Consider the following 57,671-nt stretch of genomic DNA (forward strand, 5'->3'; position numbering starts at 1 on the left):
TATTGAAGAATTTGTGGATGAAAGAAGCAGCCTCCCCATCTTGTTAGACTACGTGAGCAGATACAATGTGCTAGCTAATTTAGAAACAACAATAAAAAATGCCATAGATGATAATTGGGAAGTGCTTGATAGTGCGAGCGAAGCCCTTCGATCTCTCCGCAATCAATTACGTACGAAGGAATCGCGAGTGCGTGAGCGGCTAGAAAGTATGATTCGTTCTTCAAATGCACAGAAGATGCTTTCTGATGCGATTATTACGATTCGAAATGACCGCTTCGTTATCCCGGTTAAGCAGGAGTATAAGGGACATTACGGCGGAATTGTTCATGATCAAAGTTCCTCTGGGCAAACATTATTTATTGAACCGCAATCGATCGTTCAATTAAATAATGAACTTCAGGAAATACGTGTGAAGGAACAGCAGGAAGTTGAACGAATTTTGATTGAACTTTCGGGTAAGGTTTCTGAAGAAAGTGCGGAGCTTGAAATCATTGTTGACGTGCTGGCGGAAATTGATTTTATGTTTGCTAAGGCTCGTTACAGTAAACGAATGAAGGGAACAATGCCACAAGTAAATAATGAAGGCCGAATTTCTCTATTTAAAGCACGTCATCCGCTTATTCCAGCTGATGAGGTAGTGGCTAATGATGTGACATTAGGGAAAGACTTTACAACCATTGTTATTACAGGTCCAAATACGGGCGGGAAAACAGTCACATTAAAGACGGTTGGCTTATGTACGTTAATGGCACAAGCAGGCTTGCAGATCCCTGCATTGGATGGGTCTGAAACAGCTGTCTTCGGTGCTGTTTATGCCGATATTGGGGATGAACAATCAATAGAGCAGAGTCTAAGTACCTTCTCATCACATATGGTGAATATCGTTGATATCCTAAATAAAGTGGATGATAACAGCCTTGTTCTTTTTGATGAATTAGGAGCGGGTACAGATCCGCAAGAAGGAGCTGCACTTGCTATCTCGATTCTTGATGAAGTGTATAAACGAGGAGCAAGGGTAATAGCAACAACTCATTACCCTGAATTGAAGGCATACGGCTATAATCGAGAAGGAGTCATTAACGCGAGTGTAGAATTTGATATTGAGTCATTGAGTCCTACATACAAGCTGTTAATTGGCGTACCAGGGCGAAGCAATGCGTTTGAAATATCCAAAAGGCTAGGTTTAAATGATGAGGTGATTCGGACTGCGCGTTCCTATATTAGCGCAGACAGCAATCAGGTTGAAAATATGATTGCCTCATTGGAAGAGAGCAAAAGGATTGCCGAGACTGAGCGGGAAGAAGCAAATGACTTCCTAAAAAGTGCCGAAAAGCTGCATAAGGATTTGCAGAAGCAAATGATTGAATTTTATGATCAAAAGGATACACTTCATGAAAAAGCCGCTGAAAAAGCCGCTGCGATTATTGAGCAAGCAAAAGCTGAAGCAGAGAAAATCATTAGCGATTTAAGAAAAATGCGCATTGAAAAGGCTGCAGAAATAAAAGAACATGAACTTATTGATGCAAAAAGACGATTAGAAGAAGCAGCACCGAAAATAAACAAAACGAAAATATCAGTAAAAGGGAAAGAAAAACACACCTTTACTAAAGGGGATGAAGTTAAGGTATTAAGCTTTGATCAAAAGGGGCATCTCATTAAAAAGACCTCTGACAACGAGTGGCAAGTGCAAATAGGAATCCTGAAAATGAAAGTCGCTGAAAAAGATTTAGAGTTCATTAAAAGTCCAAAACCAGTTGAAACAAAACCAATGGCGATTGTAAAGGGAAGAGATTTCCATGTTAGTCTTGAATTAGACTTAAGGGGAGAGCGATACGAAAATGCCTTGCTGCGTGTTGAGAAATATATTGATGATGCACTTTTAGCTGCTTACCCTCGTGTTTCTATTATCCACGGAAAAGGAACAGGTGCGTTAAGACAAGGAGTACAGGAATATTTACGCAATCATCGTGCAGTTAAGAATATTCGCTTTGGTGAAGCTGGTGAAGGCGGTTCTGGTGTCACCGTAGTAGAATTTAAATAATTGGCGGGGAGAATGGGTATGAACCAATTCTGGGAAAATGAGTTTGTGCAAACGGCTGGGTATTTTAGTGTTGTTATCCTCTGTATGATTGTTTTTCTGGCCATTTTTGAACTGGTCACAAAATACAAAAACTGGGAAGAAATAAAAAATGGAAACGTCGCAGTTGCTATGGCTACCGGGGGGAAAATCTTTGGAATTGCTAATGTTTTTCGGCATTCCATTATGCATAATGATAAATTGCTAATGATGATCAGCTGGGGGGTCTTTGGATTTATCCTTCTGCTTATCGGTTATTTTATATTTGAATTTTTAACTCCAAAATTCAATATAGACAAGGAAATCGAAAATAATAATAAGGCTGTTGGCTTAATTTCAATGATTATTTCAATTGGCTTGTCCTATATTATTGGTGCTGGAATTTCTTAAGGAGCGATCATTCACGTGGAAAAATTAGCAAAAGTATTATTTGTCCTATGTGGTGTATTTATTCTGCTAGGTGCTTATTATGTGTTTTTTTAAGCCTAATCATTAATAACTTTTTTAAGTAAATCGTCATATTCATATGGCGATTTTTTATATATGTTTAATTTCCATATAAGCGTTTAGGCTTATTCTAATTGTCATGTAATCCTCATTATATTATAATAGGAGCGAACAGTTTGAATGTTCGAAAAATTTATTTAGTATAAAGGAGGGACTACAATGTTAGAACAAAAGCCATGGCTTAAAAATTATCCGGACGAAATCCCCTCAACTTTGAATTATATAAAGCAATCCGTCCAGGATTATTTAAAAAAGGCTGCAGATGAGCATCCGAATAAAATCGCTATTCACTTTATGGGCAAGGAATATACCTTTAGTGAAATCTATGAATCTGCATTGAAATTTGCTGGGTATCTACAAGAAATGGGAATTGAAAAAGGCGATCGGGTAGCCATTATGCTGCCGAATATGCCGGCTGCAGTGATAAGCTATTATGGAATATTAATGGCTGGAGGAGTGGTTGTTCAAACGAATCCGCTTTATATGGAACGTGAGCTTGAATACCAAATGAAAGATTCAGGTGCAAAGGCAATCATCACAATGGATATATTATTTCCGCGTGTAACAAAAGTGATGGCTCAAACGGATTTGCAGCATGTAATTGTAACCGCTATCAAAGACTTCCTCCCCTTTCCAAAAAACTTGATCTATCCATTTATTCAAAAAAAGCAGTATGGAATAGTTGTGAACGTTAAGCATGAAGGCAATCATCATTTATTAACTGAAATATTAAAGCAGCCAAATCGAAAGCTAAAGGAGTATGACTTTGATTTCGAAGAGGATTTAGCCTTATTACAATACACTGGGGGGACAACAGGTTTTCCAAAAGGTGTGATGCTTACTCATCGAAATCTTGTTTCGAATGCTGCCATGTGCCGTGCGTGGTTGTATAAAACAACACCAGGACAGGAAGTTGTATTGGGGATTTTACCGTTCTTCCATGTATACGGGATGACCACCGTTTTAATTTTGTCCGTGATGGATGCTAATAAAATGGTATTGCTCCCGAAATTCGATGCTGAGACGACACTTAAAACGATTCAAAAACAGCGGCCAACATTATTTCCTGGAGCACCAACCATCTATATTGGTCTATTGAACCATCCAGATTTGAAAAAGTATGACCTATCATCGATTGATTCATGTATTAGCGGCTCGGCGGCACTGCCAGTTGAAGTCCAGCAAAAATTTGAAGAAGTGACTGGCGGAAAGCTTGTTGAAGGGTACGGGCTAACAGAATCCTCTCCTGTTACACATGCAAACTTCCTTTGGGATCGCCCACGTGTAAAAGGAAGCATTGGCGTGCCATGGCCGGATACAGATGCTGCTATTTTTTCAATGGAAACAGGTGAGCAATTGCCGCCAGGTGAAGTAGGAGAAATAGCTGTTAAAGGCCCGCAAGTTATGAAAGGGTATTGGAATCGCCCAGATGATACGGCAGATACATTAAGGGATGGCTGGCTCCTAACAGGCGATCTTGGTTATATGGATGAAAGCGGATATTTCTATGTTGTTGATCGGAAGAAAGATATGATTATTGCTGGGGGCTACAATATTTATCCTCGAGAAATAGAAGAGGTTCTTTATGAACATCCAGCAGTACAGGAAGTTGTTGCAGCTGGTGTACCAGACCCTTATCGGGGAGAAACAGTTAAAGCTTATATTGTTTTGAAAGATGGGGCGACTGTTAGTGAGGAAGAGCTAAATAAATTTGCTAGAAAGCATCTTGCTGCGTTTAAGGCACCTAGAATTTATGAATTTCGTGATGAGCTTCCGAAAACAGCGGTTGGCAAAATTCTGAGAAGAGCATTAGTGGATGAAGATAAAAAGAAGATTCAAGCTGAACAAGAAAAACGGGCTTAATCCAGAGACCGATTTATCGGCTCTTTATTTTCGAACTTATTAGCTTGTCCGTATTCTCTACAGTAGTTATTCTAAATGAAGTCGGTTATAATAATATTTATCCCGTAATTTCTTGACAGAAATGAATAGTGCCACTATTATAAAAATATGAATGATGATTCATTCATTATCAAAAATGCTCTATATATACACATCAAAGTAATAGCTTGAAATTGTCAAAGATAAGAAAGTAAATAATTTTTGTCTTTGGGAGTTGTCTAGCTTCAGCGCCTATCACCTATCAAACTTCAGGTCCCCTCCCTACGATAAGTCAACATCGGTTCGCTCTCGCTCACCGTGTTTCCTTTATCGAAAGAACCGGCCCTTCCAGTTTGTACGGTGATGACCAAGGCGCTTGCGCATTTCTTGGAGGAGGGAAAGTTTGAAAAAGAATAAACCGAAATATCGCCAAATCATTGATGCGGCTGTCATTGTTATCGCAGAAAATGGCTACCACCAGGCTCAAGTTTCAAAAATTGCTAAACAGGCTGGTGTAGCTGATGGAACCATCTACTTATATTTCAAGAATAAAGAAGATATATTAATCTCTCTCTTTCAAGAAAAAATGGGTAATTTTGTAGAAATGGCAGAAGAGAAAATTGTAGGGACAGAATCTGCTGCCGAGAAATTGCGAATGATTGTAGAAACACATTTTCAAATTCTTTCAGATGACAGGCATCTGGCAATTGTCACTCAATTAGAGCTGCGACAATCAAACATAGATCTCCGTCATAAAATAAATGAAGTGCTAAAAGGGTATCTTGCCTTAATCGAACAAATTTTAATGAATGGAAAAGAAAGCGGCGAATTTTCTTCCACTCTTGATATAAGGTTGGCTAGGCAGATGATTTTTGGTACGATGGACGAGACAGCTACCACATGGGTGATGAATGATCAAAAGTATGACATCACAGCTTTAGCAGACCCGGTTCACAAGTTACTTCTTAATGGGTTCATGAGGAGCTAGCACAGTCAGCCAAAAAGGGGGATGGAAATGGAATTTTTAAATTGGTCTTATCAGGATATGGTTGCAACGATTACGATTAACAGACCGCCTGCAAACGCTCTTTCATCAGGCGTGTTAAAGGAATTATCTGCTGTACTTGATGAAGTAGAATCAAATGATGAGATTCGAGTGGTTTTGATTCAGGGTGAGGGCCGATTCTTTTCTGCAGGAGCTGATATTAAGGAATTCACTACAATTGAAACGGGCGATGCATTCGCTAAATTGTCTACATATGGGCAAGACCTTTTTGAACGAATGGAAAGATTTCCAAAGCCTATTATTGCAGCCATTCATGGGGCCGCTCTTGGCGGTGGTTTAGAGCTTGCAATGGGATGCCATTTCAGGCTAGTTGCGGATAATGCAAAGCTAGGATTGCCAGAGCTGCAGCTAGGACTAATACCTGGATTTGCTGGGACTCAGCGTTTGCCTCGATATGTCGGTGCTGCAAGAGCTGCTGAAATGCTGTTTACGAGTGAGCCGATCACAGGACTAGAGGCTGTTCAATACGGATTAGCCAACCATGCGTATCCGGAAAGCGAGCTTTTAGAAAATGCTTATAAATTGGCAAAGAAAATTGCCAAGAAAAGCCCTGTTTCTATTAAAGCTGCAATCGAACTATTAAATTATTCCAAAACAGACAAGTTCCTAGATGGGGTCAAAAAGGAAGCAGAGCTCTTTGGAGAAGTGTTCGTTTCTAATGATGGAAAAGAAGGAATCTCAGCTTTTATCGAAAAAAGAGAACCGAAGTTTACAGGCAAATAGAAATTGCATGAATATTCGTTTTCAAAGAACTAGTTATCTATTATAATAGTTTGTAAAGGGAGATTCTTATCTCTTTTTATGCAATAAATTATCATAATCTTTTGAAGTGGTGAAATGTTTCTATTTGTCACTTACTAGCTTCTAGAACCTAGGGGTATCTATTTACTGCCTCTGGTGAAGGGCTTCCACTTTTTATAATTAGGAGGGAAATCATGAACATCTATGTTTTAATGAAAAGAACCTTTGATACAGAGGAAAAAATCACGATTTCAGGTGGGCAAATAAATGAAGATGGTGCAGAATTTATTATTAATCCGTATGATGAATATGCAATAGAAGAAGCAATCCAAGTGCGTGATGCACAAGGTGGAGAAGTTACTGTTGTTTCTGTAGGGAATGAAGAAACAGAAAAGCAGCTGCGAACGGCATTAGCAATGGGAGCAGATAAAGCCGTTTTAATTAATACAGAAGATGATTTAGATTATGGAGATCAATTTACGACTGCGAAAATTCTATCTGAATATTTAAAGGATAAGGATGCTGACTTAATCATTGCAGGTAATGTTGCAATTGATGGCGGTTCTGGCCAAGTTGGACCACGAGTAGCAGAGCTTCTGAATATCCCTTATGTAACGACAATTACGAAGCTGGATATTGCTGGAAGCAATGCAACAGTTGTACGTGACGTAGAGGGAGATTCTGAAGTTATTGAAACAACTCTTCCACTTTTAGTTACTGCACAACAAGGATTAAATGAACCTCGTTATCCTTCACTTCCGGGGATTATGAAAGCGAAGAAAAAGCCGCTTGATGAACTTGAGCTTGATGATCTTGATCTTGAAGAAGCTGATGTAGAAGCAAAAACAAAAACAATTGAAATCTATTTGCCGCCAAAGAAAGAAGCAGGGAAGGTGCTTGAAGGCGAGCTTGCTGATCAAGTAAAAGAACTCGTGAATCTTCTTCATACAGAAGCGAAAGTAGTCTGATCGAATATTCAAGAATATGAACGCAGGGGGTAAAACTCGAATGGCTAGAAAAATTATCGTATTAGGTGAGGTCCGTGATGGATCATTGCGTAATGTATCTTTTGAAGCAGTAGCAGCAGCAAAAATAGCATCAGAAGGCGGAGAAGTTGTCGGTGTTCTAATTGGCGATTCTGTAAGCGCTTTATCCGGAGAGTTAATCCACTATGGTGCGGATCGTGTAATTACAGTTGAAGATGAAAAATTAAAGCAATATACACCAGACGGATACTCACAAGCATTGATGGCAATTGTTGATGCTGAAAGTCCAGAAGGTCTAGTATTCGGTCATACATCATTAGGCAAGGACCTTGCTCCTAAAGTTGCGGCGAAATTAAATTCAGGCTTAATTTCTGATGTTACCGGCTTAGAAGTTGCTGGCGGAAATTTAGTTTTTACTAGACCAATTTACTCTGGTAAAGCTTTTGAGAAGAAAATCGTTACAGATGGTTTAGTTTTTGCAACGATTCGTCCCAATAATATTAGCCCATTAGAAAAAGACGAATCTAGAACTGGAGAGGCATCTTCTCTATCAGTTGATATTAAAGATCTTCGTACCGTTATTAAAGAGGTTGTGCGCAAAGCAAGTGAAGGCGTTGATTTATCCGAAGCAAAAGTAATTATCGCCGGTGGACGTGGAGTGAAGAGTGAAGAAGGATTTGAACCATTAAAAGAGCTTGCAAAAGTTTTAAATGGTGCTGTTGGCGCCTCTCGTGGAGCGTGTGATGCGGATTATTGCGATTACTCCTTACAGATTGGCCAAACAGGAAAAGTAGTTACTCCTGATCTTTATATTGCATGTGGAATTTCAGGTGCGATTCAGCATCTTGCAGGAATGTCTAATTCTAAAGTAATTGTTGCCATCAATAAAGATCCAGAAGCAAATATCTTTAAAGTAGCTGATTATGGAATTGTCGGCGATTTATTTGAAGTTGTACCGATGCTAACAGAAGAGTTTCGAAAAATATTAGTAAATGCTTAATAACAATACGGGCGGCCTGTGCCGCTCGTTTTCTTCATTACGTAGGGCTTTGCTATTGTTCTGCATATTAAAAAGGCTTTAAGGGGAAATTACAATTTGAAGCAAATAGATAGCATCATTACATAAACGATGATATACTGTCGTTAGAATTTGAGTAGAATTTTTTAGGAGGAAATAAATATGGCAATTACAAATGTGACAGATCAAACTTTTACTAATGAAACGGCTTCAGGCGCAGTGCTTGTAGATTTCTGGGCTCCATGGTGTGGACCATGTAAAATGATCGCTCCAGTATTAGAAGAAGTGGATGCTGAAATGGGTGATAAAGTAAAAATCGTTAAGCTTGATGTGGATGAAAATCAAGGAACAGCAGCTAAATACGGTGTGATGAGTATTCCAACTTTACTAGTTCTTAAAGACGGAGAAGTTGTGGATAAGGTTGTTGGCTTCCAGCCGAAAGAAGCACTTGTTGAACTTCTTAGCAAACATGCGTAAATAAATAAGGTTGTTTTTGTAAATTTGCAGAGTTGATTGGAGCGGAGGGCACTTGACTCCTGCGGGAGGAGTGGGAGCGGGAGACCCCGCAGACGCAAAGCGTCGAGGAGGCTCCCGTTCCTCCCCGCGGAAAGCAAGTGCCCGTAGCGGAAATCAACGGGCTAAATTCATTAACAAAAACAACAATCTATGGGAAAAGAGCATAAAAAAAAATAATTAAAATCCTCGGCTTTATTTAAGCCGGGGATTTTTGTATGATCAATTTAGGAATATCCTCGGGAGGTGACATCGGATGAATGAAATTATAAAAAATAAATTAATGCTCCTGCCTGATCAGCCGGGCTGTTATTTAATGAAAGACCGTCAAGGGACGATCATTTATGTTGGGAAAGCAAAAGTATTAAAAAATCGAGTCCGCTCTTATTTTACAGGATCACACGACGGGAAGACATTAAGGCTTGTAAATGAAATTGAAGACCTCGAATATATTGTAACCTCCTCCAATATGGAAGCACTCATTCTTGAAATGAATTTAATTAAAAAATATGATCCGAAATATAATGTTATGCTTAAGGATGATAAAAGCTATCCTTTTATTAAATTAACAGCAGAGAGGCATCCGCGCCTGATTACAACAAGAAAAGTAAAAAAAGATAAAGGGAAATATTTCGGTCCTTATCCAAATGTACAAGCAGCAAATGAGACGAAGAAGCTATTAGATCGGATTTATCCATTAAGGAAATGTACAACCTTGCCTGACCGAGTTTGCCTATATTACCATTTAGGACAATGTCTCGCACCATGTGTGAACGAGGTAGGCGAACAGGAATATAAACAGATGGTTGATGAGATTACAAAGTTTCTTAACGGGGGCTATAAGGATATTAAAAAGGATTTAACAGAGAAGATGACGGCAGCTGCTGAAGAGCTGGATTTTGAAAGGGCAAAGGAATTTCGAGATAAGATTGCTCATATTGATGCGACAATGGAAAAACAAAAGATTACTTCTACAGATATGACTGATCGTGATGTGTTTGGTTATGCGGTCGACAAAGGATGGATGTGTGTACAAGTTTTCTTTATTAGACAGGGGAAATTAATCGAGCGTGATGTATCGATGTTTCCGATCCATAATGAGCCAGAAGAAGAAATGTTGACCTTTCTTGGTCAATTTTACTCAAAAGCCAACCATTTTAAGCCACGTGAAATCTTGGTTCCAGACTCCATCAATGCTGAAATGGCAGCAGAATTTTTGGAGGTTAAAGTTTTAGTCCCTCAGCGTGGACAGAAAAAAGAATTGGTAAAGCTTGCATATAAAAATGCGAAGATAGCATTGAAGGAGAAGTTCTCTCTAATTGAGCGTGATGAGGATCGAACGATTAAGGCGGTAGAAAGCCTAGGTCAGCAGCTTGGAATTTATACCCCGCACCGAATTGAGGCATTTGATAATTCCAATATTCAAGGAACAGATCCAGTTTCTGCGATGATTGTTTTTATCGACGGCAAACCAGAAAAAAGGGAATATCGAAAATACAAAATAAAATCTGTCCAAGGTCCTGATGATTATGAATCTATGAGGGAGGTTGTTCGCAGGCGTTATACACGTGTGCTGAAGGAAGGCTTGGCTCTCCCGGATTTAATCATTATTGATGGAGGCAAAGGGCATGTTGAAGCGGTAAGAGATATACTAGAAAATGAGCTGAATCTAGATATTCCTATTTCAGGACTAGTTAAGGATGAGAAGCATCGGACATCCCAGCTCCTATACGGAAATCCGCTTGCAATCATTCCATTGGCACGAAACAGCCAGGAATTTTATTTGCTGCAAAGGATTCAAGATGAAGTACATCGTTTTGCAATCACCTTCCATAGACAGCTTCGTGGAAAAAGTGCATTTCAATCGATGCTTGATGATATCCCGGGAATTGGCGAAAAACGAAAAAAACAGCTGTTAAAAACGTTTGGATCTATAAAGAAAATGAAAGAAGCAACGATCGAAGAGTTCACACAAATTGGCATTCCGGTAAATGTAGCGGAGGAATTAATGAAAAAATTGCAAGAATAGTATTGTTTGAAAAAAATGAATATGCTATAATTACTGAAAATTTAATATCACTTTATAACGTTAAAGTGAAGGTAGAGGTGCAAACTTCATAAGTAAAGGCTTGGAGAAGAATGAGCTTCAATGAAAAGCTTTGAAAGGGAATGTTTGCCGAAGTGAAGAAAGTCTCATCGCTTTCTTTGCTGGTTTTGCATTTAATAAATGCAAGATTGTCAAGATAATTAATATCTTGGAGAGCTATCTCACTGTGTGCACGTATGTCTTTTTATACGGGTGACTCACAGCAATGGGATAGATTCTCATTGCTTTTTTCTATGCCCAAAATTCATTCGTACTAAATAGGTTTTAGAGGATGAGTATAAGTAAGAAGAAATCAGCCACAAGAAAAGGCAGAGAGAGGGAATAAAGTGGGAGTAATCGTGCAGAAATTTGGTGGAACCTCAGTAGGAGATGCTAAGAAAATTCAAGGCGTGGCAAGTCGGGTAATCGAGGAAAGAGAAAAAGGAAACAATGTTGTTGTCGTCGTATCAGCAATGGGAAAATCGACTGATCATCTCGTTGATCTCGCAAAAGGAATTTCTTCACAGCCGAGCAGAAGAGAAATGGACATGCTTTTAACAACTGGGGAGCAGATCACCATTTCATTATTAGCAATGGCATTAACAGAAAGAGGGTATCCAGCTATATCTCTCACTGGCTGGCAGGCAGGAATTAAGACAGAGCCTGTTCATGGGAATGCTAGAATAATAGGTATAAATACAGAAAAAGTAGAAAAAGAACTGGCAGAGGGGACAATTGTTGTTGTGGCTGGATTCCAGGGAATAACGGAGGAAGGGGCTATTTCAACCCTAGGCAGAGGCGGGTCTGATACAACTGCTGTAGCTTTGGCTGCGGCACTTAATGCGGATAAATGTGAAATATTCACGGATGTGACTGGTGTTTTTACAACAGATCCCCGCTATGTTAAAGATGCAAGAAAGCTTTTGGCGGTATCATATGACGAAATGCTAGAGCTTGCCCATTTAGGTGCAGGTGTTTTACATCCAAGAGCAGTTGAGTTTGCCAAAAACTATCAAATACTGTTAGAAGTCAGGTCAAGTATAGAAAAAGAAGCAGGTACGATTATTGAGGAGGAAGCGGCAATGGAACAAAATTTAGTAGTACGGGGAGTAGCCTTTGAAGATAATATTACGAGAGTAACTGTTATTGGCATGCCGAATTCCTTAACAGGGCTATCTGTAATTTTTACTGAATTAGCCAAAAATCATATAAATGTAGATATTATTATACAGAGCACACTAGCAGAACAATTGACTAACTTATCTTTTTCAATTAAAAATGAAGATTTGGCAGAAACGATTCATGTACTAGAAGACAGTAAGAAGAAGCTGAATTATGAACGGATAGAATCAGAGGCTGGACTTGCCAAAGTATCGATTGTGGGGTCAGGAATGGTTTCAAACCCAGGGGTAGCAGCTGAAATGTTTGAAGTATTGGCGGAGAATAATATTGCTGTTAAAATGGTCAGCACCTCTGAGATCAAGGTATCTACGGTCATAGAGCATGAAGAAATGATTCATGCAGTTGAAGTATTGCATGAGGCCTTTCAGCTTTCAGGTTCTCCAGTTATATCCTAGTAAAAAAGCTTTCAAGCATTCGAATGCTTGAAAGCTTTTTACATGAATGATTATTTAGGGCTGAATGGTATCCTTTTTATCCCACTTAACGGTAAAGTATATTTTTCCCTTTTTCTTTTTATTAGGATGTTCAAATGCCTCACAGATTACTTCTTTTTGGAGCTCAATCTGCTGTGCAATAAATCCAGCTTCGAGCTGAAAAGTAGATTCACTGTTTTCCCTGCAGCGCTGTTTAATTAATGGGCTGAATAATTCCAGCTCCATTTCATTTTTTGACTCTTTAATGATCGTTAGGCTGCCCCAAGCTGCTTGTTGAAAAAACGCTGAAATTTCATCAAAAGTTTCCATAGGATATTTACGTGCAAGTCTTTTTCCTGCCCAGTATAAAATCTCTGGTGCATCATCTCCTAATAATTCATGCAAAAGAACTTCCCGAATGAGTTCATAACCGAATACGGGAACGGTTTCAGTTGTATTTTCAAGTGTCATGATTTCAGATGCTGATTCGCTCAAACTTGATTCCCCTCTTTCTAGTATTCTTCTATTATATACAAAACAGATGAAAATTAGACATTTATTCAGGGAAAAAAGGTTATTTTTGCTCAAGGAAATTATTGCTATATTAATATAAATAGCCATGATAGTGGCTTATTGAAAAATAAGGGTTTTTATTTTTATTTTGCAATACCAATATATTTTAATAATTTTATTTTTTATGAACATTTTATGTAATCGTTTCCTTGACGCTCTATGGTGTTGAGAGTAAAATGGACATGTCACATAATTGTAAGAAAATGCAGTAACATTTTTATGGTGATGTTTAGGTGGAATAATTTAATACTTATTTTTCAAAAAATGAAAAATGATACCTTGACATCTTTAAAATCTAGGGGGGTAAAACATGGCGGGAAATCGAGAGTTTTTTAATCGCAGATTGCATTCATTACTTGGTGTTATTCCGATTGGCTTGTTTTTAATTCAGCATCTTGTAGTGAATCATTTTGCAACAGGAGGAGAAGAGTCGTTTAACAAAGCGGCTGGTTTCATGGAACATCTTCCGTTCCGAATTATTTTAGAGACTTTTATTATCTTCCTTCCAATATTATTTCATGCAATTTACGGCCTATATATTGCTTTTACTGCAAAAAATAATGCGAGCAGATTTGGCTTCTTCCGTAACTGGATGTTTTTACTTCAACGTGTAACTGGAGTTATAACCCTTATATTTATTGTTTGGCATGTTTGGCAGACTCGTGTGCAGGCAGCCTTTGGAGCAGAAGTAAACTTTCAAATGATGGAGAATATCTTGTCTAATCCATTTATGCTATGGTTCTACATTATTTGTGTTGTGTCGGCAATTTTCCACTTTGCAAACGGGCTTTGGTCTTTCTGCGTTAGCTGGGGGATTACGATTTCACCACGCTCTCAATTAATTTCAACATATGTAACAATGGGTATTTTTGTGGCCCTTTCAATTGTGGGAATTCGTGCGATTTTTGCATTTGTTTAATAGAAAATTAAAAACTATCAAACTCAGTTCGGTTCTTTGATAAAGTTTGGATTTACTAAGTATTAGGGAGTGAGTCACAATGGGTAAAGGTAAGGTTATCGTTGTCGGCGGTGGTCTAGCTGGCTTAATGGCAACAATTAAAGTTGCAGAAACAGGGACTCCGGTTGAATTATTTTCTTTAGTGCCGGTTAAACGATCTCACTCTGTTTGTGCCCAAGGGGGTATTAACGGAGCGGTAAATACAAAAGGAGAAGGCGATTCACCATGGATTCATTTTGACGATACAATCTATGGCGGAGACTTCTTAGCCAATCAGCCTCCTGTTAAAGCAATGGCAGAAGCGGCACCAGGAATTATTCACTTATTGGATCGTATGGGAGTTATGTTTAACCGTACGCCTGAAGGATTACTTGACTTCCGCCGTTTCGGAGGTACACAGCATCACCGTACAGCGTTTGCAGGTGCAACAACTGGTCAGCAATTGCTTTATGCGTTGGACGAGCAGGTGCGCCGTCATGAAGTTTCGGGATTAGTAACAAAGTATGAGGGCTGGGAATTTCTAGGTGCGGTTGTTGATGAAGAAGGCATTTGCCGCGGAGTTGTTGCGCAGAACCTAACTTCGATGGAGATTAAATCATTTGCGGGCGATGCGGTGATTATGGCGACGGGTGGCCCTGGAATTATCTTTGGAAAATCAACGAACTCTGTAATCAATACTGGTTCTGCGGCATCTATTGTTTATCAGCAAGGCGTCTATTATGCGAATGGTGAGTTCATTCAAATTCACCCGACAGCGATTCCTGGGGATGACAAGCTTCGTTTAATGAGTGAATCAGCTCGTGGTGAAGGTGGCCGTATTTGGACATATAAGGACGGAAAACCATGGTATTTCTTAGAAGAGAAGTATCCTGCTTACGGAAACCTTGTTCCTCGTGATATTGCAACACGTGAAATCTTCGATGTTTGTGTGAGTCAGAAGTTAGGGATTAATGGGGAAAACATGGTTTACCTTGATCTCTCTCATAAAGATCCTCATGAACTAGATGTGAAACTTGGCGGAATTATTGAAATTTATGAAAAGTTTACTGGCGATGACCCACGTAAGCTTCCAATGAAAATATTCCCTGCTGTTCACTATTCAATGGGCGGTCTGTGGGTAGATTATGATCAAATGACAAATATTCCAGGATTATTTGCTGCTGGAGAATGTGATTATTCTCAGCACGGTGCAAACCGCCTTGGTGCAAACTCATTGCTTTCAGCTATTTTCGGAGGAATGGTAGCTGGTCCAAAGGCATTGGAATACATGGCAGGTCTTAATAAGCGAGCTGAAGATGTTTCTTCTTCTGTATTTGACGGTTTTGTTAAGCAGGAAGAAGATAAATGGAATAAGATTATGTCAATGAACGGAACTGAAAATGCTTACGTTCTTCATAAAGAGCTTGGCGAATGGATGACTGACAATGTGACAGTTGTACGACATAATGACAGACTTCTTAAAACAGATGAAAAAATTGTTGAGTTATTGGAGCGTTACCAGAATATTAACATTAATGATACATCAAAATGGAGCAATCAAGGTGCATTCTTTACGCGTCAGCTGCAAAACATGCTTCAATTGGCACGTGTTATTACAATTGGTGCTTATAACCGTAATGAAAGCCGTGGGGCTCATTACAAGCCAGAATTCCCTAAACGTAACGATGAAGAGTTCTTAAAAACAACGATGGCAAAGTTCGTTGATGCTAACTCTGCTCCTGCCTTCCATTATGAAGAGGTCGATACTGGCATGATCAAACCACGTGAACGTGACTATACAAAAAAACATTAATAGAAAGGGAGAGTAATGATGAGTGACAAAAAAACAGTTCGCTTTATAATAACTCGTCAAGATAATCCAGATTCTGCCCCTTACCAACAAGAGTTCGAACTTGATTATCGTCCGAATATGAACGTCATCTCAGCGTTAATGGAAATCAGACGTAACCCGGTAGATGTGAAAGGAAATCAAACAGCTCCTGTTTCATGGGATATGAACTGTCTTGAGGAAGTTTGCGGTGCCTGCTCAATGGTAATCAATGGCAAGCCTCGTCAATCCTGTACAGCTCTTGTAGACCAGCTTGAGCAGCCAATCCGCTTAGAACCAATGCGTACCTTCCCTGTTGTCCGTGACTTGCAGGTTGATAGAAGCCGTATGTTTGATTCCTTGAAAAAGGTAAAGGCTTGGATTCCTATTGATGGAACATATGACCTTGGTCCGGGACCACGTATGCCTGAGCCGAAGCGTCAATGGGCATATGAATTATCAAAATGTATGACATGTGGCGTATGTTTAGAAGCATGTCCGAATGTAAATAGCAAAACAAACTTTATGGGACCAGCTGTCTTTAACCAAGTCCGTTTATTCAATGCACACCCAACTGGCGCAATGAATAAGGCAGAACGTTTAAACGCCTTTATGGATGATGGCGGTATGCAAGGCTGCGGTAACTCACAAAACTGTGTACAATCGTGTCCAAAAGGGATTCCAATTACAACTTCCATCGCGGCAGTCAACCGTGATGCCACATTGCAATCATTTAAAAACTTCTTTGGAAGTGACCAGGTTTAATATTAGAAATACCCCGCTCTTTAATATGAGTGGGGTTTTTTTGTATCAACAATGTTGGCCAAGTATCTTGGTTGACTGTAGCGGAAGGTGCGAGACTCCTGCGGGAGGAGTCGGACAGGTGAGACCCCGTAGGAGCGTTGTGCTCCGAGGAGGCTCAGCGCCCACCCCGCGGAAAGCGAGCAACCTGTAGCGGAAGTCAACACCTGCCTATTAGATTTAATTAGCAATTATTTCCGTGAAATTAATGAAAGGTCTAAAAATAGGAGACTCTACTTTTCAAATAATTCAAATTAATCTATAATAAATATAATGAATGGTGATTCATTTTGAAGTGGAGGTAGGAAAATGTCAAAAATAAATTATATTCCTGATATGGCTGAGTGGGAAAAGGATTTCGAATTTTATTATGAAATGAAAGTCCGCTTCTCGGAAACAGATATGTTCGGCCACCTAAACAATACAGTTCCTTTCACGTATTTTGAGATGGCAAGAATCGAATTTTTTAAGTATAAGGGTTTTATGCAGGAATGGGTAAAACCAACGAACGAAACCATACCTGTTGTTGCTGATCTCCAATGTGATTTCCTTCAACAAGTCTTTTTTGATGAAAATCTGAAGGTATATGTGAAGGCAAATTCGATTGGAAAATCTTCAGTTGATATTCACTATATGGGCAAAAAGGAAGATGGCACGATTTGTTTCACAGGTAGAGGGGCAATGGTGCAAATGTCAAAAAGAGTAGGAAAAGGTGTTCCTTGGACAGAAGACCAGCGAAAATTGCTTAAAGATCATGAGAAAATAAAAGCTTAATTACGCAGAAACACATTTTCTAAAATAAAACGTTCTCCTTCAAGGAATTGCAGTCACTTCAGGTCCGTGCCTGACATATGATATGGTGACTAAATATATACCCACCCCACGGTTCATAGCTGGCGAAAGGCAAGGAGGGTTACAATACTTGAAGGAGAACGAATATACTCACAAGCCGTTACTCACCAAACGAGAAAGAGAAGTATTCGAACTGTTAGTACAAGATAAAACAACAAGAGAAATCGCTGGTGAATTGTTTATAAGCGAGAAAACAGTTCGGAACCACATTTCGAATGCCATGCAAAAGCTTGGTGTTAAGGGGCGATCACAAGCTGTTGTAGAGCTCCTTCGTATGGGAGAGCTAGAACTTTAATTTAGACCGGCAATCCATTTTATTGGATGCCGGTTAAAATTATTTTTGGCAAGACTTATTATTGCTTTTATTTCTCCTTGAAATTTACTCGAAAAAAGGCGAAAATAAATGAAAAAGAAAGTCATTTTAGTAGGATATAGATGATTAGAAAAGCAATTATGGGAGTTGTTTCTAATGGAGCTAGAAGATGTGATCATTAACGAAGAAGTAGATTCTGTGGCAGCAATTGAAAAAGAACTACGATACATATCAGGAATTATTAAACAAAAAGGCCGCGAAATTTTAAGTAATTACAAGATTACTCCACCCCAATTTGTTGCTCTACAGTGGCTTTTTGAAGATGGAGATATGACGATTGGCGAGCTTTCTAATAAAATGTATCTTGCATTTAGTACAACAACCGACCTTGTTGATCGGATGGAAAAGAATACACTTGTAAAACGGGTGAAAGACCCGAATGATCGCAGAGTCGTCCGCATCCATCTTCTTGAAGAGGGCGAACGGATTATTGATGAAGTTATCCAAAAAAGACAGTTATACTTAAAAGAGGTGCTGATTAATTTTTCACATGAAGAAGTTCAGCTCCTTAAGACAAATCTTTTGAAATTACACCAAGATATGCGCGGAGAATGAGGCGGTATGTTTGAAACGACCAATTGGAATCATTGATTCAGGTGTCGGAGGGCTGACTGTAGCAAAAGAGGTTATGCGTCAGCTGCCGAATGAAAATATTGTATACCTAGGCGATACAGCTCGCTGTCCATATGGACCAAGACCTGGTAAAGAAGTAAAAGCGTTTACATGGGAATTAACTCAATTTCTGTTAACGAAAGATATAAAAATGCTAATAATAGCTTGTAATACTGCAACAGCCGTGGTGCTGGATGAAATTCGCAATGAGTTATCCATTCCTGTCATTGGTGTTATTTCTCCTGGGGCAAGGGCGGCTATTAAGAAAACAGAAAATCATAGGATTGGCGTAATTGGAACAATTGGGACAATAAAAAGCGGGGCATATGAACAAGCGTTAAAGCAAATAAACAGAAGGGCGGTCGTGCATAGTTTGGCATGTCCAAAATTTGTTCCGCTTGTTGAAAGCGGAGAATACGGTGGTCCTTTAGCAAAAAAGGTTGTTACCGAAACGCTGCAGCCCCTTTTAAATCATAATTTAGATACCTTAATATTAGGATGTACGCATTATCCTCTACTGGAACAGCCGATTCAACATGTGATGGGGGATCGAGTGAAAGTAATTAGCTCTGGTGAGGAAACTGCAAGAGAAGCTAGTGCCATTCTCTCTCATTATGAAATGCTTAATTCATACGAGAATGAAACGGAGCACCAATTTTTTACGACAGGTTCTAGAACGATTTTTAAAAAGATTGCGGCTGAATGGCTTCAGCTGCCTATCATAAATGTAAAAAAAATTACACTTTAAAACCTTCATACTGAAGGTTTTTTTGATATAGAATCATGATAGAATAAAGAAAATGAATGAGAATAAGGTGATAGATTTGTTGAAAGAAGCTGAAGATTATTTAAAGCAATATTTTGGTTACTCCTCCTTCCGCCCGGGTCAAGGAGAGATCATCCGTAATCTATTGAAACAGACAAATACCCTCGGGATCCTTCCAACCGGAGGCGGGAAATCTCTTTGCTTCCAAATCCCAGCTCTTATGCTCCCAGGTCTTGCCGTTGTTATTTCTCCATTAATCTCTCTCATGAAAGATCAAGTTGATGCATTATTAGCGGCAAATATAGATGCCACATTTATAAATAGTTCTCTTTCAAGTCAGGAATATAAGGAAAGAATGTCCGGTATACGCCAAGGTGATTTCAAGCTTGTTTATGTTGCACCTGAACGATTTGAATCAGAGAGTTTCTTAGATATGCTTAATTCTTTAGATATTTCAATGATTGTATTTGATGAAGCACATTGTATCTCACAATGGGGACATGATTTCAGACCGAGCTATCGATCAATCGTTATGAATTTAAATAAATTAAATAAAAAACCTGTAATTGCCGCACTAACAGCTACCGCAACAAAGGATGTAGCGGATGATATTCGAAATTTATTAAATATAACTGAAGGAGATAGTTTTATCACCGGCTTTGCTAGAGAGAATCTAGCTTTTCATATGATAAAGGGCATGAATAAAAGAGATTTTATCAGTCAATTTATAAAAAAACATCCAAATGATTCAGGGATTATTTACACTACTAGCCGAAAAGAGACAGATCAGCTTTATAATCATTTGAAAACACTTAATCATTCCGTTGCAAAATACCATGCTGGGCTGGGAGAAGCAGACCGGAAACAGGCGCAGGATAAGTTTGTTTATGATGAAGCTGATATTATGATCGCAACAAATGCATTTGGCATGGGGATTGATAAATCGAATGTTCGTTTTGTTATTCACTATAACCTTCCCCGAAACATTGAAGCATATTATCAAGAAGCAGGACGTGCTGGCAGAGATGGAGAAGAAAGTTCTTGTTATTTACTTTTTTCTCCACAGGATATTCAGCTCCAAAAATTTTTAATTGAAGAATCAAATCTAGATTTTCAGAAGCGGGAACAAGAATACAATAAATTAAAGCAAATGGTGAACTACTGCCATACAGAAAAATGCTTGCAATCCTATATTATTGAGTATTTTGATGCAAATAGTAAAATGGAGGCTTGCGGGAAATGCAGCAATTGCATGGATAAACGTGAGCAAGTAGATATTACGAAGGAAGCGCTGATGATCTTTTCCTGCATCAAAAGGATGGGGGAGCGATTTGGTGTAACACTTACTGCCCAGGTTTTAAAAGGTTCGCAAAATAAGCGAATTAAAGAATTATGTTTTAACGAATTATCTACTTATGGACTGTTAAAACATTATAAGGAAAAAGAAATAAGTGATATCATTAACTATTTGCTTGCTGAAGGCTACCTTCTATTGACTGACAGCCAGTTCCCGGTTGTCAAGCTTAGTGAAAAATCATTGCCAGTTTTAAAGCAACAGGAAAAGCTTTATATGAAAATGACGATTCAAGCATTTGACACTCCAGTTGAAGAAAATAGTGATCTATTTATCGTTCTTCGTACACTTCGCAAGCAACTGGCAGACCAGGAAAAGGTCCCTCCATACGTTGTCTTTGCAGATACAGCTTTAAGAGAAATGAGCCAGTATTACCCTACAGAGAAAGACGAAATGTTGAAAATTAAAGGTGTTGGCCAAATGAAATATGAAAAGTATGGAGTATTTTTCATAGAAGAAATCAAAAAATATATGTCTGAGAATAATATCGAAGTGGAGAAGAAAACTTCTGAGAGAGATCAGAATATTCCTTTGAGGAATCAAGAAAAGCCAGATGTACCAAGCTATTTGCATTCCTATCAATCTTATACTGATGGGATGTCAATTAATGAAATTGCGAAAGCTCGTAATTTTTCTCCAATTACGATTCAAGAACATATCTTGCGTGCGGTTCGAGAGGGGCAGGAAATTAACTGGAAAAATATATTTGATGACGAAACTGAAGTACTTATTTTAGAAGCGGTACAAAAAGTAGGGACAGAAAAGCTTAAACCCATTAAGGAAGAACTGCCTGATGAAGTTGATTATTTTTCAATTAAAGCAGTGCTGACAAAGAATGGTCTATGAAAAAGAGAAGCTAAGAAAAATCAAATTTTTTTCTCCGAAGGCGGTCTAATTTACAAACAGGCTCGTATACATGTTAGTACAAACTGTCTTTGGAGGGATTAAATATGTCCATAAATAAAAAATCAACAATCGTGTCTGCAGTCTTAGTCTCATCCGTTTTATTGTCTGGATGCGGATTGTTTGGAAGCGGAGGAAAAGAAAAAATCGATCCTCCTCAATCATCGGTAACCTATACAGATGATGAAACAGCTGTGACAGGGGAAACAGCCAATACAGAAACAGGCACGGACACAGCTGGAAATGAAGAAGCTGTAACTGGAACGATTCAAACAGAGCTATACTTAATTAATAAGGATGGCTTAGTTGTGCCGCAAACATTGGAATTGCCAAAAACAGAATCAGTAGCTACACAAGCACTTGAATATCTAGTAAAGGATGGCAAAGTAACGGAGCTGCTGCCAAATGATTTCAGGGCGGTTCTGCCAGCTGATACGAAAGTATCCGTCGATATTAAGGACAAAGTTGCGACGGTCAATTTCTCCAAGGAATTTAAAGATTATCAAGTGGACGATGAATCGAAAATTCTTCAGGCTGTCACATGGACATTAACACAATTTGATTCTGTTGATAAAGTTAAGTTTCAGCTAAACGGAAATGCATTGAATGAAATGCCTGTAGGTGGAACACCGATTGGGGAATCATATAGCAGAGGAAATGGGATTAATCTCGATACGACAGATGTTCTTGATATAAATAATACAAGACCTGTCACGGTTTATTATATTGGTGGAAGTGAAGGCTCTTATTATTATGTTCCGGTCACAAAGCGCGTCTCCAATAATGAGAAGAATGAATACAAAGCTGTCGTGAATGAACTCATTAAAGGGCCAAGCTATGTGTCGAATCTTGATAGTGAGTTTTTACCGGATGTAAAACTATTAGAAGATCCGAAAATTGAAAACGGGAAAATTACTTTGAATTTTAACGAAGCTGTATATAGCAGTGAGGAAAAAATCATTTCTGAGCATTTATTAAATGCATTAGTCTTGTCATTAACTGAGCAAAAAGACATCGAAAGTGTTGCAATAACTGTTGATGGAAAAGCAGAGCTAGTGAATGAAAAGGGAGAAAAGCTGACAGAGCCAGTGACTCGTCCTGAAAAATTGAACACAGGTAGTTTTTAATCATCCGATTTTTGATATACTATAGGAATAAGTAAAAGAGGAGGCATTTTCTGCCACCTCTTCTTTATTGTGTTAGAGGCTATCGAGCTTCAGCATTTCTATTTAGGAGGAATCATCTTATGCGTGCAGATGGACGTGAACAGCTACAATTAAGGCCTATACATATTGAAACGAATTATTTAATGCATCCTGAAGGCTCTGTTTTAATAAGTGTTGGAAATACGAAGGTAATTTGTACAGCAAGCATTGATGATCGCGTGCCGCCTTTTATGAGGGGAGAGGGGAAAGGATGGATCACTGCTGAGTACTCCATGCTCCCTAGGGCAACGGAGACAAGGAATATTAGAGAATCAGCAAAGGGGAAAATTACCGGGCGGACAATGGAAATCCAGCGCTTAATTGGACGAGCTCTTCGTGCGGTTGTTGATCTTGAAGCGCTCGGAGAAAGAACGATCTGGCTTGACTGCGATGTCATTCAGGCAGATGGAGGTACAAGAACAGCTTCGATTACAGGTGCGTTCGTTGCAATGGCACTCGCTTTAGAAAAAGTTAGTAAAACGAAAAAGCTTGCGAAATATCCAATCAAGGATTTTCTTGCTGCAACAAGTGTCGGAATATTAGAGAATAAGCAAGTGGTTGTCGATTTAAATTATATCGAGGATTCAAAGGCACTTGTCGATATGAATATTGTCATGACGGGAAATGGCGAATTTGTCGAACTGCAAGGGACAGGTGAGGAATCCACTTTTTCTTACAGCGAGCTTCAAGGATTGCTAAAAGCTGGACAGGATGGAATTGTCCAATTATTTGAAATTCAAAGAGAGGCGTTCGGGGAAGAAATCACTAGTAAAATTTACTCAAGAAACGGAAAATAAGGGAAGGTGCTTAAAGAATGTCAGAAGTGATTATAGCAACAAAGAATCAGGGAAAAGCAAAGGAATTTACACGAATGTTCCAGCCGCTCGGCATTGAGGTTAAGACACTGCTAGATTTTCCTGAAATACAGGATGTGGAAGAGACAGGAGCCACCTTCGAGGAAAATGCGATATTAAAAGCGGAAACGATATCTAAGGTTTTGGGCAGAATGGTGATTGCTGATGATTCAGGTCTAGCGATTGATGCACTCGATGGGAGACCTGGAATTTTTTCTGCGCGGTATGCAGGAGAAGAGAAAAATGATGAAGCAAATATGACCAAAGTGCTAAAAGAGCTTGAAAATGTCCCTGAAAATGAACGACATGCAAGATTTTACTGTGCCCTTGCAGTTGCTTCTCCAGACCAGGAAACGTTTACTGTCTTAGGGACTTGTGAAGGAAGGATCCTACGAGAAAAAAGGGGTTCCTACGGATTTGGCTACGATCCGATATTCTTTGCAATTGAGAAAGGAAAAGCAATGGCAGAGCTGGAACCAGAAGAAAAAGCTCAGATTAGTCATCGTGCAAATGCACTTCGAAAATTAGAAAGCGAGCTGCCTTCTCTTCTGGCGGGAGCTGAAAAAAGGTGAAAATTTTAATTGTCAGTGATAGTCATGGACTTACGGAAGAGCTGCTGGAAATAAAAGCTCGATATGCCCATGAAGTACAGATGATGATTCATTGTGGAGATTCAGAGCTGCAAGCTGACGAGGAAGCTCTAGAAAACTTCCATGTTGTTCAGGGAAATTGTGACTTCATAGGGACATTTCCTGAAGACCTAATTAAAGAACTTGGCGGCCTTCGTGTTTTTGTTACACATGGTCATCGGTATGGAGTTAAATCTACATTATTAAATCTTTCCTTACGTGCGCAAGAAGCAGCCGCTAATATTGTCTGTTTCGGGCATTCTCATTTCCTTGGTGCAGAAATGATTGAAGGTATTATGTTTATTAATCCTGGGAGTATTAGGCTGCCAAGGGGCAGAACGGAAAAAACATTTGTTATTTTAGAGTTAAGTGAAAATGAAATGAAGCTGCATGTTCACGATCTTACACATGGAAAGCTAGATGATTTAACTCAAGTATTTTCACTTCCAAAAAGAGATTGAACAGCATATACTGTTAGGGAAGCTAAAAAGCTTCCCTGACAAAAAAACATTTATTTTTGTGTTGACTTTTAATTATATGCCTTATATAATAAAACTTGTCTTTGGATTACTTTTTTGAAAATATTAAGTCCCAGTAGCTCAGCTGGATAGAGCATACGCCTTCTAAGCGTACGGTCGGGAGTTCGAATCTCTCCTGGGACGCCATTTACACATCAGTTAAACTACATATCTTACCGTTTAAACTCACTTTTAAAAGTGAGTTTTTTTATTTTTAAAAAGTAACAACGTTTCAAGAAATAAAAAAATTTTTAAATGTATAGATTGTGTATACCTCAACAATGAAAGCGGATACAATAAATCAGATTAATTTAAATTATCAAATAATTTTCAAAAAGGGTGTTGACGGTTTAATAAAATGGGCGTAAGATAGTCCTCAATATAAGAAATTAAAAAATTATGAAATAAAAACCAGCCAACTTTTAGGTTAGCGAAACCAATTAATACATAGTTTTTTTTAACCTAAAAATTCAATGGTTTAAAGTGTTAAAACATAAAATATCATAGCCATAAAGTGAAGAAGAGGATAAGTAGTTTTATGAATTGGAATTTTGCAGAGAGCCGGAGCTGCTGTGAACCGGTAATTCCACCATAAGATGAACTCACCTCAGAGCATCAGCTTGAAAGAGTCAATCGAGTAGAGTTGGTCGGGTGTCTACCACCCGTTATCAAAACGGACAGGAACAGATGTCCATAAGTGCATGCGTAATGCGTGAATTTAGGGTGGTACCGTGGAATGGGATTAAAGCCTTTTCACCCCTTATACCTAGGATTAGTAGGTTTTTAAGGGGCGGAAAGGCTTTTTATATTGAATTAAAGGAAAAAGAGGAGGTTTTATACAAATGTTGCAGCAAGCTGCCATGACAGAATCAAAGGCTAAGACCGAAATGGTCACTGGTGCCGATCTGTTATTAGAGGCCTTGGAAAAAGAAAAGGTGGAAGTGATTTTTGGATATCCTGGAGGGGCTGTGCTTCCGATTTATGACAAGCTTTATGATTCAAAAATTCTCCACGTTTTGCCAAGACATGAGCAAGGAGGAATTCATGCAGCGGAGGGGTATGCAAGAATTTCCGGAAAGCCTGGAGTTGTGATTGCTACTTCTGGCCCAGGAGCAACTAATATTGTTACGGGTCTCACAGACGCAATGATGGACTCTCTGCCGCTCGTTGTATTCACTGGTCAGGTCCAGACAAGTGTAATCGGTTCTGATGCTTTCCAGGAAGCGGATGTTCTAGGAATTACAACACCGATTACAAAATACAATTACCAGGTGCGAAGCATTGAAGACATCCCTCGAATTGTGAAAGAGGCATTTTATATTGCCACAAGCGGAAGGCCGGGGCCAGTCTTGATAGACATTCCAAAAGATATTGCAGCGTCTGTATCAAAACCTCCAGAAGAACAAGAGATAAAGCTACCTGGCTATCAGCCAACCGTACAGCCTAACTATTTGCAAATTAGAAAACTATCTGAGGCAGTTAGCCGAGCGAGAAAGCCAGTTATTCTTGCTGGAGCTGGTGTCCTTCTTGCGCAGGCTTCGAATGAATTAAAAGAATACGCAGAACAGCAGCAGCTTCCAGTCATTCATACACTTCTCGGATTAGGGGGATTCCCAGCAGACCATCGGCTGTTCGTCGGATTAGCAGGTATGCATGGCTGTTATGCATCGAATATGGGCTTAAGTGAATGTGATTTATTAATTAATATCGGAGCAAGATTTGATGACAGGCTTACAGGGAATTTACAATTTTTTGCCCCTCAAGCAACGGTTGCTCACATCGATATTGATCCAGCTGAAATTGGAAAAAATGTTCCAACAGCCATACCAGTTGTTGCAGATGCAAAAGAAGCATTGAAGGAATTAATCAAGCAAAATGGAAAACCGCCAGCCCATTTGGAATGGCTGGAACAAATTCATAAATGGCAAGTGGAATATCCTTATCATTACGGGGAGTCAGACACTCTTAAGCCACAAAAAGTGTTAGAGATGCTTTATGAAAAAACAGCCGGGGATGCAATCGTCGTCACGGATGTTGGGCAGCACCAAATGTGGGCAGCACAGTATTATCAATTTAAAAAGGCGAATAGATGGGTGACTTCAGGTGGCCTTGGAACCATGGGATTTGGTTTACCAGCAAGCATTGGAGCGCAGCTTGCTGATCCGGACCGGTGTGTCATTGCTGTTCTTGGGGATGGGGGATTTCAAATGTCTACACAAGAGCTGACGGTCATTAAAGAACTAAATCTCCCTATAAAAATCGCAATATTCAATAATTTATCACTCGGAATGGTACGGCAATGGCAGGAAATTTTTTATGACAAACGGTATTCCCATAGTAAAATTCCTATCCAGCCTTCCTTTGTAAAGCTAGCAGAAGCTTATGGGATAAAAGGATATGAAATAAATAATGCGGAGGAAGCAGATGTCCTTTTTGAAGAAGTGTTGAATAGCCGAGAGCCTGTTCTGCTTGATATCCGAATTGATCCTGATGAGAATGTCTATCCGATGATTGCCCCAGGGAAAGGGCTGCATGAAATGGTAGGTGTGAAACCTTGAAAAAAATTATTAGTATGACTGTTATGAATCGCCCTGGTGTTCTCAATCGAATTACGAATCTTTTTTCAAAGAGGAATTATAATATTGAAAGCATTTCTGTAGGATTGACCGAACAGGAAGGAATATCAAGAATTACTTGTGTGATTCATGTAGAAAGTGATCGGGAAGCTGAGCAAATTACAAAACAGCTGAATAAACAGATTGATATTTTAAAAGTAACAGATATTAGTGATCAGGCAATTGTTGCAAGAGAACTGGCATTAATTAAAGTGCTCTCTACCCCGCAAACAAGAAATGAACTTTACGCATTAATCGAACCATTTCGGGCAGCGGTTATTGATATAAGCAAGGATAGCTTAGTCATTCAAATAACAGGAGAATCAGATAAAATTGAAGCATTTATCGAACTGATTAAGCCTTATGGAATTAAGGAGCTTGCTCGCACAGGAACGACAGCATTCCCAAGAGGAACACAAAAACCTGTTAATCCGCAAAAAACATATTCAATCGTTTAATTTTAAAAAAAGAAAGGAAGATAATAATGGCGAAAATGTACTATAACGGAGATGCGAATCCAGCTTATTTAAATGGAAAGAAGGTAGCGGTGATCGGGTATGGATCACAAGGTCATGCACATGCATTAAACCTGAGAGACAGCGGAGTTGAAGTCGTTATTGGGCTTCGCAAAGGGAAATCATGGGATAAAGCAGCAGAAGATGGCTTTCAAGTATATTCAGTAGGGGAAGCAACAGCACAGGCAGACGTGGTCATGATTCTTTTGCCAGATGAACTCCAGACGAAAGTATATAAAGAAGAAATTGAACCGAATTTAACAAATCAGGCACTCATGTTTGCACACGGTTTTAATGTTCATTTCAATCAAATTGTTCCACCAAAGGAAAGCGATGTGCTTCTCGTTGCCCCTAAAGGTCCTGGCCATCTTGTAAGGAGAACATTTGAACAAGATGCAGGCGTCCCAGCTTTGTTTGCCATCTATCAAGATGTATCTGGTGAAGCACAAGAGCTTGCTCTAGCTTATGCAAGAGGCATTGGGGCATTACGTGCAGGTGCATTAGAAACCACCTTTAAGGAGGAAACAGAAACCGATCTATTTGGGGAACAGGCTGTCCTTTGTGGAGGATTGACCTCACTTGTTAAAGCAGGCTTTGAAACGTTAGTCGAAGCAGGATATCAGCCAGAATTAGCCTACTTTGAATGCTTGCATGAATTGAAGCTGATTGTTGACTTAATGTATGAAGGCGGATTAGAAGGAATGCGCTATTCAATTTCAGATACAGCACAATGGGGAGATTTTGTCAGCGGACCACGAGTAGTTGATGGAAGAGTGAAGGAAGAAATGAAAGCTGTTCTTAAAGATATTCAGGAAGGGAAATTTGCGAAAGGCTGGATCTTAGAAAATCAAGCAAATCGTCCTGTATTTAATGCAGTAAATGAAAGAGAAAAGCAGCATCAAATTGAGCAGGTGGGCAGAGAACTTAGAAAAATGATGCCGTTCGTTAATAGCGGAAAAAAGAAGGAAGCTGTTGCTAGTGCAAACCATTAAAATATTCGACACGACCTTAAGGGATGGAGAACAGTCAGCAGGTGTGAATCTTAATTTTTCGGAAAAGCTAGAAATCGCTAAGCAGCTGGAAAGATTAGATGTAGATATTATGGAAGCTGGTTTTCCTGCCGCATCGAAAGGCGACTTCTCATCCGTACAAAAAATTGCCCAAACGATAAAAAATTGTTCTGTCACAGGACTTGCTCGTGCAGTTATCTCAGATATCGATGCAGCATGGGAAGCGCTGAAAGACGGTGCAGAGCCAAGACTCCATACCTTTCTTGCAACTTCGCCGATTCATCGAGAATACAAATTGAAAATGTCGAAAGAAGAAGTCATTCATACAGCTGTAGAAACAGTAAAATATGCAGCGAAGAAATTCCCGATTATTCAATGGTCTGCAGAAGACGCTTCGAGAACGGAGCTGCCGTTTTTGGCAGAAATTATTGAAAAAGTCATTCAGGCTGGGGCGAGAGTAATTAATATTCCTGATACTGTCGGATATGGAACACCACAAGAATATGGAGCTATTTTTAAATACTTAAAAGAAAATGTTCCTTCTATTAATAAAGTTTCTTTATCAACCCATTGTCATGATGATTTAGGAATGGCCATCGCAAATTCACTTGCAGCAGTAGAAAATGGTGCCACGCAAGTGGAAGGGACAATAAATGGCATTGGGGAAAGAGCAGGAAATGCTGCATTGGAGGAATTTGCGGTAGCCTTGCATATCAGAAAGGATTACTATCAGGCATCCACCCGGTTAAATCTTCATGAGATAAGCCGAACAAGCAGTCTTGTTAGCAAGCTTACTGGAATGATCGTTCCTGCTAATAAGGCAGTTGTCGGCAAAAATGCATATGCACACGAATCTGGGATTCATCAGGATGGCGTACTTAAGGAAAAAACAACCTATGAAATTATTTCTCCGGACTTAGTAGGCTTCCAGTCCAACTCATTAGTTTTAGGAAAGCATTCTGGCAGACATGCCTTTAAAAACCGGTTAGATGAATTGGGACTTAACGTTCCTGAGGAAAATATTAAGCCGCTATTTAGCGCATTTAAGGATTTGGCTGACCGCAAAAAAGAAATGACTGACGAAGACTTGGTTGCTCTTGTCCTTGAGGAAGAGCTGTCAAAGGAAGAGCGATTCTATGAATTAATTCATTTGCAAATCCAATATGGGACAAATCAAATACCAACCGCAACGGTTACTTTATCAGGGGCGGATAAAGAAGTCATCCAGGAGGCTGGAACGGGAGCAGGAAGTATAGAAGCCCTCTATAATACATTGGAAAAATGTGTGGAAGGGTCAATCAACCTCTTAGATTACCGTATCCAGTCTGTCGGGGGAGGGAGAGATGCCCTGGCACAAGTATATGTGAAGCTTACTTATCTGGATATTGAAACAAGTGGACGGGGGCTTGCACAAGATGTGCTGGAGGCATCGGCAAAAGCTTATTTAAATGCGATTAACAGAGTCATCTATATGAAGGATAAGGGGCCAGAACCGGAAATGTGCTTTACTCCATAACTAGAAAGACCGGTTGTAATCAACAGTTATCAAGATTCATCATAATCACAAGACGGAGGGATAACAATGAAAAAACGTATCGCAGTACTACCAGGAGATGGAATCGGAAAAGAAGTGACTAAGGGAGCTATTGAAGTTTTGCAAGCTGTTGGAGAGCGTTTCGGACACCAGTTCTATTTTCAATACGGATTAATCGGTGGAGAAGCAATCGATGCGGTTGGGTCCCCACTTCCGAATGAAACAATTGAGCTGTGTAAACAAAGCGATGCGATTTTACTAGGTGCAGTTGGCGGTCCGAAATGGGAAAGTCAGCCTACCCACCTTCGTCCTGAGCGTGGACTATTAAAAATTCGAAAAGAACTTAGTCTATATGCGAACCTTAGACCAACGAGCTATTATGCCAGTCTTGCAGAATCTTCACCGCTTCGCAAGGAAGTAATTGAAGGCGTAGACATGGTCATGGTAAGAGAATTAACTGGCGGTCTTTATTTCGGCAAACCGAGCGAGCGTACACGAAAAAATGGTGAAGACGAAGTAGTGGATACGCTTTATTACAAAAGAGCAGAAATGGAAAGAGTGATTAAACTAGCATTCCAGCTTGCTAAAGAAAGAAAAGGGAAAGTAACTTCTGTCGACAAAGCAAATGTGTTAGAATCCAGCCGAATGTGGAGGGAAGTAGCAGAATCCGTTGCTAAAGAATATCCAGCTGTCGAACTTGAACACATGCTTGTAGACAATGCAGCCATGCAAATGATTAAAAAACCGAAACGTTTTGATGTCGTTGTTACCGAGAATATGTTTGGCGATATTTTAAGCGATGAGGCATCCGTTTTAACTGGATCATTAGGCATGCTTCCTTCAGCAAGTCTATCTGAAGATGGCCCATATCTTTATGAACCAATCCATGGCTCAGCACCTGATATTGAAGGGGAAAATACAGCAAATCCACTAGCTATGATTCTGTCAGCTGCCATGATGCTTCGTCTATCATTTAGTATGCATGAGGAGGCTGAAGCGGTTGAGCAAGCTGTAAACCAAGTGCTTGAAGCAGGATACAGAACAAAAGATATTATGACATTTGGCAAAAAGCCTGTAACAACTAAAGAAATGGTTGAAGAAGTAAAAGCAACACTTATGGATAATGAAGCAATTATGCATATCATGAGTGCGTACGCATAGAAAAGCGAAGCCTGCTCGCATAGGGGCGACAGTCTACCGTTATTGAGTACAGTTTGAATTTAAATTACACACTTAGAGGTATCAATAGCCCCTATAGAGTCCAGTTTGAACTAAAACTAGACATTTAGAGGAATCAATAGCCCATATAGAGTCCGGTTTGAACTAAAACTAGACATTTAGAGGAACCAATAGCCTCTATTGAGTGCAGTTTGAACTAAAACTACACATGTTGAGGAATCAATAGCCCCTATTGAGTACCAATTTATCTAAAATTACTTATTTACTGAAATCAAGGTGAGCAAGGTGTTACTTGATAATTGTTCTCTCTCCTTCAAGTTGGATTGCTTTGTTGATCCTAAAGGGCCGAGTAGCAGCAATGGCAGAAATGAAATTTATTAATAGGAAACACGACCAAACATGGTCGTGTTTCTTTTAAAAAAGAAAGCAGGAGGAAAAAATGGGGAAAACAATTATTGATAAGATATGGGAAAAGCATGTAGTCCATCAAGAGGAAGGGGAACCAGATTTAATCTATATTGATCTTCACTTAGTACATGAGGTAACCTCCCCACAGGCATTTTCTGGGTTGAGAATGAAAAAACGACGAGTTAGACAACCAGAGAGAACGTTTGCGACGATGGATCATAATGTACCAACCGTTAATCGATATAAAATCGATGACCCAGTTGCTTTAAATCAAATGACGACTTTGGAAAAAAACTGTTTGGAATTCGGCATCCCGCTTGCTGGAATGGACAGTCCAGAGCAGGGAATCGTTCATGTGATAGGTCCAGAGCTTGGACTAACACAGCCGGGGATGACGATTGTTTGCGGTGACAGTCATACTTCTACACACGGGGCATTGGGAGCAATTGCCTTTGGAATAGGTACGAGCGAAGTGGAACATGTGTTAGCGACACAAACGCTTTGGCAAACGAAACCGAAAACATTAAAAATCGAAATAAATGGACAGCTTCGAAAAGGGGTTACGTCTAAAGATGTCATCCTTTATATTCTTTCCAAACATGGTGTCAATTTTGGGCAAGGGCACGTCATTGAATATTGTGGAGAGGTTATTAAAAGGATGTCAATGGAAGAGCGGATGACCATTTGTAATATGTCAATAGAAGGAGGCGCAAGAGCTGGTTTGATAAGCCCGGATGAAACAACATTTTCTTATTTAGAAGGAAGGAAGCACACACCAAAAGGAGAAGCGTTTAAAAAGACTGTCATGCAGTGGAGAGAGCTTGCATCTGACGATGATGCCGGATTTGATCGGACGATAATGATTGATGCGAATGTAATTACACCGATGGTAAGCTGGGGAACAAATCCCTCGATGACATCCGGTATAAAAGATTCTATTCCATACTTAAAAGATTGTAAAAATGAACTCGAACAAAAGTCGCTAGAAAGAGCAATTGATTACATGGGTCTAAAAGAAGGACAGAAAATTGCTGACATTGAAATACAACATGTGTTTATTGGTTCATGTACAAATTCACGTTTAGAAGATTTACGTCAAGCCGCTGAAATGGTAAAAGGAAAAAATGTTCACCCAACTGTAAGGGCTTTAGTCGTACCAGGATCTCAGCAAGTTAAGAAGGAAGCTGAGTCTGAAGGATTAGATGTAATTTTTCAAAAGGCTGGGTTCGAATGGCGGGAATCAGGCTGCAGCATGTGTCTGAGTATGAATAATGATATTGTTCCAAGCGGGGAGCATTGTGCATCCACTTCAAATCGTAATTTCGAAGGGAGACAAGGGACAGGCGCTAGAACGCATTTAGTCAGCCCAGTGATGGCTGCTGCCGCCGCACTATATGGGCGTTTTGTTGATGTCAGTGAAAAGGTATCTGTTGAAGCACTGTAAATAAAAAGGATGTGAAAATATGAGTGGATTTAGAACGATAGTAGGAAAAGCAGTTGCAATGGATCGGGCGAATGTAGATACAGATCAAATTATTCCGAAGCAATTTTTGAAAAGAATTGAGAAAACAGGGTTTGGTCAATATTTATTTTATGATTGGCGGTATACAAAAGAAGGCGAGGAGAATCCTGATTTTGAATTGAACCAGCCGAAAAATCAAAGTGCATCGATCCTAATTGCCAATGAGAACTTTGGGTGTGGATCCTCTAGAGAACATGCGCCTTGGGCGCTGTCGGATTACGGCTTTAAAGTTGTGATTGCACCATCATTTGCAGATATTTTCCATCAAAATTGCTTGAAAAATGGGATGCTTCCTCTCAAACTGCAAGCAGAAGAAGTAGCGTATTTAATTGAAAAGGCACAAAATCAGCCATACCACTTAACGATTGATCTCGAAAAGGAAACGGTAACAGATAATAATGGCTTTTTAGCCTCCTTTCCGATCACAGCGTATTGGAAGAGGATGCTTTTAAATGGATGGGACGAAATTGAAATTACCCTGCAATTAGATGAGAAAATAGCACAATTTGAGCGTTCCAGAGCGGTTATATCATGATTGCCAAAAGGTTCACAGCGGAGGTGAGAGCTGTGGATCTTTTTTGTTTTTTTAAAGTTTTCATGCTAAACTTACTTCAAAATCAAGTAGGGCGGGGACTGCATGAAGAAACGAGATCGGAAAAAACTAAATAATAAAGTAATCCTTTTTCCCGATCTGGAAAAAAGGCTTCTTGAAAAAGGGCTTGAAAAAATGCAACAGAAAAGATTCCGGGAAGCGACCGAGCACTTAGAAGAAGCAAAACAATTAGACCCAGAAAATAGCGATATTTATATTGGATTAGTACTCGCATATTTTGAATGGGGATCATTGCAAAAGGCAAAGGAAATAGCGGCGGATATGCTGCAAAAGGGAATTGGGGAATACATCCAAATTATTGACTTATACTTAATGATTCTTGTTCAGCTTCATCAATATGATGAAATTGTAACGACGATAGAGATTCTATTAGAGGAAAAGGAGATTCCAACGGAAAAATATGAAAGCTTTACCCAAATGTTAGAATTTAGCAGGAGAATGGCAAAGGACAAGCCTGAAATGCAAGATGAAGAAGCGGCAATGGAAGAATTGGATAAAGACCTTGATTTGTTCGCTTTCAAGACCCAACAAGCACAAATGAATTTGGCTGCCCAGTTAGCAGAGAAAAATATTCGGGCGTATATTGGTGAGATAAGTACATATCTCCACTCGCAGGAGGGATCTCCTTTCTTCAAAACGATGCTGCTTAATGTATTAATTGAGCATGAATATGACAAAGAAGTCCTTGTTGAAAAGCTGGGAAGAACGTTATCGGTTATTCCGGTTCAGCTTCCTCCTGTTCATAAGCAGCCAGAGATAGAGTCGCTACTTCACCTCCTTAGCAGCCAAATCGAGCATGAAGACCCAATCTTGTTTGAAAATATAAAAAGCCTAATTAGCCGCCATTCTTTTATTCTCTATCCGTTTCAGCTAGATACGTATGAGGAAAAAGTTTGGGCAGCAGCCTATCATGCCCTCATAGCTGAATACCTAGGTTTAAGCATGGATGAAGAACTCGTATTGCTATATGATGTGAGAATAGAAGAGATGAAAGCTGCACTGCTAGAATTAAAACAGCTTGAAGAAATTTCATCTTCCGATTTTTAGTCTTCCTTGTTGAAAGAAAAGGAACGTGTGGTATAATATAATGGTTGTATATGTAGATGGTATTTTTTATGTTAAAAATGTATAAAGCTTGCTAACCAAGCTTTATCCATATCCATTTGTTACGTATGAAATGATAATAGATTGTTGGAGGGAATTAAATTTATGTCTGCAAAATTTGAAAAGCTAGAAGGGAACCAAGGGGTTCTTACAATTGAAGTAAATGCAGAAAAAGTTAATGAAGGTTTAGACGCTGCATTCAAAAAAGTAGTAAAACAAGTAAATGTACCAGGTTTCCGTAAAGGAAAAATGCCTCGCGGAATGTTCGAAAAGCGTTTCGGTATTGAATCACTTTATCAAGATGCAGTTGATATTCTTCTTCCAGAAGCATATGCAAATGCAATCGAAGAAACTGGTATTGAGCCAGTTGATCGTCCTGAAATTGATGTAGAGCAAATTGAAAAAGGCAAGAGCTTAATCTTCAAAGCAACTGTAACTGTAAAGCCAGAAGTTAAATTAGGCGAATACAAAGGGCTTGAAGTAGAAAAGTTTGATACTGAAGTAACAGAAGAAGATGTTGACAATGAATTAAAGTCTATGCAAGAAAGACTTGCTGAGCTTGTTGTAAAAGAAGAAGGCAAAGCTGAAAACGGCGACACAGTTGTTATGGACTTTGAAGGATTTGTTGATGGAGAAGCATTTGAAGGCGGAAAAGCAGAAAATTATTCTCTTGAACTTGGTTCAGGTCAATTCATTCCAGGATTTGAAGAGAAATTAGTTGGTGTTGCTTCTGGAGAATCAAAAGATGTTGAAGTTACTTTCCCTGAAGAATACCATGCTGCTGAATTAGCAGGAAAACCTGCAGTATTTAAAGTGACTGTTCATGAAATCAAAACGAAAGAACTTCCTGAATTAAATGATGAATTTGCAAAAGACGCAGATGAAGAAGTTGAAACTTTAGCTGCTCTTAAAGAAAAACTAAGAACTCGTCTTGAAGAAAGCAAGAAGCATGAAGCTGAACATTTTGTTCAAGATACTGTAGTGGAAAAAGCTTCTGCAAATGCAGAAATTGATCTTCCATCAGTAATGGTTGATACAGAAATTGACCGTATGATGAACGAATTTGAACAACGCCTGCAAATGCAAGGAATGAATCTTGAGCTTTACTTCCAATTCTCAGGTCAAGAAGAGAGTGCATTACGTGAGCAAATGAAGGAAGATGCTGAAAAGCGTGTTCGTATGAACTTAACACTTGAAGCAATTGCAAAAGCAGAAAACATCGAAGTAACAGATGAAGAAGTAACTGCAGAGCTTAATAAAATGGCTGAAATGTACAACATGACAGTTGAAAATATCCAAAAAGCTCTAGGCAGTCTTGAAGGCATAAAAGCAGATCTTCAAGTTAAAAAAGCAGTTGATTTCATTGTAGAAAACAGTAAAACTGTTTAATAAATATTATTAAAGCTAGATAAAACATAATGAACAAGGCGCGAGTAATCGTGCCTTGTTTTGTACAATAGAATAGAAGAAATGATAATACATACACATACATATGAAGTTTTTGGATAAAATCTATTGACTTAACTTGACCATAATTGGTTAAGCTTATTTAGAATATCTTTTTTTACAGCCAACCTTAAACGAATCCGCTATGCAAGCAGTCATACATAATCTAATTAAGTAATTAAGAGTTTTCATTTCCTGTCCAAAGTGGAAATGTGTTACAATGCAATACATAACAATTGTTGTAAGAAAAGGTAAGTCTAAATAGGATGAGCATTGGATTACGTGCTTAATATATTTAGTAACAAACGGCTGAATTTTATTTGTTTGCATATGATTCGCACAAGCTTAATATAATGATTTGAAGTTTTCAAGGGGTGAAGGATTTGTTTAAATTTAATGATGAAAAAGGGCAATTAAAGTGTTCATTCTGTGGCAAAACACAGGATCAAGTACGAAAGCTTGTTGCCGGACCAGGTGTTTATATATGTGATGAGTGTATAGAACTCTGCACAGAAATTGTAGAAGAAGAGCTTGGAACAGAAGAAGAAGTAGAATTTAAAGATGTACCAAAGCCGTCAGAAATCCGAGATATTCTTGACGAATATGTCATTGGTCAAGACCAAGCAAAGAAATCGTTATCCGTTGCCGTGTATAACCATTACAAGCGCATTAACTCTAACAGCAAAATTGATGATGTGGAACTTTCAAAAAGTAATATTGCCATGATCGGGCCGACTGGAAGCGGGAAAACATTACTTGCACAAACATTAGCCCGTATTTTAAATGTTCCGTTTGCTATTGCTGATGCGACTTCATTAACAGAAGCAGGGTATGTGGGAGAGGATGTAGAGAACATCCTTTTAAAGCTCATTCAATCTGCTGACTATGACGTTGAAAAAGCGGAAAAGGGAATTATTTATATTGATGAAATTGATAAGGTAGCGAGAAAGTCTGAAAACCCATCCATTACTAGAGATGTATCTGGGGAAGGGGTACAGCAAGCACTGTTGAAAATATTAGAGGGAACGGTTGCAAGTGTACCACCTCAAGGTGGACGTAAACATCCTCATCAAGAATTTATCCAAATTGATACAACAAATATTTTGTTTATTTGTGGTGGAGCCTTTGATGGGATTGAGCAAATTATTAAACGCCGATTAGGTCAAAAGGTCATTGGGTTTGGATCAGATACGAAACAAAATGAACTTGATCAAAAGAGCCTGTTATCAAAAGTACTTCCTGAGGATTTATTAAGATTTGGGCTTATTCCAGAATTCATCGGTCGTCTTCCAGTTATTTCAAGTCTAACACCATTAGATGAAGAAGCATTAATTGAAATTTTAACAAAGCCAAAAAATGCGCTTGTTAAACAATATCAAAAAATGCTTGAACTTGATGAAGTAGAGCTTGAGTTCGAGGAAGAGGCACTTACTGAAATTGCTAAAAAGGCAATTGAACGTAAAACAGGTGCTCGCGGACTGCGTTCTATCATTGAAGGAATCATGTTAGATGTGATGTTTGAGCTTCCTTCACGTGAGGATATTAAGAAATGCATTATTACGAAAGAAGCGATCACTGATAATGCTTCACCAAAGCTGATTCTTGAAGATGGTACAATTATTGATGAGGAACGAAAAACTTCAGCTTGAATAAAATTTAGAGAGGCCAAACCATTATAGGGTTTGGTTTTTCTCATTGTGTCTCGTTTATCTCATTCGTGGCACTTCCAGTTTGTACGGCGATGATCTAAGGCGCTTCCGCATTTCTTGCAGCCCAATTTTTTACAACAGATTCTTGTTTATTCCAACTCTGTGAAGGAGATACTAGCATTATCAGCGAGAACTTTTAATGCAGGAGGGAAAAGTATGAGTTGGACGGGGATCGCCTTATTTATACAATTGTTTTTTGGAATTGTCATTGGGCTTTATTTTTGGAATTTGTTAAAAAACCAGCGGACTCAAAAGGTTTCAATCGATCGGGAGTCAAAAAAAGAAATGGATCAATTAAAAAAAATGAGAGCCATTTCTTTAACAGAGCCTCTGGCGGAAAGGGTACGGCCTTCTAGTTTTGCGGATATTGTTGGACAGGAAGATGGGATCAAATCTTTAAAAGCTGCTTTATGCAGTCCAAACCCGCAGCATGTAATTATTTATGGACCACCAGGTGTTGGAAAGACAGCAGCAGCAAGACTCGTATTAGAAGAAGCAAAGAAAACAGCCAAGTCTCCGTTTAAACCGTCTTCTGTTTTTATTGAATTAGATGCAACGACTGCTCGCTTTGATGAACGTGGGATTGCTGATCCTCTTATTGGTTCTGTTCATGATCCTATTTATCAAGGAGCTGGTGCAATGGGACAAGCTGGTATACCTCAGCCGAAACAAGGAGCGGTAACCAATGCCCATGGAGGGGTACTTTTTATTGATGAAATAGGCGAGCTTCACCCAATACAAATGAATAAATTATTGAAGGTATTAGAAGATAGAAAAGTTCTTTTTGAAAGTGCCTATTATAATGAAGAAAATACTCAAATTCCTAATCATATTCACGATATTTTTAAGAATGGCCTTCCAGCCGATTTCAGATTAATTGGTGCAACAACGAGAACGCCAAGTGAAATTCCCCCAGCGATTCGTTCAAGATGTATGGAGGTATTTTTCAGAGAATTATTAGAAGAGGAAATTATTGAAATTGGAAGAAAGGCTGCTAAAAAGGTCAATCTCACGATTAGTGAAAATGCATTAACAATACTAGCATCGTACGCAAGAAATGGGCGTGAAGCAGTCAATCTTATTCAGATTTCAGCTGGATTAGCAATAACGGAAGATAGAGATTACATAAAGGATGAAGATATTGAGTGGGTGATTCAGTCAAGTCAGCTTACTCCTAGAATGGAAAGAAAAATAAATGAGAAATCAGCTATAGGTCTAGTTAACGGTCTTGCCGTATACGGGCCGAATACGGGTGCCCTTCTTGAAATTGAAGTGACTGTCATTCCTGCCACTGATAAAGGAAGTATCAATATTACTGGGATCGTTGAAGAGGAAAGTATCGGCGGACAAGGAAAATCGATACGGAGAAAAAGTATGGCAAGAGGGTCCATTGAAAATGTAATTACTGTTCTTCGTTCAATGGGTGTTCCTGCGAATGATTACGATATTCATGTGAATTTTCCAGGAGGAGTTCCCATTGATGGGCCCTCTGCAGGAATCGCAATGGCGACCGGGATATATTCCGCTATTTATAAGCTTCCAATTGACCATACAGTAGCAATGACAGGAGAAATAAGTATTCACGGGCATGTGAAACCGATCGGTGGTGTGTATCCAAAGGTTAAAGCAGCGAAAAAAGCTGGTGCAAAAACAGTGATTATTCCTGAAGAAAACATGCAATCTATTTTAAAAGAAATTACAGGAATAAAGATTGTTCCTGTAAGCCATTTGAATGAAGTTTTTGATCTAGCCCTTCTAAAGAATATTCATATGGAGCAATCGATAACGGCTTCAGTCGAACTGGTGAAAAAAGAAAGCATTTAGTTGGTGAAAAAACTTCGGCTTGCAATGGATGCGAAAAGCCGAAGTTTTATTTATGCGTTTTGGCTTGTCTTATGCTTGTCGGGGGTGACCAAGCCGCCTCCGCATTTCAAATTAGACACTATCTTATAAATACGATAGAATTGTACAAAGAAATTATTAGAAATTTTATGCTTATAAAGATTTGCATTTGGAGGTGTTTTAGTTTGGCGAAAAAGAAAGAAATCATCGTCCCCCTCCTGCCGCTTCGGGGTTTGCTTGTTTATCCAACAATGGTTCTTCATTTAGATGTTGGCCGTGAAAAATCGGTACAGGCACTTGAAAAAGCGATGGTAGATGACCATTTAATTTTCCTAACTACACAAAAAGAGATCTCGATAGATGAACCTGCAGAAGAAGATTTGTTCACAAGAGGCACATTAACACGTGTCAAACAAATGCTTAAACTTCCAAACGGAACGATTCGAGTGTTAGTAGAAGGTCTTCAACGAGCTGAAATTATTGAATTTTATGATGAAACCAGTCATTATGCTGTCAGTGTGGAAGTGTTTGAAGAACCAACAACAAAGGATGTTGAAGACCAAGCATTGATGAGAACGATGCTTGAATATTTTGAGCAGTACATAAAGGTTTCTAAGAAAATTTCAGCTGAAACGTATTCTGCGGTTGCGGATATTGAGGAACCAGGAAGAATGGCTGATATTATCGCTTCACACCTTCCTTTAAAATTAAAGGAAAAGCAACAAATCTTAGAAACGACCAATATAAAAGAGCGAATGAATCAAGTAATTGAAATTATTCATAATGAGAAAGAAGTTCTAAATTTAGAAAAGAAAATTGGTCAGCGAGTTAAAAAATCGATGGAACGAACGCAAAAGGAATATTATTTGCGTGAACAGATGAAGGCGATTCAAAAAGAACTTGGTGATAAAGAAGGAAAGACAGGGGAAATCGCTGCCCTCACGGAAAAAATTGAAAAAGCCGGTATGCCAGAACATATTCAACTAACAGCCCTAAAGGAATTGGACAGATATGAAAAGATTCCTTCTAGTTCAGCTGAAAGTGCGGTTATTCGCAACTATATTGAATGGCTAGTTGCTTTGCCATGGAGTCATGCAACGGAAGACGATTTAAATATTCATAAAGCTGAACGGATATTAAACGAGGATCATTACGGACTTGAAAAGGTAAAGGAGCGCGTTCTTGAATATTTGGCAGTTCAAAAGCTAACCAATTCATTGAAAGGGCCAATTCTATGTCTTGCTGGACCTCCAGGAGTGGGGAAGACAAGTCTAGCCCGTTCAATCGCTGCTTCTCTAAATCGAAAATTTGTCCGAATCTCCTTAGGTGGGGTACGTGATGAATCTGAGATTCGTGGTCATAGAAGGACTTATGTAGGAGCGATGCCAGGCCGTATTATTCAAGGAATGAAAAAAGCAGGTACCATTAATCCTGTGTTCCTTTTAGATGAAATAGACAAGATGTCGAATGATTTCCGTGGCGACCCATCTTCAGCAATGTTAGAAGTGTTAGATCCGGAACAAAATCATAATTTCAGTGATCATTATATTGAAGAGCCATATGATCTTTCTAAGGTAATGTTTATTGCAACGGCAAATGATTTAGGAACCATTCCTGGTCCACTCCGTGATCGAATGGAGATTATTACAATTGCAGGCTATACAGAACTGGAAAAGATTCATATTGCGAAAGATCATCTCTTGCCGAAACAGATTAAAGAGCATGGGCTTTCAAAGTCTCAACTTCAGATTAGAGAAGACGGGATTCAAAAAATCGTTCGTTATTACACGAGAGAAGCAGGTGTGCGCAGCTTAGAACGCCAACTTGCCACAGTATGCCGAAAAACGGCAAAAATTCTTGTTTCTGGTGAAAAGAAAAAAGTAGTGATAACGGAGAAAAACATAGAAGATTTCCTTGGGAAAACAAAGTTTCGTTATGGCCAGGCAGAGCTGGAAGACCAAGTTGGAGTGGCTACTGGGTTAGCTTATACAACGGTTGGCGGAGACACACTGCAAATTGAAGTTTCTCTAGCACCGGGAAAAGGGAAGCTCGTTTTAACAGGGAAGCTTGGCGATGTAATGAAAGAATCGGCACAAGCAGCGTTTAGCTATGTTCGTTCGAAAGCAAAGGAATTGGGTATTGAAGAAGACTTCCATGAAAAATATGATATTCATATCCATGTACCTGAGGGAGCGGTTCCAAAAGATGGACCATCTGCTGGAATTACAATTACAACGGCACTTGTATCTGCACTTTCCGGAAAACCGATCCGTAAAGAGGTAGGAATGACAGGTGAGATTACTTTAAGAGGACGCGTTCTTCCAATTGGCGGTTTGAAAGAGAAATCATTAAGTGCACATCGGGCTGGGCTTACAAAGATTATCATTCCTAAGGATAACGAAAAGGATATTGATGATATCCCTGAAAGTGTCCGGGAAGATCTTAACTTTGTCCTTGTTTCTCATGTTGATGACGTTCTAAAACATGCATTGAATGGCGGTGAACAAGGATGAAAGTAAATTCGGCTGAAATCGTAATTAGTGCGGTAAAACCAGAACAATATCCTGTTGAAGCTTTACCAGAGTTTGCCTTAGCGGGCAGATCGAATGTCGGGAAGTCTTCATTTATTAATAAAATGCTCAATCGAAAAAATTTAGCAAGAACATCATCGAAGCCAGGAAAAACACAAACATTAAACTTTTATCTCATTAATGAAATCATGCATTTTGTCGATGTACCTGGTTATGGCTATGCGAAAGTCTCCAAGAAGGAAAGAGAAGCTTGGGGGAAAATGATTGAAACATATTTAAAGGATAGAGAGCAGCTCAAGGCTGTTGTTCAAATTGTTGATCTTCGTCACCCGCCATCAAAGGATGATGTGATGATGTATAATTTCTTAAAGCATTTTGAAATTCCGTGCATCATTATCGCAACAAAAGCAGATAAGATTCCAAAATCCAAATGGCAGAAGCATTTGAAAGTAGCTAAAGAAACATTAGAATTAGACCCAAATGATCATATCATTCTCTTTTCTTCTGAAACAGGACAGGGAAAAGATCAGGCTTGGGCATTATTACAAGCTTATATGTAAGAATGGAATCCCATTGCAAATATGCAATGGGATTCTTTTTATTATATAAAATGCGAATTTTAGAGGATTCAAAAACATAGAATGGGGTAGGACAAATATTAAGCTAAAAAATAAAGGGGGTATTTACACTAGTGAAACATTTTTGGAAAGGCGCATTTTTGCTCTTGCTTATAGTTGTACTAGCTGCATGCGGATCAAAAGAAGCGTCGAATAAAGGCATGAAACTAGTAGATGATGGTAAGTTTACTTATGCATCTTCAGGTGAGTTTAATCCATTCAGTGTAACGAATAAAGATGGAACAATGAGCGGGTTCGATATTGAAGTTGGAGAAGCTGTTGCAAAGGAATTAGGACTGGAACCAGTCCAGCATAAATTTAAGTTTGGCGGAATTGTCGAAGGTGTTAAATCGGGTCGATTTGATGCAGCGGTAGCAAGTCATACAATTACTGAAGAACGATTGGAAGCCGTTAATTTTTCGATTCCTTATTATTTTTCTGGTCCGCAAATCTATGTTCGTCCTGATAGCTCAGTGGAAACGTTTGATGATTTAAAAAGGCTGGAAGTTGCCGTAGCAAAAGGCACTACATATACAACAGAAGCAGAAAAAGCTACAAATAATATTAAATTCTATGATAGCGATGTAGTAGCTCTAGAGGCATTAAGCAAAGGAAAGCATGATGCGGTTATTACTGACTTTATCACAGGAAAAGAAGCAATCGGTGCTGGAATGAATATTGTCGGCAAAGAATTGCTTGGCCGCAGTGAACAAGCCATTGCTGTGGCAAAAGAAAATACAGAGCTTCTAGAAAAAATTAATAAAGCGCTTGAAAACCTGCATGAGAATGGAACGCTAACAGAAATAAGCAAAAAATATATCGGTGAGGATATCACTGTTGTTCCTGAGTAGGAATAAACATACCGGGCGAATGTAGCAGAAATTACATTCGTCTTTTTTCATAAGCATAACATGTTTAAAGGAGGAAACCTGTGGACTTATTAACAAAATTTATCGACACATATCCAGTCTTTTTAAAAGGAATGCTTCTCACCTTTGAAATAACAATCGTTTCTATTTTTATTGCCATTTTTATAGGATTATTCTTTGCCTTTTTAAAAATATCCAATATAAAAATACTGGAATGGATTGCTGATTTATACATTTTCTTAGTTCGTGGCACCCCGCTTGTTGTCCAGATCTTTATCTTCTACTTTGGATTAACTGCTTTTAATATTTCCGATTTTCTGGCTGTTGTACTAGGACTAGCCTTTCATAACGGGGCTTATATTGCAGAGATTTTCAGAGGGGCTATTCAATCGATTGATCATGGACAAATGGAAGCTGGCCGCTCACTTGGAATGACAATGGGCTTAACAATGAGAAGAATTATTTTGCCGCAAGCAAGCCGCAGAGCGCTTCCACCGTTAGGAAATCAATTCATTATTGCTTTAAAGGACTCCTCGCTCGCCTCGTTTATTGGCATGTACGAGCTCTTTAATGTTGCAACCACGCACGGTTCTCTTAAATATGATTATATGAGCTACTTGCTTATTGTTGCTGTCTATTATCTAGTTCTCGTTCTATTCTTCTCTATTATCGTAAGAATAATTGAGAAAAAAATGTCTAGCAGCGATTAAAGGAGGGAAGATAAATATGAGTAAAGATATTATGATCAATGTAGAGAAGCTGAATAAATCTTTTGGGGATTTACATGTCTTAAGGGATATCGATATGACGGTAAACCAGAGTGAGGTTGTTTGCCTTATTGGTGCGAGCGGGTCTGGAAAAAGCACGCTTCTCCGCTGCATTAATTTTTTAGAATTAAAAGATAGTGGACTTGTTATGATCGGCGGAGAAAAAATCGAGAAAGAAACGCATGATCTAAATGAAGTAAGAGCAAGAGTCGGAATGGTATTTCAGCATTTTAATTTATTTCCGCATAAAACGGTGCTACAAAACGTGATGGAGGCACCAATTTATGTTAAAAAGTATCCAAAAGAAGAAGCGAAGATGGAAGCAAGAGCTTTGCTGAAAAAAGTAGGTCTTTTAGATAAAGAGAATGTGTATCCTTCAAAGCTTTCCGGTGGGCAAAAGCAGCGTGTAGCAATAGCAAGGGCTCTTGCTATGAAACCGGAGATTATGCTCTTTGATGAACCAACCTCTGCGCTTGATCCTGAATTAGTAGGAGAGGTGCTTGCGACAATGAAGGAATTGGCTAAAGAGGGAATGACAATGGTTGTTGTTACCCATGAAATGGGCTTTGCAAGAGAGGTTGCTGATTGGGCTGTCTATATGCATGAGGGACGAATTGTTGAAGTAGGACACCCAGAGCAATTATTCTCAAATCCAAAAGAAGCACGAACAAAAAACTTTTTAGATTCTGTATTGTAATCGAAAAAGACAGGGGAAACTATGTATCCCTGTCTCTTTTCTATTTTTTCTTAATAAAGAGGAAATAACCGCCAATAAGAATGAGGATGACAGGCCAAAATTTCCAAACATTCGAGACTCCGTTATTCAATAGGCCGAACCAGACAATCATGCGATCATAAAAAAGCAGCAAAATCGATAAAAATAAGAAGAGAAGCCCATGAAATAAACCTGATCCAGTCTTTTGATGCTGCAGCAGCAAGCCAAGAGCTAGAATTAAAATAAAAATGCCAATATGATCTGGCCATATTTCCAGCCGATTGACCACATGAAAATGGAGACCAAAACCAGTCAGAATGACGCCAGGCAGGATGGCATGGTATTCTTTTGCGCCGTAGCCCTGAAATAAAAAAGCGACACCAATAATTATTAGTAAGGATGGCCACGTGAAATAAGGCTGCAAAACAGGAATATTGGATTGCTCAAGATAAAAGTAGGCGCCAAAGCCAATTAGGATAATTCCTAGAAAAAAACGTTGATTTTTCATCGTTACACCCTTCCAATAAGGTTCACTTGAATCTGCTATGTTTTTTTGTTACTGTACATATGGGAGGATTTTGTCGAATGATAGAAAGTGGATAGAGCAATGGATTTTCTTTATCTGCACTCTTACTTTATTTTACCATATGAATTCACTATCTGTTCACATTTTACCATTAGATAAAGGGATAGAAATGTTACAATTATAGTAGTATTTTGTGCAATTTAATTGGGGGGGTCAATTGAAACATGCATATTTTAGTTGTCGGTATAAATTATAAAACAGCCCCTGTCGAAATTCGTGAGCGTTTGACATTTAACCCGTCTCAGCTTGCAGATGCTATGAACACATTAAAGAATAAGAAGAGCATCTTAGAGAACGTGATATTGTCAACATGTAATCGGACTGAGATTTATGCAGTTGTTGATCAGCTTCATACAGGCCGATATTATATTAAAGAATTTTTGTCAGAGTGGTTTCAAATAGAGAAGGAAGAATTTTCACCATATTTGTTTATATATGAACAAGAAGGCGCAATGGAGCATTTATTTAGTGTGTCTTGCGGGTTAAACTCCATGATTCTTGGGGAAACCCAAATTTTAGGACAGGTTCGCACAAGCTTCCTGCAAGCTCAGGAAGAGAATACGACTGGAACCGTGTTCAATCATCTGTTTAAGCAAGCCATTACGCTTGCCAAACGGGCCCATTCAGAAACAGAGATCGGTGCAAATGCAGTTTCTGTAAGTTATGCAGCTGTTGAATTAGCGAAGAAAATTTTTGGTTCCTTAGAGAATAAGCATGTCCTTATTTTAGGTGCTGGAAAAATGGGTGAGCTTGCGATTCAAAACCTGCATGCAAACGGTGCAAGTAAGGTAACGGTTATTAATCGTACGTTTGAAAAGGCGCAGGACTTAGCAAACCGCTATGAAGGGCAAGCAAAGACACTGAAAGAGCTTCAATGTGCATTACTTGAAGCAGATATTCTTATTAGCTCAACAGGAGCAAAAGAATTTGTCATTACAAAATGCATGATGCTGCAAGTGGAAAAACTGCGCAAAGGCAAGCCGTTATTCATGGTTGATATTGCTGTTCCGCGTGATTTAGATCCATTGCTTGCTGAATTAGATAGTGTGTTCCTCTATGACATTGATGATCTTGAGGGAATCGTTGAAGCGAATCTTCAGGAGCGTAAAAAAGAAGCCGAAAAGATTCAGCTAATGATTGAAGGAGAAATAGTTGAATTCAAACAATGGCTGAATTTACTTGGAGTTGTTCCAGTCATTTCTGCGTTGCGTGAAAAAGCCCTAGCAATTCAAGCAGAAACGATGACGAGCATAGAAAGAAAGATGCCGAATTTAAGTGATCGGGATAAAAAGGTGTTAAATAAACATACGAAGAGTATTATTAATCAGTTATTGAAGGATCCTATTTTACAGGCTAAAGAAATGGCTGGCCAAAAAGATGCAGATAAGGCATTGGATCTATTCGTGAAAATTTTTAATATAGGAGAACTTGTTAATGAGCGGCAGGAAGTGAGTGCAGCAGAACTAAGGCACTCGGTTGCTCAATCGCCACAGGCTTCCTTTCAATCATAAAAGGAGTACTGTCCATGTTTGAAATTTATATGACACGGCTGCATGAGTTTACAGTCGTTCTTTATGCCTTATGTGTCTTATTATATTTTGTTGATTTTCTGACGTCTAACCGGAAGGCAAACCGAATTGCCTTCTGGTTACTTGCATTTGTATGGGGTTTACAAACAATATTCCTTTTTTTGTATATGTTGAAGACGGGGAGATTTCCTGTCTTGACGATATTTGAAGGGCTTTATTTTTATGCTTGGGTACTGATAAGTTTATCTTTAGCCATAAATCGCTTACTTCGAGTAGATTTTATCGTGTTCTTTACAAATGTGCTTGGATTTATGATCATGGCAATTCATACATTTGCACCCATACAATATGAATCCCATGTTATGGCACAGCAGCTGATTTCTGAATTGCTGCTTATTCATATTACTGTGGCCATTCTATCTTATGGGGCCTTTTCCCTCTCATTTGTGTTTTCGCTGCTGTATCTAATTCAGTACGATCTTTTAAAAAGAAAAAAGTGGGGAACGCGCCTGAAGCGGCTTGCTGACCTTTCAAAGCTTGACAAAATGTCTTTCGTCTTAAATCTTATTGGGGTTCCTATGCTAATTATAAGTTTAATTCTTGGAACAACTTGGGCATACATAAAGGTTCCTGATATGATTTGGTACGATCCTAAGGTGATTGGCTCTTTCATCGTACTCGCGATCTACAGCATTTATTTATATTTAAAGGTTGGGAAAGGACTGACTGGGAATAAGCTTGCTTTATGGAATCTTGCATCCTTTCTCGTCGTTCTTATTAATTTCTTCTTATTTGGAAAACTTTCATCTTTCCATTTCTGGTATTCATAATCGCTTTAAATTTAGGAGGCAATCATGAGAAAAATTATCGTTGGTTCGCGCAGAAGTAAACTTGCATTAACACAGACTAATTGGGTTATTAATCAGTTAAAGGCACTAGATCCGTCTTTTGAATTTGAAGTAAAGGAGATCGTCACAAAAGGCGATCGAATTCTTGATGTAACTTTATCAAAAGTTGGCGGCAAAGGACTTTTTGTGAAGGAAATTGAGCAGGCCATGCTTGATAAGGAAATCGATATGGCGGTACATAGCATGAAGGATATGCCTGCCGTTCTCCCAGATGGCCTCGTCATCGGCTGTATACCAGAAAGAGAAGATCATCGAGATGCACTTATTTCAAAAAATCATATTCGATTTGATGACCTTAAGCCTGGCGCTATCGTTGGAACAAGCAGCTTAAGAAGAGCAGCCCAGCTGTTAGCCCGTCGTCCTGATATCGAAATTAAATGGATTCGCGGAAATATTGATACAAGACTGGAAAAGTTAGAAACAGAAGAATATGATGCGATTATTTTAGCAGCTGCAGGTCTTTCAAGATTAGGGTGGGCATCTGATGTAGTAACAGAATTTCTAGATCCAGATATTTGCCTCCCAGCGATCGGACAAGGTGCATTATCTATTGAGTGCCGTGGAGATGATGAAGAACTGCTTGGATTGTTAAAGAAATTTACATGTGAAAAGACTGATGCCACGGTTAGAGCGGAACGCGCATTCCTTCATAAAATGGAAGGCGGTTGTCAAGTGCCGATTGCAGGATTCGCAGAGTTGAATGACAAGGATCAAGTCGTATTAACCGCACTTGTTGGTTCACCAGATGGAAAAATTATTTATAAAGAACAGATAACTGGCATAAATCCCGAAGAAGTTGGAATTGCTGCCGCAAATAGCTTAATAAAGCTTGGAGGAAAAGAATTGATTGATCAGGTTAAAGCGGAGATGGAAGGCAAATGACAGCCTCCTCCCTTCCTTTAAGAGGAAAAAATATTCTTGTTCCAAGAAGTAAAGGGCAGGCACAATCCTTTTCGGATTTGGTGGAGAAATATGGAGGAAATCCTGTTGAAATCCCTCTGCTTGCCTTTAAACCTGCTCGTTCACCAGAAATACATGCCATCATCAATCAGCTGCATTCGTATGATTGGCTAATTTTTACGAGCAGTATAACGGTTGAAACGTTTTTATCCTTCCTTCATCCATCTGATAGAAAGCAAATGCCAAAAATTGCTGCCATCGGAAGGAAAACAGAAAGCTTTTTATTGGCTAAAGGGCTTCAAGTGGACTTTACGCCAGAGGAGTTCGTTGCTGAAGGGTTTGCTGAAGAATTTAAACCATATGTACAAAAGGGAATGAAAGTACTCATTCCGAAGGGGAATTTAGCCCGTAATTATATTGCTGCTTATTTATCTAAATATGGCGCTGTTGTTGATGAAGCAATCATTTACGACACATATTTTCCAGAAGAAAGCAGAGAACTCATTAAAGAAAAGCTAACTCATAGCCAATTAGATATCTTAACCTTTACTAGCCCATCTACAATTGACCATTTAATGGCTGTTGTGAAAGAAAACAATCTTTATGAAAAGGTAGAAGCATGTGTCATCGGCTGTATCGGACCTGTTACAAAGGAAAGAATTGAGTCATATGGGTTAAAGGTTCATATTGCACCGAATGTATACACCGTCCATCACATGATAAAAAGCATAATTGACTATTTAGAAAATGAATATCGGAGGGCATTATAATGGATTTACAATTCACCCGTCATAGACGTTTACGCCAAAGTGCAAATATGCGTGCACTCGTACGTGAAAATCATTTAACAATAGATGATTTCATTTATCCTATTTTCGTAGCAGAGGGAGAGGATGTTAAGAAAGAAATCACGTCGATGCCTGGCATTTATAATTTATCGCTGGATCATCTTGAAGAGGAAATGAATGAGGTTGTTGCTTTAGGGATTAAATCCGTTCTGTTATTCGGTATTCCTTTAGAAAAGGACGAATGCGGCGGGCAAGCTTACCATGATCATGGAATCGTCCAAGAAGCAACCCGTTTAATTAAAGCGAAGTTCCCTGAAATCATCGTTATTGCTGACACTTGTCTTTGTGAATACACAAGCCATGGCCATTGCGGCTTGATAGAAGGAGATCAAGTTTTAAATGATGCCTCGCTTGAATTACTTGTTCAGACAGCTGTTAGCCAGGCAAAGGCTGGAGCGGACATTATTGCACCATCTAATATGATGGATGGATTTGTCGTTGCTATTCGTGCTGGATTAGATGAGGCTGGTTTTGAAAATGTGCCAATTATGTCTTATGCGGTGAAGTATGCCTCTGCTTTCTATGGCCCATTCCGTGACGCGGCTGATAGTACACCTCAATTTGGCGATCGAAAGGCTTATCAAATGGACCCTGCAAATCGTATGGAAGCATTGCGTGAAGCAGAGTCTGATTTAATGGAAGGCGCTGACTTCCTAATAGTGAAACCTGGTATGCCTTATCTTGATATTGTTCGTGATGTGAAAAATAATTTCAATCTTCCACTCGTTATTTATAATGTAAGCGGCGAATATTCCATGGTTAAAGCAGCTGCTCAGAACGGATGGATTGATGAAAAAAGAATCGTAATGGAAATGCTGACTGGGATGAAACGCGCTGGCTGCGACCTTATCATTACATACCATGCAAAAGATGCAGCTAGATGGCTAAAAGAACAATAATTTTTAAGTTTTAGGTACTAACAAAAGGTATTTGTACGGCAATATAGATGAATATGTTGGAATAAAGTTAGGTTGATTGGAGCGTAAAGTGTGAGACTCCTGCGGAAGGAGTGGGACAGGTGAGACCCCGCAGGAGCGTAGGCGACGAGGAGGCTCAGCGCCCGCCCCGCGGAAAGCGAGCATCCTGAAGCGGAAATCAACCTTTGCCAAAACTGCATTATTTTCAACAATAAAAAAGTGAAAAGAGGGATTAGATGCGCTCTTACGATAAATCCATTCAAGCTTTTAAGGAAGCGAAAAAATTAATGCCGGGAGGAGTTAACTCTCCTGTGCGTGCGTTTAAATCAGTAAACATGGATCCAATTTTTATGGAAAGAGGAAAAGGCTCGAAAATCTATGATATCGATGGAAATGAATACATTGACTACGTATTATCATGGGGACCGCTCATTTTAGGACATACAAATGACCGTGTCGTCGAAGCACTTAAAAAGGTTGCAGAATTAGGTACAAGCTTTGGTGCACCGACAGTTACTGAAAATGAGCTTGCTAAGCTAGTAATTGAAAGAGTTCCGTCTATTGAAATCATACGTATGGTTTCCTCTGGAACAGAAGCAACAATGAGTGCGCTAAGACTTGCACGCGGCTATACTGGCCGAAACAAAATTCTGAAGTTTGAAGGCTGCTATCATGGTCATGGAGATTCCTTATTGATTAAAGCTGGCTCTGGAGTGGCAACGCTTGGTCTTCCAGATAGTCCTGGGGTACCAGAAGGAATCGCAAAGAATACGATTACTGTTCCTTACAATGATTTGGAAAGCGTAAAGTATGCTTTCGAGCAATTCGGTGAAGATATTGCTGGAATTATTGTGGAGCCTGTTGCGGGTAATATGGGCGTTGTACCAACGCTTCCGGGCTTTTTAGAAGGACTAAGAGAAATTACGACACAATACGGAGCATTGCTGATTTTTGACGAAGTAATGACTGGATTCCGTGTCGGATATAACTGTGCTCAAGGCTACTTCAATGTTACTCCGGATATCACTTGTTTAGGAAAAGTAATCGGCGGAGGTCTTCCAGTAGGTGCTTACGGTGGTAAGGCTGAAATTATGGAGCAAATTGCACCGAGCGGCCCTATCTATCAAGCTGGAACATTATCTGGAAACCCACTAGCTATGACAGCTGGATATGAAACATTAAGTCAGCTAACACCTGAGGCATATACGGAATTTACTCGTAAAGGGGATATGCTTGAAGCAGGGATTAAAGTGGCTGCTGAAAAGTATGATATTCCGAATACCGTTAATCGTGCTGGCTCAATGATCGGCTTCTTCTTTACGAATGAAAATGTCATTAATTATGATAAAGCAAAAGCTTCAAACCTAGACTATTTTGCAGCATACTACCGTGAAATGGCAAATCAAGGCGTCTTCCTGCCACCATCTCAATTTGAAGGCTTGTTCTTATCAACTGCACATAGTGACGAAGATATAGAAAAAACACTACAAGCAATCGAAATTGCTTTTTCGAAAATTAAAGGGTAATTATTAGGCACTCATCTCTAATAGATGGGTGTTTTTTTTGTGCTGCTTCGTTTTTCAATCATAAAAGAATTAACTTTCTCATAAAGTGTAAATGACATAGTGATAAAGCGTGTTGTGTTATGAAAGGAGGAGTCGCTTTGTCTCAGGGGAGCCAATCGTGTTTACGATTTTCTTTGGAAGAGTCTGTCTGGTTTCAAAAAGGACAGGAAGTACTAGATTTGATTTCTATCTCGTTAGACCCTGATATTTTTATTCAGGAAGATGATCAATATGTTACGATTCAAGGAGCGCTTGAGCTATCAGGTGAATATAAACGCAATGAAATAGAGACAGCGGAAGATGAAGGAACTTTTGCCGCTCCAAAATTCATTCAAGTGGTAGAAGAAAGAGAAGAAGGAGTTTGTGAATTTAGACATTACTTCCCAGTTGATATAACTATACCGATCAATAGGATTCAAAGCCTAAATGACATTGATGTTCAAGTAGAATCCTTTGATTATATCTTTCCTGAAAGAAGCTGTTTGAAGCTATCTGCTAATTTAATGATCACTGGCTTATATGGGGAGCAACAGTCATCCTACGAAGTGGATACGCAGGATGAGGAGGAATTAGAACCATTTTTGGCAAGATCGCCTGCTGCAGAAGATGTAGTGGATGTGAGTCCGTTAGAAAAAGCTTTTGCAGAAGAAGAGGATCAAAAGGAAGATCGAACAGAAATTTTTGTTAGTTCAGCAAATGAAATTGAAAAGCATGATGAGTTTAAGGAAAAAGTCTATATTCCATTTGAAGCTGAGGCAAGAAAAGAGCCTGAACCAGAGCCAGAGCCGAAAGAAGAAGTAAAAAAGGCAGATGAGCCAGAAATCACATTTTATTCTTCAAAAAGAAGTGAAGAATCACCTCCATCAGCAGAAGATATTTTTGAAATTCCGGTAGATGAAAGTCCAGTACAGGATGTGAATATGCCTAAGGTCGAAAGCCCTGAACTAGAAGCAAAACCAGAATCTCCTGAGATTATTGATGAAAGTCCTGAGAAAACGGATAAGAAAAAGAAGAAATCGAAAAAGAAAAGCATGACCTTAACAGAATTTTTTGCCCGTAAGGAAGAGTCCGATCATGTGGCAAAATTAAAGGTATGCATTGTTCAAAGCGGAGATACACTGGATCTCATTGCAGAAAGGTATGCGATTGGTGTTCACCAGCTGTTAAGTGTCAATCATTTAGAAATTAATCAAGATATCTCTGAAGGGCAAGTACTTTATATTCCAGCTGTTGTAGCCCGTTAAAAAATGCAAAAACAGGCTGGGCAGGTTAGCGAATACCTGCTTAGGCTGTTTTCTTTTTTAAAGGATAAGAAAAATATATCACTTTTTAAATTGGGAACTGTCTAGCGCAAGCAGCCTATCGCCTATCAAACTTTAGGTCTCCTCCCTACGATAAGTCAACATCGGCTTGCTTACGCTTTTCTTAAGAAAGAGAGTGGATTCTTATGGAAAAGGAGAATCGATTACTAAAGGTTGCACCGATATTAAAGAACTATGCCCTTGAACCGCATTTTGTTGAGGAGCGTGGCCGCATACGGAAAATTTATACGAATAAAGGGGTCTTTGCCTTAAAGAAAATTGATCCAAAGCATGGTGGTGATTTCATACGCCATGTCCAGTCTCTCTTTCAAAAAGGCTATAACCGAATTGTCCCTATTTTTCCTGCAGTTGATGGGAGATATGCGGTTTTACATGAAAATGAACTATATTACTTAATGCCATGGCTAGCAAATGAAGTGAAGGAAAATCGATTCGAGCGGAATCAGCAGCTGTTTCGTGAACTGGCAAGACTTCATACTTTATCTGTTAGGGAAGTAACAATCAGTAAGGAGGATCGTTCAGAGCATTATGAGAAGACATTGCTTGAATGGGAGAAAGAAAACGAATTTTTAATTGGATTTATAGAATCATGTGAAAGCAGAGAGTACTTATCTCCCTTCGAGCTAATGTTTTCTCTTTCTTATCACGACATTAGCCAGGCATTGCAATTTTCCATCAAAAGATTTAAAACGTGGTTTGAAAAAACGGAGGAAAGTGAAAAAGCTCGCACTGTGATTATTCATGGTAAGATCTCCACTGAACATTTCTTATTTGATGATAAAGGACATGGGTACTTCACGAATTTTGAAAAGTCCAGACTAGGCTCCCCTCTTCATGATTTATTGCCGTTCTTATCGAGAACGTTAAAAACCTATCCGAAACGATCAGAGGAATGCATAGAGTGGATATATACGTATTTAAAGTATTTTCCGTTTAAAGAGGATGAGTTATTACTTTTTCAGAGTTATTTTGCCCATCCAGGTGCAGTCATACGATCCGCAGAAAACTATTTTAAAGCATCAGATCGTAAAGGTGAAAGAAAATCAGTCTTGCACTTCCAAAGACAATACTGGCTTCTGAAAAATACAGAATATATACTAATGAGAATTGAAGAGATTGAGGCACAAAAGAAGCAGGCAAAAGCAATTGCAGAGGCTGAAGGGCAAAGCGGAGCCCAGAATTGAAACACGAATTTTGGGCTCCTATAGTAATTCGAAGTGAAAAGCAATAGCTAATAATATTAGCACAGTTAGCAGCAATACATCGAGTGTAAATGGAAAAAGAATTGTACGAATTCCTTGAAAAACACAAATAGGGATAATAAATTGTGCACAAACACCTCTGACTTTTCTTAACCACGGTGGAAGAATATACGGATTATATCTTCTTTTCACTCGGCAAACCCCTTTCCTAACATTCCTTTCTCATACTATTCTATGTTCACTTCTCTTTGTTAGTGCCTATATTTTAATAATGCCTTTTTTATAAAAATGAGGTACAAAAAAATTTAATTGAATAAATTATAAAGAAATCGGCAATTAATATTGACTATAGCCATCATTTTTCGGTAGTATATTTATAAATTAAAATCACAAGCAAAGACAGGGAAGAGTACATTAGCTATTTGCTTTTAGAGAGGAAAACCATCAGCTGAAAGGTTTTCTAAGCGGAACTATTGGAAGGTCGCCCTCGAGCTTCTTTCGCGAAAGGACTATCGTCCAAGTAGTGAAAGACGGGAAATCCGTTATCTATTTAAGAGTCAACTACATCTCTATTGTAGTTGAAAAAAAGGTGGTACCGCGAAGCAAACTCCATTCGTCCTTTTAAGGCGATGGGGTTTTTTTATTTTCTTTTATAGTATTGAATGATCATTGATTGGAAAGGAAGATTGACGATGGAGACAAAGGAACTGACAATGCCGACGAAATATGATCCACAGGCAATTGAACAAGGGCGTTATGATTGGTGGCTTAAGGGGAAATTTTTTGAGGCGAAGGATGACGAAAAGAAGGAGCCCTATACGATTGTTATTCCACCGCCTAACGTAACAGGAAGACTGCATCTTGGGCATGCATGGGACACGACCCTCCAAGATATTCTAACTCGTATGAAACGGATGCAAGGCTACGATGTATTGTGGCTTCCAGGAATGGATCATGCAGGAATTGCTACACAGGCAAAAGTAGAAGAAAAGCTTCGCAATGAAGGAAAGAGCCGCTACGATTTAGGCCGTGAAAAATTTGTTGAAGAAACATGGAAATGGAAAGAGGAATATGCAAGCCATATCCGTCAGCAATGGTCCAAGCTTGGTCTAGGTCTTGATTACAGCCGTGAGCGTTTTACGCTTGATGAAGGGCTATCAAAGGCTGTTCGTGAAGTATTTGTATCCCTTTATAATAAGGGACTTATCTATCGCGGCGAATATATTATTAACTGGGACCCATCAACGAAAACAGCCCTATCTGACATTGAGGTTATCCATAAAGATGTTCAGGGTGCCTTCTATCATATGAGATATCCTCTTGCCGATGGGTCAGGACATATTGAAATTGCGACGACACGTCCTGAAACCATGCTTGGGGATACCGCTGTAGCTGTTCACCCTGAAGACGAGCGCTATAAGCATTTAATTGGCAAAACGGTTAAGCTCCCAATCGTTGGACGTGAAATTCCAATTGTTGCGGATGATTATGTAGACATGGAGTTTGGTTCAGGTGCTGTGAAAATTACTCCTGCTCATGACCCGAATGACTTCGAAATCGGAAATCGCCACAATCTTGAACGCGTTCTTGTCATGAATGAAGATGGAACGATGAATGCAAAGGCTGATAAGTACCAAGGGATGGATCGGTTCGAATGCCGCAAGCAGATTGTTAAAGATCTGCAGGAGCAAGGTGTATTGTTTAAAATTGAAGAGCATATGCATTCAGTTGGCCACTCAGAACGAAGCGGTGCGGTCGTTGAACCATACCTCTCCACTCAATGGTTTGTAAAAATGCAGCCATTAGCTGATGAAGCAATTGCCCTTCAGGAGAAAGAAAATAAAGTAAACTTTGTTCCAAACCGTTTTGAAAATACGTATCTTCGCTGGATGGAAAATATCCGTGACTGGTGTATTTCACGTCAGCTTTGGTGGGGACACCGCATCCCTGCTTGGTATCATAAGGAAACGGGTGAGGTGTTCGTTGCCCATGAAGCACCTGAAGATATCGAGAATTGGGAACAGGATAAGGATGTTTTAGACACATGGTTCAGTTCTGCGTTATGGCCTTTCTCGACAATGGGCTGGCCTGATACAGAGTCTGCTGATTATAAACGCTATTATCCAACGGCAGCTTTAGTTACAGGATATGACATTATCTTCTTCTGGGTATCAAGGATGATTTTCCAAGGACTTAAATTTACAGACGAACGTCCATTTAAAG

Annotated in this window: 50 protein-coding genes, 1 tRNA gene, 1 riboswitch and 2 other annotated features (2 of these 54 running past the window's edge); of the genes, 48 read left to right on the forward strand and 3 right to left on the reverse strand. The window is 39.1% G+C overall.

Annotation, left to right across the window (positions count from 1 at the left end; genetic code table 11):
- The 10 genes from FI644_RS15880 to FI644_RS15925 all read left to right on the forward strand — a co-directional run.
- Positions 1-2,041 carry the 3' portion of an endonuclease MutS2 gene (locus FI644_RS15880; RefSeq protein ID WP_053477233.1) on the forward strand. 314 nt of this gene lie to the left of the window's left edge, so only the last 2,041 of its 2,355 coding nucleotides appear in the window; its start codon lies beyond the left edge, outside the window; it ends in the stop codon at positions 2,039-2,041.
- Positions 2,042-2,059: 18 nt separating this feature from the next.
- Positions 2,060-2,467 (forward strand): DUF350 domain-containing protein, encoded by a 408-nt coding sequence (locus FI644_RS15885; RefSeq protein WP_053477232.1) that lies wholly within the window; start codon positions 2,060-2,062, stop codon positions 2,465-2,467.
- A 276-nt stretch (positions 2,468-2,743) separates the two neighbouring features.
- The gene (locus FI644_RS15890; RefSeq protein ID WP_053477231.1) at positions 2,744-4,447 is read left to right on the forward strand and encodes a long-chain-fatty-acid--CoA ligase; all 1,704 of its coding nucleotides are present in this window, start codon (positions 2,744-2,746) and stop codon (positions 4,445-4,447) included.
- A 421-nt stretch (positions 4,448-4,868) separates the two neighbouring features.
- Positions 4,869-5,453 carry a fatty acid metabolism transcriptional regulator FadR gene (fadR, locus tag FI644_RS15895; protein WP_053477230.1) on the forward strand — a complete coding sequence of 195 codons (585 nt, stop codon included), beginning with the start codon at positions 4,869-4,871 and terminating at the stop codon, positions 5,451-5,453.
- Between the two features lie 27 nt (positions 5,454-5,480).
- Positions 5,481-6,254 (forward strand): enoyl-CoA hydratase, encoded by a 774-nt coding sequence (locus FI644_RS15900; RefSeq protein WP_053477229.1) that lies wholly within the window; start codon positions 5,481-5,483, stop codon positions 6,252-6,254.
- A gap of 212 nt (positions 6,255-6,466) precedes the next feature.
- Positions 6,467-7,240, forward strand: coding sequence for an electron transfer flavoprotein subunit beta/FixA family protein (locus FI644_RS15905; RefSeq protein WP_053477228.1), 774 nt, complete (start codon positions 6,467-6,469; stop codon positions 7,238-7,240).
- A 40-nt stretch (positions 7,241-7,280) separates the two neighbouring features.
- A complete protein-coding gene (locus tag FI644_RS15910) occupies positions 7,281-8,258 on the forward strand; it encodes an electron transfer flavoprotein subunit alpha/FixB family protein (protein WP_053477227.1) in 978 nt (325 codons plus the stop codon).
- Between the two features lie 180 nt (positions 8,259-8,438).
- The gene (gene trxA / locus FI644_RS15915) at positions 8,439-8,753 is read left to right on the forward strand and encodes a thioredoxin (protein WP_142108604.1); all 315 of its coding nucleotides are present in this window, start codon (positions 8,439-8,441) and stop codon (positions 8,751-8,753) included.
- A gap of 292 nt (positions 8,754-9,045) precedes the next feature.
- The gene (gene uvrC, locus FI644_RS15920; RefSeq protein WP_053477225.1) at positions 9,046-10,818 is read left to right on the forward strand and encodes an excinuclease ABC subunit UvrC; all 1,773 of its coding nucleotides are present in this window, start codon (positions 9,046-9,048) and stop codon (positions 10,816-10,818) included.
- A 64-nt stretch (positions 10,819-10,882) separates the two neighbouring features.
- Positions 10,883-11,063: riboswitch (Lysine riboswitch) on the forward strand.
- 159 nt (positions 11,064-11,222) lie between these two features.
- The gene (locus FI644_RS15925; protein WP_053477224.1) at positions 11,223-12,452 is read left to right on the forward strand and encodes an aspartate kinase; all 1,230 of its coding nucleotides are present in this window, start codon (positions 11,223-11,225) and stop codon (positions 12,450-12,452) included.
- A 54-nt stretch (positions 12,453-12,506) separates the two neighbouring features.
- On the opposite strand, the gene FI644_RS15930 is transcribed toward FI644_RS15925, so the two are convergent.
- Positions 12,507-12,965 carry a YslB family protein gene (locus FI644_RS15930; RefSeq protein ID WP_053477223.1) on the reverse strand — a complete coding sequence of 153 codons (459 nt, stop codon included), beginning with the start codon at positions 12,963-12,965 and terminating at the stop codon, positions 12,507-12,509.
- Between the two features lie 388 nt (positions 12,966-13,353).
- Between FI644_RS15930 and FI644_RS15935 the strand changes: the two genes are divergently transcribed.
- The 29 genes from FI644_RS15935 to FI644_RS16075 all read left to right on the forward strand — a co-directional run bounded on the left by FI644_RS15935 (position 13,354) and on the right by FI644_RS16075 (position 45,653).
- Positions 13,354-13,962, forward strand: coding sequence for a succinate dehydrogenase cytochrome b558 subunit (locus FI644_RS15935; RefSeq protein WP_053477222.1), 609 nt, complete (start codon positions 13,354-13,356; stop codon positions 13,960-13,962).
- A 79-nt stretch (positions 13,963-14,041) separates the two neighbouring features.
- The gene (gene sdhA, locus FI644_RS15940; RefSeq protein WP_053477221.1) at positions 14,042-15,793 is read left to right on the forward strand and encodes a succinate dehydrogenase flavoprotein subunit; all 1,752 of its coding nucleotides are present in this window, start codon (positions 14,042-14,044) and stop codon (positions 15,791-15,793) included.
- A gap of 18 nt (positions 15,794-15,811) precedes the next feature.
- Entirely contained in the window at positions 15,812-16,573 is a 762-nt protein-coding gene (sdhB, locus tag FI644_RS15945; protein WP_053477220.1) for a succinate dehydrogenase iron-sulfur subunit, read from the forward strand.
- 345 nt (positions 16,574-16,918) lie between these two features.
- The gene (locus tag FI644_RS15950) at positions 16,919-17,383 is read left to right on the forward strand and encodes an acyl-CoA thioesterase (RefSeq protein ID WP_053477219.1); all 465 of its coding nucleotides are present in this window, start codon (positions 16,919-16,921) and stop codon (positions 17,381-17,383) included.
- 148 nt (positions 17,384-17,531) lie between these two features.
- A complete protein-coding gene (locus FI644_RS15955; RefSeq protein WP_009333184.1) occupies positions 17,532-17,756 on the forward strand; it encodes a helix-turn-helix domain-containing protein in 225 nt (74 codons plus the stop codon).
- A gap of 174 nt (positions 17,757-17,930) precedes the next feature.
- Positions 17,931-18,389 (forward strand): MarR family winged helix-turn-helix transcriptional regulator, encoded by a 459-nt coding sequence (locus tag FI644_RS15960; protein ID WP_053477218.1) that lies wholly within the window; start codon positions 17,931-17,933, stop codon positions 18,387-18,389.
- A gap of 10 nt (positions 18,390-18,399) precedes the next feature.
- Positions 18,400-19,194, forward strand: a complete 795-nt coding sequence (racE, locus tag FI644_RS15965; RefSeq protein WP_053477217.1) for a glutamate racemase — start codon at positions 18,400-18,402, stop codon at positions 19,192-19,194.
- A gap of 76 nt (positions 19,195-19,270) precedes the next feature.
- Entirely contained in the window at positions 19,271-21,412 is a 2,142-nt protein-coding gene (gene recQ, locus FI644_RS15970; RefSeq protein ID WP_053477216.1) for a DNA helicase RecQ, read from the forward strand.
- A 104-nt stretch (positions 21,413-21,516) separates the two neighbouring features.
- The gene (locus FI644_RS15975) at positions 21,517-22,596 is read left to right on the forward strand and encodes a GerMN domain-containing protein (protein WP_053477215.1); all 1,080 of its coding nucleotides are present in this window, start codon (positions 21,517-21,519) and stop codon (positions 22,594-22,596) included.
- A gap of 119 nt (positions 22,597-22,715) precedes the next feature.
- A complete protein-coding gene (rph, locus tag FI644_RS15980) occupies positions 22,716-23,471 on the forward strand; it encodes a ribonuclease PH (RefSeq protein ID WP_053477214.1) in 756 nt (251 codons plus the stop codon).
- A 17-nt stretch (positions 23,472-23,488) separates the two neighbouring features.
- Positions 23,489-24,100, forward strand: coding sequence for an XTP/dITP diphosphatase (locus tag FI644_RS15985; protein ID WP_053477213.1), 612 nt, complete (start codon positions 23,489-23,491; stop codon positions 24,098-24,100).
- On the forward strand, positions 24,097-24,618 hold the full coding sequence (locus FI644_RS15990; RefSeq protein WP_053477212.1) for a metallophosphoesterase family protein: 522 nt from the start codon (positions 24,097-24,099) through the stop codon (positions 24,616-24,618). Before FI644_RS15985 ends, FI644_RS15990 begins: the two co-directional genes overlap by 4 nt.
- 127 nt (positions 24,619-24,745) lie before the next feature.
- Positions 24,746-24,822: transfer RNA gene (locus tag FI644_RS15995), tRNA-Arg, on the forward strand.
- 361 nt (positions 24,823-25,183) lie between these two features.
- Positions 25,184-25,439 (forward strand) — a binding site (T-box leader).
- 78 nt (positions 25,440-25,517) lie between these two features.
- Positions 25,518-27,233, forward strand: a complete 1,716-nt coding sequence (gene ilvB, locus FI644_RS16000) for an acetolactate synthase large subunit (protein WP_053477211.1) — start codon at positions 25,518-25,520, stop codon at positions 27,231-27,233.
- Positions 27,230-27,748, forward strand: a complete 519-nt coding sequence (gene ilvN, locus FI644_RS16005; protein WP_053477210.1) for an acetolactate synthase small subunit — start codon at positions 27,230-27,232, stop codon at positions 27,746-27,748. Before ilvB ends, ilvN begins: the two co-directional genes overlap by 4 nt.
- A gap of 26 nt (positions 27,749-27,774) precedes the next feature.
- The gene (gene ilvC, locus FI644_RS16010) at positions 27,775-28,797 is read left to right on the forward strand and encodes a ketol-acid reductoisomerase (protein ID WP_053477209.1); all 1,023 of its coding nucleotides are present in this window, start codon (positions 27,775-27,777) and stop codon (positions 28,795-28,797) included.
- Positions 28,784-30,331 (forward strand): 2-isopropylmalate synthase, encoded by a 1,548-nt coding sequence (locus FI644_RS16015; RefSeq protein ID WP_053477208.1) that lies wholly within the window; start codon positions 28,784-28,786, stop codon positions 30,329-30,331. Before ilvC ends, FI644_RS16015 begins: the two co-directional genes overlap by 14 nt.
- Positions 30,332-30,397: 66 nt before the next feature.
- Positions 30,398-31,510 carry a 3-isopropylmalate dehydrogenase gene (leuB, locus tag FI644_RS16020; RefSeq protein ID WP_053477207.1) on the forward strand — a complete coding sequence of 371 codons (1,113 nt, stop codon included), beginning with the start codon at positions 30,398-30,400 and terminating at the stop codon, positions 31,508-31,510.
- Positions 31,511-31,967: 457 nt separating this feature from the next.
- A complete protein-coding gene (gene leuC, locus FI644_RS16025) occupies positions 31,968-33,380 on the forward strand; it encodes a 3-isopropylmalate dehydratase large subunit (RefSeq protein WP_053477206.1) in 1,413 nt (470 codons plus the stop codon).
- Positions 33,381-33,399: 19 nt separating this feature from the next.
- The gene (leuD, locus tag FI644_RS16030) at positions 33,400-33,993 is read left to right on the forward strand and encodes a 3-isopropylmalate dehydratase small subunit (protein ID WP_053477205.1); all 594 of its coding nucleotides are present in this window, start codon (positions 33,400-33,402) and stop codon (positions 33,991-33,993) included.
- A gap of 102 nt (positions 33,994-34,095) precedes the next feature.
- The gene (locus FI644_RS16035) at positions 34,096-35,118 is read left to right on the forward strand and encodes a tetratricopeptide repeat protein (RefSeq protein WP_053477204.1); all 1,023 of its coding nucleotides are present in this window, start codon (positions 34,096-34,098) and stop codon (positions 35,116-35,118) included.
- 162 nt (positions 35,119-35,280) lie between these two features.
- Positions 35,281-36,564 (forward strand): trigger factor, encoded by a 1,284-nt coding sequence (gene tig / locus FI644_RS16040; RefSeq protein ID WP_053477203.1) that lies wholly within the window; start codon positions 35,281-35,283, stop codon positions 36,562-36,564.
- 440 nt (positions 36,565-37,004) lie between these two features.
- Entirely contained in the window at positions 37,005-38,270 is a 1,266-nt protein-coding gene (gene clpX / locus FI644_RS16045; RefSeq protein ID WP_053477202.1) for an ATP-dependent protease ATP-binding subunit ClpX, read from the forward strand.
- A gap of 216 nt (positions 38,271-38,486) precedes the next feature.
- Complete coding sequence (lonB, locus tag FI644_RS16050; protein ID WP_053477201.1) at positions 38,487-40,154, forward strand: ATP-dependent protease LonB; 1,668 nt, start codon at positions 38,487-38,489, stop codon at positions 40,152-40,154.
- A gap of 203 nt (positions 40,155-40,357) precedes the next feature.
- Positions 40,358-42,685 carry an endopeptidase La gene (gene lon / locus FI644_RS16055; RefSeq protein WP_053477200.1) on the forward strand — a complete coding sequence of 776 codons (2,328 nt, stop codon included), beginning with the start codon at positions 40,358-40,360 and terminating at the stop codon, positions 42,683-42,685.
- Positions 42,682-43,263: a ribosome biogenesis GTP-binding protein YihA/YsxC gene (yihA, locus tag FI644_RS16060; RefSeq protein ID WP_053477199.1), complete on the forward strand. Its 582-nt coding sequence runs from the start codon at positions 42,682-42,684 to the stop codon at positions 43,261-43,263. Before lon ends, yihA begins: the two co-directional genes overlap by 4 nt.
- A 131-nt stretch (positions 43,264-43,394) precedes the next feature.
- A complete protein-coding gene (locus tag FI644_RS16065) occupies positions 43,395-44,171 on the forward strand; it encodes a transporter substrate-binding domain-containing protein (protein ID WP_053477198.1) in 777 nt (258 codons plus the stop codon).
- Between the two features lie 131 nt (positions 44,172-44,302).
- Positions 44,303-44,899: an amino acid ABC transporter permease gene (locus FI644_RS16070; protein WP_231690135.1), complete on the forward strand. Its 597-nt coding sequence runs from the start codon at positions 44,303-44,305 to the stop codon at positions 44,897-44,899.
- Positions 44,900-44,915: 16 nt separating this feature from the next.
- Complete coding sequence (locus FI644_RS16075) at positions 44,916-45,653, forward strand: amino acid ABC transporter ATP-binding protein (RefSeq protein ID WP_053477196.1); 738 nt, start codon at positions 44,916-44,918, stop codon at positions 45,651-45,653.
- 40 nt (positions 45,654-45,693) lie between these two features.
- On the opposite strand, the gene FI644_RS16080 is transcribed toward FI644_RS16075, so the two are convergent.
- Positions 45,694-46,179 carry a LiaI-LiaF-like domain-containing protein gene (locus FI644_RS16080; RefSeq protein WP_053477195.1) on the reverse strand — a complete coding sequence of 162 codons (486 nt, stop codon included), beginning with the start codon at positions 46,177-46,179 and terminating at the stop codon, positions 45,694-45,696.
- Positions 46,180-46,421: 242 nt separating this feature from the next.
- Between FI644_RS16080 and hemA the strand changes: the two genes are divergently transcribed.
- The 8 genes from hemA (at position 46,422) to ysxE (ending at position 55,430) form a co-directional block, all read left to right on the forward strand.
- Positions 46,422-47,768 carry a glutamyl-tRNA reductase gene (hemA, locus tag FI644_RS16085; RefSeq protein WP_053477194.1) on the forward strand — a complete coding sequence of 449 codons (1,347 nt, stop codon included), beginning with the start codon at positions 46,422-46,424 and terminating at the stop codon, positions 47,766-47,768.
- Between the two features lie 14 nt (positions 47,769-47,782).
- Positions 47,783-48,616, forward strand: a complete 834-nt coding sequence (locus FI644_RS16090; protein WP_053477193.1) for a cytochrome C assembly family protein — start codon at positions 47,783-47,785, stop codon at positions 48,614-48,616.
- A 24-nt stretch (positions 48,617-48,640) separates the two neighbouring features.
- Entirely contained in the window at positions 48,641-49,576 is a 936-nt protein-coding gene (hemC, locus tag FI644_RS16095) for a hydroxymethylbilane synthase (RefSeq protein ID WP_053477192.1), read from the forward strand.
- Complete coding sequence (locus tag FI644_RS16100) at positions 49,573-50,364, forward strand: uroporphyrinogen-III synthase (protein ID WP_053477191.1); 792 nt, start codon at positions 49,573-49,575, stop codon at positions 50,362-50,364. Before hemC ends, FI644_RS16100 begins: the two co-directional genes overlap by 4 nt.
- Positions 50,364-51,341, forward strand: coding sequence for a porphobilinogen synthase (gene hemB, locus FI644_RS16105; protein ID WP_053477190.1), 978 nt, complete (start codon positions 50,364-50,366; stop codon positions 51,339-51,341). Before FI644_RS16100 ends, hemB begins: the two co-directional genes overlap by 1 nt.
- Before the next feature lie 254 nt (positions 51,342-51,595).
- Complete coding sequence (hemL, locus tag FI644_RS16110) at positions 51,596-52,885, forward strand: glutamate-1-semialdehyde 2,1-aminomutase (RefSeq protein WP_053477189.1); 1,290 nt, start codon at positions 51,596-51,598, stop codon at positions 52,883-52,885.
- Between the two features lie 137 nt (positions 52,886-53,022).
- Positions 53,023-54,168, forward strand: a complete 1,146-nt coding sequence (gene spoVID / locus FI644_RS16115; RefSeq protein ID WP_053477188.1) for a stage VI sporulation protein D — start codon at positions 53,023-53,025, stop codon at positions 54,166-54,168.
- A gap of 203 nt (positions 54,169-54,371) precedes the next feature.
- Positions 54,372-55,430, forward strand: a complete 1,059-nt coding sequence (gene ysxE, locus FI644_RS16120) for a spore coat protein YsxE (protein WP_053477187.1) — start codon at positions 54,372-54,374, stop codon at positions 55,428-55,430.
- An 18-nt stretch (positions 55,431-55,448) separates the two neighbouring features.
- On the opposite strand, the gene FI644_RS16125 is transcribed toward ysxE, so the two are convergent.
- Positions 55,449-55,640 (reverse strand): YszA family small membrane protein, encoded by a 192-nt coding sequence (locus tag FI644_RS16125; RefSeq protein WP_053477186.1) that lies wholly within the window; start codon positions 55,638-55,640, stop codon positions 55,449-55,451.
- 195 nt (positions 55,641-55,835) lie between these two features.
- Positions 55,836-56,072 (forward strand) — a binding site (T-box leader).
- A gap of 68 nt (positions 56,073-56,140) precedes the next feature.
- Here FI644_RS16125 and FI644_RS16130 point away from each other — a divergent pair.
- Positions 56,141-57,671: the 5' portion of a valine--tRNA ligase gene (locus tag FI644_RS16130; protein WP_053477185.1), read on the forward strand. The gene runs 1,115 nt beyond the window's last position; the window shows 1,531 of its 2,646 coding nt (coding positions 1-1,531); its start codon is at positions 56,141-56,143; the stop codon falls past the right edge of the window.

Source organism: Cytobacillus solani, from assembly GCF_006704205.1.
In the GTDB taxonomy this organism is placed as follows: Bacteria; Bacillota; Bacilli; order Bacillales; family Cytobacillaceae; genus Cytobacillus; species Cytobacillus solani.

What these genes read in the sequence shown, in the direction of transcription:
- FI644_RS15885 (WP_053477232.1), top strand. Translation starts at nt 2,060, where the DNA reads ATGAACCAATTCTGGGAAAATGAGTTTGTGCAAACGGCTGGGTATTTT.
- FI644_RS15890 (WP_053477231.1), top strand. Translation starts at nt 2,744, where the DNA reads ATGTTAGAACAAAAGCCATGGCTTAAAAATTATCCGGACGAAATCCCC.
- FI644_RS15900 (WP_053477229.1), top strand. Translation starts at nt 5,481, where the DNA reads ATGGAATTTTTAAATTGGTCTTATCAGGATATGGTTGCAACGATTACG.
- FI644_RS15905 (WP_053477228.1), top strand. Translation starts at nt 6,467, where the DNA reads ATGAACATCTATGTTTTAATGAAAAGAACCTTTGATACAGAGGAAAAA.
- FI644_RS15910 (WP_053477227.1), top strand. Translation starts at nt 7,281, where the DNA reads ATGGCTAGAAAAATTATCGTATTAGGTGAGGTCCGTGATGGATCATTG.
- trxA (WP_142108604.1), top strand. Translation starts at nt 8,439, where the DNA reads ATGGCAATTACAAATGTGACAGATCAAACTTTTACTAATGAAACGGCT.
- uvrC (WP_053477225.1), top strand. Translation starts at nt 9,046, where the DNA reads ATGAATGAAATTATAAAAAATAAATTAATGCTCCTGCCTGATCAGCCG.
- FI644_RS15935 (WP_053477222.1), top strand. Translation starts at nt 13,354, where the DNA reads ATGGCGGGAAATCGAGAGTTTTTTAATCGCAGATTGCATTCATTACTT.
- sdhA (WP_053477221.1), top strand. Translation starts at nt 14,042, where the DNA reads ATGGGTAAAGGTAAGGTTATCGTTGTCGGCGGTGGTCTAGCTGGCTTA.
- sdhB (WP_053477220.1), top strand. Translation starts at nt 15,812, where the DNA reads ATGAGTGACAAAAAAACAGTTCGCTTTATAATAACTCGTCAAGATAAT.
- FI644_RS15950 (WP_053477219.1), top strand. Translation starts at nt 16,919, where the DNA reads ATGTCAAAAATAAATTATATTCCTGATATGGCTGAGTGGGAAAAGGAT.
- FI644_RS15960 (WP_053477218.1), top strand. Translation starts at nt 17,931, where the DNA reads ATGGAGCTAGAAGATGTGATCATTAACGAAGAAGTAGATTCTGTGGCA.
- FI644_RS15975 (WP_053477215.1), top strand. Translation starts at nt 21,517, where the DNA reads ATGTCCATAAATAAAAAATCAACAATCGTGTCTGCAGTCTTAGTCTCA.
- rph (WP_053477214.1), top strand. Translation starts at nt 22,716, where the DNA reads ATGCGTGCAGATGGACGTGAACAGCTACAATTAAGGCCTATACATATT.
- FI644_RS15985 (WP_053477213.1), top strand. Translation starts at nt 23,489, where the DNA reads ATGTCAGAAGTGATTATAGCAACAAAGAATCAGGGAAAAGCAAAGGAA.
- ilvB (WP_053477211.1), top strand. Translation starts at nt 25,518, where the DNA reads ATGTTGCAGCAAGCTGCCATGACAGAATCAAAGGCTAAGACCGAAATG.
- ilvC (WP_053477209.1), top strand. Translation starts at nt 27,775, where the DNA reads ATGGCGAAAATGTACTATAACGGAGATGCGAATCCAGCTTATTTAAAT.
- leuB (WP_053477207.1), top strand. Translation starts at nt 30,398, where the DNA reads ATGAAAAAACGTATCGCAGTACTACCAGGAGATGGAATCGGAAAAGAA.
- leuC (WP_053477206.1), top strand. Translation starts at nt 31,968, where the DNA reads ATGGGGAAAACAATTATTGATAAGATATGGGAAAAGCATGTAGTCCAT.
- leuD (WP_053477205.1), top strand. Translation starts at nt 33,400, where the DNA reads ATGAGTGGATTTAGAACGATAGTAGGAAAAGCAGTTGCAATGGATCGG.
- FI644_RS16035 (WP_053477204.1), top strand. Translation starts at nt 34,096, where the DNA reads ATGAAGAAACGAGATCGGAAAAAACTAAATAATAAAGTAATCCTTTTT.
- tig (WP_053477203.1), top strand. Translation starts at nt 35,281, where the DNA reads ATGTCTGCAAAATTTGAAAAGCTAGAAGGGAACCAAGGGGTTCTTACA.
- lonB (WP_053477201.1), top strand. Translation starts at nt 38,487, where the DNA reads ATGAGTTGGACGGGGATCGCCTTATTTATACAATTGTTTTTTGGAATT.
- yihA (WP_053477199.1), top strand. Translation starts at nt 42,682, where the DNA reads ATGAAAGTAAATTCGGCTGAAATCGTAATTAGTGCGGTAAAACCAGAA.
- FI644_RS16070 (WP_231690135.1), top strand. Translation starts at nt 44,303, where the DNA reads ATGCTTCTCACCTTTGAAATAACAATCGTTTCTATTTTTATTGCCATT.
- FI644_RS16075 (WP_053477196.1), top strand. Translation starts at nt 44,916, where the DNA reads ATGAGTAAAGATATTATGATCAATGTAGAGAAGCTGAATAAATCTTTT.
- FI644_RS16080 (WP_053477195.1), bottom strand. Translation starts at nt 46,179, where the DNA reads ATGAAAAATCAACGTTTTTTTCTAGGAATTATCCTAATTGGCTTTGGC.
- hemA (WP_053477194.1), top strand. Translation starts at nt 46,422, where the DNA reads ATGCATATTTTAGTTGTCGGTATAAATTATAAAACAGCCCCTGTCGAA.
- FI644_RS16090 (WP_053477193.1), top strand. Translation starts at nt 47,783, where the DNA reads ATGTTTGAAATTTATATGACACGGCTGCATGAGTTTACAGTCGTTCTT.
- hemC (WP_053477192.1), top strand. Translation starts at nt 48,641, where the DNA reads ATGAGAAAAATTATCGTTGGTTCGCGCAGAAGTAAACTTGCATTAACA.
- FI644_RS16100 (WP_053477191.1), top strand. Translation starts at nt 49,573, where the DNA reads ATGACAGCCTCCTCCCTTCCTTTAAGAGGAAAAAATATTCTTGTTCCA.
- hemB (WP_053477190.1), top strand. Translation starts at nt 50,364, where the DNA reads ATGGATTTACAATTCACCCGTCATAGACGTTTACGCCAAAGTGCAAAT.
- hemL (WP_053477189.1), top strand. Translation starts at nt 51,596, where the DNA reads ATGCGCTCTTACGATAAATCCATTCAAGCTTTTAAGGAAGCGAAAAAA.
- ysxE (WP_053477187.1), top strand. Translation starts at nt 54,372, where the DNA reads ATGGAAAAGGAGAATCGATTACTAAAGGTTGCACCGATATTAAAGAAC.